The 57671-nt window shown below is 72.8% G+C and carries 13 protein-coding genes (2 of these 13 running past the window's edge); 1 reads left to right on the top strand and 12 read right to left on the bottom strand.

Going from position 1 to position 57671, the window contains the following annotated elements:
• On the bottom strand, positions 1 to 223 hold the beginning of the coding sequence (locus ACJH71_RS03905; protein ID WP_406756734.1) for a hypothetical protein. The gene continues 2339 nt to the left of window position 1, outside the view; 223 of the gene's 2562 nt are visible here — the first part of the coding sequence; the start codon lies at positions 221 to 223; its stop codon lies off the left edge, out of view.
• A 409-nt stretch (positions 224 to 632) separates the two neighbouring features.
• Between ACJH71_RS03905 and ACJH71_RS03900 the strand changes: the two genes are divergently transcribed.
• The gene (locus ACJH71_RS03900; protein ID WP_406756733.1) at positions 633 to 1043 is read left to right on the top strand and encodes a GtrA family protein; all 411 of its coding nucleotides are present in this window, start codon (positions 633 to 635) and stop codon (positions 1041 to 1043) included.
• Here ACJH71_RS03900 and ACJH71_RS03895 read toward each other — a convergent pair.
• The 11 genes from ACJH71_RS03895 to ACJH71_RS03845 all read right to left on the bottom strand — a co-directional run.
• Positions 1040 to 1618: a hypothetical protein gene (locus tag ACJH71_RS03895; RefSeq protein WP_406756732.1), complete on the bottom strand. Its 579-nt coding sequence runs from the start codon at positions 1616 to 1618 to the stop codon at positions 1040 to 1042. The two genes, ACJH71_RS03900 and ACJH71_RS03895, sit on opposite strands and share 4 nt — an antisense overlap.
• Positions 1619 to 1988: 370 nt before the next feature.
• Positions 1989 to 13982 (bottom strand): beta strand repeat-containing protein, encoded by an 11994-nt coding sequence (locus ACJH71_RS03890; protein ID WP_406756731.1) that lies wholly within the window; start codon positions 13980 to 13982, stop codon positions 1989 to 1991.
• A gap of 461 nt (positions 13983 to 14443) precedes the next feature.
• Complete coding sequence (locus ACJH71_RS03885) at positions 14444 to 20056, bottom strand: beta strand repeat-containing protein (protein WP_406756730.1); 5613 nt, start codon at positions 20054 to 20056, stop codon at positions 14444 to 14446.
• A gap of 688 nt (positions 20057 to 20744) precedes the next feature.
• Entirely contained in the window at positions 20745 to 27038 is a 6294-nt protein-coding gene (locus tag ACJH71_RS03880; protein ID WP_406756729.1) for a PE family protein, read from the bottom strand.
• 311 nt (positions 27039 to 27349) lie between these two features.
• Positions 27350 to 33691: a PGRS repeat-containing protein gene (locus tag ACJH71_RS03875; RefSeq protein WP_406756728.1), complete on the bottom strand. Its 6342-nt coding sequence runs from the start codon at positions 33689 to 33691 to the stop codon at positions 27350 to 27352.
• 148 nt (positions 33692 to 33839) lie between these two features.
• Complete coding sequence (locus ACJH71_RS03870) at positions 33840 to 40259, bottom strand: PGRS repeat-containing protein (protein ID WP_406756727.1); 6420 nt, start codon at positions 40257 to 40259, stop codon at positions 33840 to 33842.
• A gap of 125 nt (positions 40260 to 40384) precedes the next feature.
• Positions 40385 to 44719, bottom strand: a complete 4335-nt coding sequence (locus ACJH71_RS03865) for a PE family protein (RefSeq protein WP_406756726.1) — start codon at positions 44717 to 44719, stop codon at positions 40385 to 40387.
• A 104-nt stretch (positions 44720 to 44823) separates the two neighbouring features.
• On the bottom strand, positions 44824 to 51447 hold the full coding sequence (locus ACJH71_RS03860) for a PE family protein (RefSeq protein WP_406756725.1): 6624 nt from the start codon (positions 51445 to 51447) through the stop codon (positions 44824 to 44826).
• Between the two features lie 63 nt (positions 51448 to 51510).
• Complete coding sequence (locus ACJH71_RS03855; protein ID WP_406756724.1) at positions 51511 to 53775, bottom strand: hypothetical protein; 2265 nt, start codon at positions 53773 to 53775, stop codon at positions 51511 to 51513.
• 36 nt (positions 53776 to 53811) lie between these two features.
• Positions 53812 to 56001, bottom strand: a complete 2190-nt coding sequence (locus tag ACJH71_RS03850; protein ID WP_406756723.1) for a hypothetical protein — start codon at positions 55999 to 56001, stop codon at positions 53812 to 53814.
• A 633-nt stretch (positions 56002 to 56634) separates the two neighbouring features.
• Positions 56635 to 57671, bottom strand: the 3' portion of a protein-coding gene (locus ACJH71_RS03845) for a fatty acyl-AMP ligase (RefSeq protein WP_406756722.1). It continues 853 nt past the right edge of the window; 1037 of the gene's 1890 nt are visible here — the last part of the coding sequence; its start codon lies off the right edge, out of view; its stop codon occupies positions 56635 to 56637.

Below are 57671 nucleotides of genomic sequence, written 5' to 3'. Positions count from 1 at the left end.
CGTCGAACGCGCTGAAGCCCAACCAGTCAAAACCGGAAGTGTCCGCGGCCGAAGGCTCAATCCAGCTGAACAGGTCCCCGAAGAAGTCCTCGAAGTCAGCACTGGCCGGCGCCGCCGTGATCGGCGTCAAGCCGAACGCCAGGAAAGCGCCTGCGGCACTGGTGGCGCCCACAGCGCGACTGAGACGACGAGTCCTGCTCTTGGCGGCAGATCGGTTCGACATGTTTTCCCTTCAGGTGAGGATTAGCTATTGGCGGCTGACAGGGTCGTAAATTGCTAAGCCGCCGTTAAGGTAACAGAGGGGCCGCAACACAGGCAACCGAGCTGACATCTAGAACCTGGCAACTTGTTGAAATGCCCGTGAACAGTTAGTTTCCCGAAGTTGTCGCGGGTTTAGTTGGACACGTGTCTAAATATGGAACGGATCACAAGAAGCCTCGATATGTTCACGCTGAGCGAGAAACTGTGAAACGTGTAGGTTTTCTATCACGTTTCCGCAGGTCGGACCGGTGTACCTCGGTTCACTAGAGCGGTCGCACGGCCTGTCGCGCGTCCTGCGAGACGCTATTAGCCACCTTCGCGGGTGCGGCTGCCGACCGCTGGCGGGTGTAGTTGCTGATTAGGATTCCCGAGTGGCCGAGATAACACCCCGCCCCCTTCAGCTGTCGACGCAGGTGTGGCGCTTTCTGGTTACTGGAGCCCTGTCGGCGGTAGTGGATTTCGGGCTATACCTGCTGCTGTACCTGGGGGCGGGTGTCCCGGTCGACATAGCCAAGGCGATCAGCTTCGTCGCCGGCACCACCACCGCCTATCTGATCAACCGGCGATGGACGTTCCAATCCTCGGCCCATGCCGGGCGGTTCATCGCGGTAATGGCACTTTATGCACTGACGTTCGCCGTCCAGGTGGGGATCAACCACCTGTGTCTACAACTATTGGATTACCAGCGGTGGGCATTGCCGGTGGCGTTCGTGGCGGCCCAGGGCACCGCGACCGTCATCAATTTCGTGGTGCAGCGGACGCTGATCTTCCGGGCGCGTTAATCCAGACGCGCAGCCGTTAACACCGTCGTGGCCGTTGCCTCCGGCGCGCGGACCGCTGTCGGCTCCGGCGGTGCCGATGGACCCCTCACCACCGGCACCGCCGTTCCCTCCGACTCCCCCGAGGTCTCTCTGGCAGACGAACCGGCCAGGCCGATCAGTCCGCCGCTGCCGCCCCCCTGGCCCGCACTGCCGACGACTCGGCCACTGCCGATCAGGTCCCGCCCAGGCAGTTGTGCCGAGAAGTCATTGATCGGGTCCAGCAACGCCTGGCAGATCAGCGGCAGGTCGGGGTGGATGGCAGCAAAGCAGTCCGGCCCAGCCACGGCGGACTGCAGCATCCCCCAGGCATCGCTGAAGCGCGCCGCAGTGGAACCGCCCAGGGTGTCGAATGTGCCGCTGCCGATAACGTCGAACTCGTCACGGTCGACAACGGAATCATCGATCACATCTGCTCGTGCGGGCGGCCCGACGGCTGGCGATGCCATTCCGCATTCCGGGAACGCGCCCACGGCACCACCAGCGCCGATGATCCGCCGGGCATCAAGCCCCTTGGAACGGCCCGGCCGAGCGGACATGGCGATCTCCCCCACTGGACGTCGACTAACGATCACTAACTTAGTGCGTACGCTAATGGCATTCTTCTCATAGTCAAGACGGGTTTTAATCATGACCTTCAGTGCGATCAACGGAGCCTGTGCCGGCCGGGCCGCCGACAGAACTTGGGCTAATCCGACTTTGATACGCTAATTACCGGCTTTCAGCTGCTCAGCTCTCGCCTATCGGCAAGCGGCGCCCCTCGCGCAGGCGCTACCGAAGGGGGCCGCACCCACTGTCTGGCAGCTAGTAAATCTCAGCAATAATTAAGGAACTCGGCCGGCTGAAATTCTCCGAACGCCGCCGCGGCCCGGTCGAAAGACCGGGCCGCGGGGACTAGGCGTGTGGGGCTCACGGTTTGTTCGCACCGTTGTTGCCGGTCCACTGCACCCCGTCGCTGCTCTGACCAGCGCCGTTGATCTTCTCGTTCGACTGACCATTACCGCCCGTGTTACCGGCGCCGGTGCCCATGCCGCCGCTGCCGGCCTGGAGCTCACCGTTGGTGTACGAACCGGCACTGGCGGGGTTATTCGGCCCGCCCGGACCGGTCGCACCGACGTGGACGTATCCGGCTTTGCCGCCTTGGCCGCCGTCGATACCGGCGCCGCCGGTTCCGCCGGCCACGGTGTTGTCGGTGGCTTGCGCACCCTCGCCCAGCGCGGTGATCTGCGTCGACGCACTGGCGGCACCGCCGCCCGTGCCCCCGTTGATGCCCTCGCCGCCGGTAGCACCGGTCGCCGAGCCGCTCGCCTCAGCGCCGGCACCATCGGCGATGATGCTGGCCTTGCCGCCGTTGCCGCCGGTGCCACCACCGAGCGCACCGGTGCTGGCGTTACCGCCGTCACCGCCGGTGGCCGTGCCGTGCGCGGTCCCACCGTTGCCACCGGCATGGCCGCTGGCACTGTTAATGACACCGGTTCCGCCGTTGCCCCCGGCGCTGCCGGCGCCGTAAGCCGCACCGCCGATTCCACCGGTGCCCGTGCCGTACGACAGGCCTCCCGCTCCGGTGGCTTCGACTTCACCGAAGGCACCGTTGCCGCCCTTGCCGCCGTCGTATCCGGCGCCACCGTTGCCGCCGATCGCGGTCGCGTCGTTGCCGCCGCCGACGGTGCCGCCGGCGTTGTCGACGACCAGGTAGCCCGCGCCTCCGGTTCCGCCCTGGCTGCCGGTGCCGTCACCAAGGCCGCCGGTCCCACCGTTTGCCGTACCGGTGATGGTGCTGCCAGCGCCATTGGCGTTGGCGACAGCCTCACCGCCGAGGCCACCCCTGCCGCCGTCCGTGCCGTTGCCGCCGGCACCACCGGTGACCTCGGTGCCGGTGACGTGCGCGCCGTCGGTGGCGATGAGGCCGCCGGCACCACCGGCACCACCGATTCCGCCGTTGGAGTCGCCGTCTGCGCCGTTGCCGCCAAGGGCCTCGCTGTTGGCCACGCTGCTGCCCATTCCGGTGACCGTGACGGTGGCCGCACCGCCGGCGGCGCCGCCCGCACCGCCGTCACCGCCGGTGACAGCAGTGTCCGCGACACCGCTCCCCGCTGCGACGGTCACAGCAGCGGCGCCGCCCACACCGTTACCGACACCGTCACCGCCGTCGATCGTGGTGCCAGAGACCGTGCCACCCGTGACGGTGAGGTTGGCCGCACCGCCCTTGCCGGTGCCCGCACCGGCGTCACCACCGGTGAGGTGAGTGTCGGTGACGCTGCCGCCACCGGTGACAGTGAGGCTGCCCGCCCCGCCGAGGGCGGTGTCGGTGCTCTGCCCCGCCGCCACCGAGCTGCCGGCAACGGACCCACCGTCGGTGGTGATCCGCGCCCCCGGCCCCTGCTGAGTACCGGCACTGTCACCTCCGGTGACCTGACTGTTGGTGATGGAGTCGCCCTCGCCCCTGGCGATGATCACCGTGTCAGAGGCCACCCGGCCGTTAGACCCGACGACACCTGCACCGCCGTCGCCACCGGTGGCGGTGACGCCGGTAACAGACGAGTCCTTCCCGAGAGCCTGGACATAGGTGTAACCACCCTGACCGCCCACGGCCCCGACACCGGTGCCGTCACCCCCATCACCAGCGGTCACCGTGCCGTTAGCCGTGGTGCCTTCATTGAGCGCCCCGACCTGGCCAGTAAAGCCCCGGCCGCCGGTGCCGCCATCGATACCGTCACCGCCATTGCCGCCCTGAGCGCTACCACTGGCCTGCGCACCAACGCCGCCTGCGACGATGCTGCCGGTATTGCCAGCGCCGCCCTTGCCGGCACCGACCGCGTCACCACCGACACCACCGGTCGCCACACCCTGCGCGGTCCCGCCCGCACCGCCTAGGCCGCCACTGGCGTAAGCCCCCTCGATGTTGGCGCTGCCACCGTTACCGCCCACGCTGCCCGCGCCCGTTCCCATGCCGCCGGCACCGGCAGTAGACGAACCGAACGCAGTTCCGTCCTGACCAGCCGTCACCTGCGCGTAGCTGCCGTTACCACCGGTCCCGCCGTCAACACCAGCACCGCCGGCGCCGCCCTGGGCCACCGTGGCAACGCCCGCATTGCCGACCGTGCCGCCATTGCCGACAAAGGCGTAACCGGCACCGCCATTACCGCCGTGACCAGCCGTCGTACCCGCACCACCAGCACCGCCGATGGCCTGCACCTGATCCGGATCACCAGCAATACCCACCGTGCCATCGGGAGCCCGAACGATCGCGAGACCACCCGTACCGCCGGTGCTGCCCGTGCCGTCCGCGTTACCTCCGGCACCGCCGGTGGCATTACCGGAGGTGTGTTCGTTATCACCGACGATCAGACCTCCATCGGTGATCCCGGCATCAACGGAGGCCGCGCCGCCGGCGCCACCCTTGCCGCCGGCCTCACCATTACCGCCATCACCGGCGTGGGCCGTGCCCTCAGCGGTGGTCTGGCTGCCGTAAGCCCCGACGCTCGCGGCACCACCGGCACCACCGATACCGCCATTGGCATCACCGGCACCACCATCGCCACCGATCGCATGACCGTTGCTAACCGCGCCGCCCTGGCTGGCAGTGACGCTGGCACTACCGCCAGCGCCGCCCCCGATCCCGCCACCGGCAGCACCGCCCACGAGACTGCTGTCCACGACGCTGCCGCCGCCGGTAGCCGTCACTGTGGCGCTGCCACCGGCACCGCCAAGCCCGGCGTCACCTCCCGCAAGAGTGGTGTCCGCGATGGAGCTTCCGGCGCCATGGACCTCGACCTTCACCAAACCGCCGGCGAAGCCGTCCGTGCCGTTGCCGCCCGTCGCCGTGACGTTGCTGACGGTCGCATTGTCATAGACCAGGAAGTTGCTGGTACCGCCCGACGCCGCCGAGGTCACATAGCCGGCACCACCGTCACCACCGATGGCGTGACTGTCGAGGATCTGTGCGCCCTCACCAATTGCTTGCAGGGAACCCCGGCCGCCACCGGCGCCGACGAGGCCATCGTGACCGTCACCGCCCTTGCCACCGGTGGCGGTTCCGGTGACGTGGCTGTCCACACCCGAGGCCTGCAGCCAACCGGTGCTGCCGCCACCGCCGGTGTTGCCGACGCCGATACCGTCGCCGGCGTCACCGCCCTTGCCTGTGCCCGACGCGTAGGACCCGTCGGCGGTCGCGGCCACCTGACCGGTGCCGGCAGTTCGAGAGTCGCCGCCGATCCCGCCGTCGAGACCGCTGCCGCCGGTGGCTCCGAACGCACTGCCGTGTGCTTCCGCACCGACGCCGTTGCTCAGTACGACTGCCATGCCGCCATTGCCGCCCGTGCCACCACCGGTGGCAGCTCCACCGTCGCCGCCGTAGGCCTCACCAGTTGCCGTGCCACCTACCGGACCGCCGTAGCCGGCCTGAACCCAGCCGCCGCTGCCGTCACCGCCGACACTGTTCTCGCCGGTCGCCGTTCCGCCGTTGCCGCCGTAGCTGTCGCCCGTGGCGCTGCCATACGCGGTGGAATTGGTCGAACCCTCGGCCCCGGCGCCACCCTGGCCGCCGTCGATACCGTCGCCGCCGTCACCGCCGGTGCCGGTACCGCTGGCCGAGCTGTTCGTGCCCGTTGCCTCGACGGCGCCTCGTCCGCCCACGCCACCGGTACCGCCCGTTCCAGCACCGCCCGCGCCGCCGTAGGCGCTGCCGGTTGCGGTGCTGCCCGTGCCATCGGCCAGTACCGCGGCCTGGCCGCCGGCTCCACCGACGCCGCCGTTAGTGCCGATGCCGCCGGCACCGCCGTAGGCGTAGGCGTCGGTGATCACACCGCCGTTGGTGGCGGCGATAGTGGCCGCACCACCTACGCCGTCCGTGCCGTCGACAGCGAAGGTGGTGAAACCGCCGCGGGCAAAGCCGCTGCCGCCGCTGCCGCCGTCACCGCCCGTGACGTGACTGTTGGTGGTGGTGCTGCCATCGTCGGCTGTGATCGACGCGGCTCCGCCGCCCGCCGTGGTAGACGCATTGCCACCAGCCGCCGAGCTCGATTCGATCGTGCTGCCGTTGCTGGCGGTTATGCCGGCGGCTCCGCCAGCGCTCCCGGCAGCACCGTTGCCACCGGTGACGTGGCTGTCGGTGATGTGGTCATTACCAGTGCCCGGGTTGGCGCCTTCGGCCCCGGCGAAGTTCGTCGCGCGGCCGCCGTTGCCGCCGTTGACACCATCAGCACTGTCGCCACCGCCCCCACCGGCCGCCGAGCTGTCGGTGCTGGTGCTGTTGTCCGAAGTGGCCTGCACGTAGGCCTGGCCACCATTGCCGCCGGTCAGCCCATCACTACCCGTACCGCCATCGCCGCCGCTCGACTGGGCATCGGTGACCGTGGAGTTTTCGCCCACCGCCCGGACCCAGCCCAGCCCACCATCGCCGCCCTTGCCGCCTGCACCGATGCCGCTGCCACCGCTGCCTCCGTGGGCTTCGCCGTTAGCCGTGGCTCCGTCGGCCAGTGCCGACACCTGACCGCCGATACCGTTGCCACCAGTACCACCGTCGAGGCCATCACCGCCCGAGCCGCCGACCGCGATGCCAGAGGCTACCGCGCCGGCACCGCCCGCCATGATCGCACCGTTGCGGGCGATGCCACCGGTACCGCCACCGGTCGCATTGCCACCGGCACCGCCCGTCGCATTGCCGGACGCGGTGCCGCCGTTGCCGCCCAAACCACCGGGTTGTCCGTCACTCCAGGCCGCCTGGATACCACCGAGGCCCCCGGCGCCGCCGACACTGCCGACACCCGTAGCACTGCCACCGACCCCACCGGTCGCCGTGCCGGACGCGTCCCCGCCGGTCCCGAAGCCTTCCTGGCCGGCATAAACCGCCCCGGCACCGCCGGCACCGCCAACGCCGCCATCGCTACCGGTACCGCCACTGGCACCAGTGACCGTCGCGTCGTGGACGAGGCCGCCCTGCGCTGCGCTCGCATACCCGACACCACCGGCACCACCCGTGCCGCCGGCGCTGCCGGCACCACCGACACCACCGGTGACGATGGCGTTATCAACGGTGCCACCCGAGTTGGCCTCCACCGTTGCGCCACCGCCGGCACCGCCGGCCCCGCCGTTGGCATCTCCGGCCCCGGCGTTGCCGCCGGTCGCCGAGCTGTCTACAACGGTGCTGCCCGTCCCGTCAGCGGTGATGCTCGCCGCACCACCGGCCGCACTCTCGCTGGCGTTGCCGCCGATGGCCGAGACCGTGTCGATGACAGCGCCGTCGGTCGCAGTCACGCTGGCGCTGCCGCCGGCACCGCCCGAACCGCCGTTACCACCGGTGACCGTGGCGTTGGTGACCTTGCTGTCCGCGCCATCAGCGACAATGGCCGCCGCGCCGCCGTCGAATCCGTCCCCGGCATTGCCGCCGGCCACTGTGCTGCCAACGACACTGCCACCGTTGGTGACCAGTAGCGAGGCGCCGCCACCAAGGGCGTTATCGCTGTCGAGCCCGCTAGACACCGTGGTGTTTTCGATCGAGCCGCCGTCGGCAGCGACCAGCGAGTTGCTGGCACCGTCCTCGCCGACAACACCGCCCTGACCACCATTGCCGCCGTTGCCGCCGTCGACAGTGCCGTCGGTGATGGTGCTGCCCGGGCCATCGGCGTGGATAGTCGCTCCTCCGCCGGTTCCGCCGTGGCCGCCGGCCGCGACCGTGGTGCCTGCGCCCCCGTCGCCGCCCTTACCACCGGTCGCAGTACCGGTGGCAGTGCCGCCGTTGGTGCCACCCACATAGGCACCGCCGCCACCACCACCGCCGGCACCGCCGAAGCCGGCGTCCGCGCCGGCGCTGAGGGCGCCGCTACCGCCGACACCACCGGTTCCGCCGATCGCGCCAGTACCAATGCCGGCACCGGTACCGCCAGCACCGCCGTCGCCGCCCTTCCCGGCTGCGCCGCCATCGACAGCCGCACCACCGGCACCGCCGGTGCCGCCGATACCACCGGCTTGGCCGAGCAGCCCATCGGTGCCGACACCATCGCCGTCGCCGCCCTTGCCGCCGTTGCCCCCGTCGCTGGTCACGCCCGACGTCGTGCCGGCCGCACCGTCGACGCCTGCCGTTCCCACGCCAGTACCGGCGGCACCGCCGGCACCGACCGCGCCACCGGCGGCGCCGTTACCACCGTTACCGCCACCGCCGGCCGCGTCGCCGCCACCGCCGCCGGCACCATCACCGCCGGTGCCGGCCGTTCCTGCATTGCCGCCGTCACCTCCGACGCCACCATTGCCGTTGACGAGGCTGCCGTTACCCCCCGTGCCGCCCTCGCCGCCGGCTCCGCCCGCTCCGGCGTTGCCGCCATTGCCGCCGGAGTTGTCTCCGCCGGTGGCGCTGAAGCCTTCGCCGCCGTTACCGCCAGAACCACCGGCACCGCCTTGGCCTCCGGTGCCACCGACGTTGCCGGTTCCGCCCCCACCGCCGGTTCCACCGGCGCCACCAGCGCCGCCGTGGCCGCCGTCGGGATCCCCGTCGACTCCTGTCAGACCGTTGAAGCCCTGACCGCCGACGCCACCGGCGCCACCGGCGCCGCCATCACCCTCCGCGGCCCGGGTGACGCCATCGGTTTGTAGGCCGCCCTGGCCGCCGTTGCCGCCGGCGCCACCGTTACCGCCGGCCGTGCCGTCGACGTTGACCGCGTCACCCGCGGTGCCCGAAGCACCGTCCTTGCCGGCCCCACCGTTGCCGCCGACACCGGCCGCACCGTCCGCGGCATGCCCGCCACCGACTACCTGGCCGCCCTTACCGGCGTTACCACCGAGACCACCGTCGCCACCGGACGTGCCCGCCGCCGCACCGCCGTCCGTGGCGGCGTCATACCCGGCGCCGCCGGCGCCACCGTCGCCGCCCTTACCGGCCACACCGTCGGCGCCCGACGCGGCCTGGGTGCCGCCACCGGAGACACCACCGGCGCCACCAGCACCGGCGTTACCGCCGTCGCCACCATTTCCGCCAGTACCGCCGGTGGTGTTGACGGCATCCCCGGCAGTGCCGACCGCGCCATGGGCGCCATCGGTTCCCGAACCGCCCTTGCCACCGACACCACCGACACCGTCCAGACCGGCCGTGGAACCGGTACCGGCAACACCACCGTTGCCACCTACCCCGCCACTGCCACCGGACGTGCCCGCCGCAGCACCATCAGCGACCGCGTCATACCCCGCGCCACCGGCACCACCGGCACCACCATTGCCGCCCTTGCCCGACGCCGCATGGCTGCCATCGGTCTGCAGGCCACCCTGGCCGCCGTTACCGCCGTTACCGCCGGAAGTGCCGGCCGTGCCGTCGACATTGACCGCGTCACCCGCGGTGCCCGCAGCACCGTCCTTACCGGACCCACCGTTGCCGCCGACACCGGCCGCGCCATCGGCGGCATGCCCGCCACCGACTACCTGGCCACCCTTACCGGCGTTACCACCGAGACCGCCGTCGCCGCCGGACGTGCCCGCCGCCGCCGCACCGTCAGAAGCGGCGTCGTATCCGGCGCCACCGGCTCCGCCGTCGCCGCCCTTACCGGCCGAGCCGTGGGTGCCCGACGCGGCCTGGGTGCCGCCACCGGAGACACCACCGGCGCCACCGGCACCGGCGTTACCACCGTCGCCACCGTTGCCACCGGTACCGCCGGTGGTGTTGACGGCATCCCCTGCCGTACCGATCGCACCGCTGGCGCCATCGGTTCCCGAACCACCCTTGCCACCAATACCGCCGGCGCCGTGCGTGCCGGCCGTCGAACCCGTACCGGCAACACCACCGTTGCCACCTACGCCGCCGCTGCCGCCGGACGTGCCCGCCGCCGCACCAGCACTGACCGCGTCATACCCCGCGCCACCGGCACCGCCGGCACCACCGTTGCCGCCCTTGCCCGATGCCGCATTGCTGCCATCGGTCTGCAGGCCACCCTGGCCGCCGTTTCCACCGTTACCGCCGGAGGTGCCGGCCGTGCCGTTCACGTTCGAGGCCGTGCCCGCGCTGCCCGCAACGCCGTCCTTACCGGAGCCGCCGTTGCCGCCGACACCGGCCGCACCATCGGCTGCACGGCCACCACCGACCTGCTGGCCACCCTGCCCGGCATTGCCGCCGACGCCGCCATTGCCCGCGGAGGTACCCGCGGCGGCACCGGCGTCGCTGGCCGCGTCATACCCGGCGCCACCGGCGCCACCGTTGCCGCCCTTACCGGCCACACCGTTGGCGCCCGACGCGGCCTGGGTGCCGCCACCGGAGACACCGCCGGCGCCACCAGCACCGGCGTTACCGCCATTGCCGCCATTGCCGCCGACACCACCGTCGGGGTTAAGCGCGCTACCCGCCGTACCGATCGCGCCGTTGGCGCCATCGGTTCCCGAACCGCCCTTGCCACCAATGCCGCCGGCGCCGTGGGTGCCGGCCGTCGAACCCGTCCCGGCCACACCACCGTTGCCACCTACCCCGCCACTGCCGCCGGACGTGCCCGCCGCCGCACCAGCACTGACCGCGTCATACCCGGCGCCACCGGCACCGCCGGCACCGCCATTGCCGCCCTTGCCCGCCGCGGCGTGACTGCCATCGGTCTGCAGGCCGCCCTGGCCGCCGTTGCCACCGTTACCGCCGGAGGTTCCGGCCGTGCCGTCGACGCTGCCTGCGGTGCCCGCGGTCCCGGCGGTGCCCGCTTTACCGGAGCCACCGTTACCGCCGACACCGGCGGTGCCGTCCGCGGCCCGACCGCCACCGACCTGCTGGCCGCCCTGCCCGGCGTTGCCGCCTACGCCGCCATCGCCACCGGAGGTACCAGCCGCCGCAGCACCATCGGACGCCGCGTCATACCCGGCGCCACCGACACCACCGTTGCCGCCCTTGCCGGCCACACCGTTGGCGCCCGACGCGGCCTGGGTGCCGCCACCGGAGACACCACCGGCGCCACCAGCACCGGCATTACCACCGTCGCCGCCGTTGCCACCGACACCACCGTCGGGGTCGCCCGCGCTACCGGCCGTCCCGATAGCGCCATTGGCGCCGGCGGTTCCGCTACCGCCCTTACCGCCGATGCCGCCGGCGCCGTGGGTGCCGGCCGTCGAACCCGTACCGGCAGCACCACCGTTGCCGCCTACCCCGCCATCACCGCCGGACGTGCCTGCCGCCGCACCAGCACTGACCGCGTCATACCCCGCGCCACCGGCACCACCGGCACCACCGTTGCCGCCCTTGCCCGACGCCGCATGGTTAGTCCCATCGGCCTGCAGGCCACCCTGGCCGCCGTTTCCACCGTTACCGCCGGAGGTGCCGGCCGTGCCGTCGACGTTGACCGCGTCACCCGCAGTACCGGCGGCGCCCGCCTTACCCGAGCCGCCGTTACCGCCGACACCGGCGGTGCCATCCGCGGCCCGACCACCACCGACCAGCTGGCCACCCTGCCCGGCGTTGCCGCCGGCACCGCCATTGCCGCCGGAGGTACCCGCGGCAGCAGCACCATCGGAGGCCGCGTCATACCCGGCGCCGCCGATACCGCCGTTGCCGCCCTTACCCGCGGTGCCGTTGGTGCCCGACGCGGCGTGGTTGCCACCACCGGAGTCACCACCGGCGCCACCAGCACCCGCGTTACCACCGTTGCCACCGTTGCCACCGGCACCGCCGTCGGGGTCAAGCGCGCTACCGGCCGTACCGATCGCCCCGTTGGCGCCTGCGGTGCCCGAACCACCGTTGCCGCCGACACCACCGATACCGTGCAGCCCGGTGGCCGAGCCTGCTCCTCCGGCGCCGCCGTTACCACCGGCGCCGCCGGCACCGCCGTCGCTGCCCGGGGCCGCCCCTGCGGCTACCGCGTCCCACCCGGCGCCGCCCTTGCCGCCGGCGCCACCGTCGCCGCCGACACCATCTGCAGCCCGGGTGGTGCCGTCGGCCTCCAGACCGCCCTGCCCGCCGTTGCCACCACGGCCACCGGCTTGACCGGCCGTGCCGTCGATGTGGTTGGCGTTTCCATCGACCCCGTCGGCGCCGTCCTTGCCGTCGCCTCCGTTGCCACCGATCGCGGCGACGCCGGAGGTCGCGCGTGATCCGTCGGCTTCCAGACCGCCGAGGCCCGCGTTACCGCCGGCACCGCCGTTGCCACCGGCCGTGCCCGCGAGCGCGCCGGGGTCCGAGACCGCGTTGTAGCCGTCGCCACCGACACCGCCGCCGCCGCCCTTGCCGGCCGAGCCGTGGGTGCCCGACGCGGCGTGGTTGCCACCGCCGGAATCGCCGCCCGCGCCACCGACACCGGCGTTACCACCATTGCCGCCGTTGCCGCCCGCGCTGCCGTTCATGGTCGATGCCGTGCCCGTGACACCCGCCGCACCGTCACCACCGTCGGTACCGGAACCACCGTCTCCGCCGACGCCGCCGGCGCCATGCGTACCGGTGGTGGCGCCGGTTCCGCCGACACCACCATTGCCGCCCGCACCGCCGTGTCCACCCGAGGTGCCCGCCGCCGCACCGTCGGCGAGCGCGTCATAGCCGCGACCACCTTGGGCGCCGGCACCACCGTTGCCGCCGCCGCCTTCAGCGGCGCGCGTGGCGCCATCGGTCTCGAGGCCGCCCTGGCCACCGTTGCCACCCGCGCCACCGTTACCGCCGGCCTCCCCGTCATGCGATGACGCGCTGCCGTCGGCTCCGGCGTAACCCGCTCCACCGTTGCCGCCCTTGCCGCCGCTACCGGCCGTACCGCCGGAACCGCTGGCGGCCTGCCCACCGGCACCTTGGCCACCGACGCCGCCCTGGCCCGCGTTGCCACCGGCGCCACCGGTTTGGCCGGCGAACCCGTCCACGTGCGAGGCGTTGCCGTCGGCACCGTCGGCACCGTCAGCGCCGTCGCCACCGACACCGCCGTTGCCACCGATCGCCCCGACGCCCTCTTCGCCCCCGATGCCCGCAGCACCTGAGTCGGCGAACCAGCCACCGGCACCACCCGAGCCGGCCTTACCGGCGGCACCACCGTTACCGCCGACCCCACCGTTGCCGCCGCTGATCGCGTCAACGTGGCTGACGGTGCCGTCCTCGCCGTCGGCGCCGTGGCCACCGATCCCGCCGGCGGCACCGGTGCCGCCCGAACCGCCCTTACCGCCGTCACCGAACCAGTTCGAGCCGCGGCCGCCGGCACCACCATTGCCGCCGGCGCCACCGTTTTGACCCGCGCCACCATCGGCGCCGGCCAACACACCAGCCAGTCCCGCCGCGCCGACCGCCCCGTCACCGCCGGTACCGCCGGCACCTGCCGTGCTCCACAACGCCCACAGCGCGGCGTCGCCGCCGACACCACCGGCACCACCGTCGCCACCGGCGGTGACCGCGCTTCCACCGTCACCACCGTCTCCGCCGTGGCTCAGCCACGCGAACAGACCGGCGGCCCCACCGTCGCCACCGGCACCGGTGTCATAGCCGTCACCGCCGTGGCCACCGTTGCCACCGAACAGGCCACCCTGACCGCCCGCACCGCCGTCGTAGACGCCGCCCGTCCCATCGGCGTCCCATCCCGCACCGCCGCTGCCGTAGATCCAACCGCCGGCGCCGCCGTCGGGGTTGGCGGCCGTTCCATCGGCGCCGTTGCCGAACGGCATGAACCAGTTGATCTCGCCCCAGTTGAAGGATGCGTCCGCAGAACCCGGCCAGCTGAAGTCGGCCGCTCCGATATCGCTGAGGTTCAGGTCGGCCAGCACTGCATCCCAGGTGGCGGTATCGCTCCAGGAATCGAAGACCCCGTCCCAGCTGGCGGAGTCCAATACGACGCCCCAGGCGGCCTGATCACCCCAGTTGGCGCTGAGGTCCGCGACGGCCGTACCCAGGTCCTGACCGAACAGGTCCACCCACACGTCTTCGATGTCCGCCTGCGCGGTGGGAGCCGCGGCTAGCGGCCCCAACCCAAACGCGAGAAACGCGCTCACCGCGGTTCCGGAGCCCAACGCCCGGCTGCTGCGACGGCGACCTTTGAAACCACTCTGACGGTAGCGAGACATGGCACGTGCCCCTTAGCTGCAGATATTGACGACGGCGGCAAATCTAATGGGGGGCTAGGTTAGCAGGGGCTAACTCTTAGTCAACCCCTATTTCCTTGAGGAACCTGGGCGGTGCCGACAACGCTTGTTTTCAGCGCTTTGACCAGGGGCAATCGGAAACTGAGAAGAATGTTGTTAACGACACCGCGTAGATTCACAGCTCTTGTACATCACTTATTTTCTTCTCAGATTAGGTAAAAATGCCTACGCTTCGTTTGCCAGGGCGGACGGGCTGGCGTAGGGGATCTGCCACCCGGCGCCCTCGGCCGCGGGCCGCAACGCCATCGCGGCCCGGTCGAAAGACCGGGCCGCGATGCTTGGAGCGGGCGACCAGTAGCGCGCCCCTCCCCTTACGGGTTGTTCGCGCCGTTCTGACCGCTATCGCCGGTCACGCCGTTGGGCTGACCGTCCTGGCCGGCTTGGCCGTTGCCACCGGTGCCGCCGGTGGTGGCGGCGTCTCCACCGTTGCCGCCAGCACCACCGGCGCCGCCGTCGCCGTTGCCCTCAGCCCCGACCGAGCCGCCGTCACCGCCATTGCCGCCTACACCGTCGCCACCGACGCTCGCATTGCCGACGCCGCCGGCACCACCGCTGCCGCCAACAGCGCCGATGCCTCCGTCGCCGCCTGCACCACCGTCGCCGCCCGTACCGTTGGCGTCGATGGACAAGCCGGCGATGAGGATTGATTCGACGTTGCCGCGGCCGCCAGCTCCGCCGTTGCCGCCGAGGCTGCCATCGCTGCCGTTGTAGCCGCCGTCGCCGCCCGCACCACCGGTGGCGGTCCCGCTCACGGAGATTCCGGGCGCGTGGCCCTGTACCGATCCGGTCCCGCCGTTACCGCCGTTACCGCCGTTGCCTGCGCCGCCGTCGCCACCGATACCGGTGCCGGTAGCCGTGCCGCCGGCATTCCAGGACACCACTTGGGCATTGCCGCCGTTGCCGCCGGTGGCGCCGTTTGTGCCGGCGCCGCCGACGCCGCCGACGGCGATGCCGTCGTTAACGGTGGCCTGATCGATGGCGAGGATCTGGGTGTTGCCACCGTTGCCGCCCGTGCCGCCATCGGTTCCGGTGCCGCCGAGACCACCGGTAGCGCTGCCGCCATTGACGGCTTCACCGTTCCCACCTTGGACAAGGGCAGTACCGCCGTGGCCGCCACTGCTGCCGATCCCGTTGCCGAGACCGCCGTCGCCACCAGTGGCGGTGACATCGTGGGCGGTGTTGTCGGGGTACGTGAGTCCGTCATACCCGCCGGTGACCCAGCCCGAGCCGCCATCACCGCCGACGCCGCCATTTGTGCCGACACCGCCGGCACCTCCGCTGGCAACCGCGTTGGCAACGGAGGTGCCTGCTCCGGCCGCATAGACACCCGATTCGCCACCGGTACCGCCGGTGCCGCCATTGCTGCCGTCACCGCCCACGCCGCCGGTGGCTGTGGAGTCGGTTACGGCGGCTCCCTGAACCGCCTCGATGTCGGCCGCACCGCCGCTGCCGCCCACACCCCCGTTGGCGTCACCGCTTCCCGCGTTGCCGCCGGTTGCGGTGCTGCCGGCCACTGTGCTGTTCGCACCGTCGGCAGAGATGGTGGCCGCGCCGCCGACAGCGGTGTCGCTGTTGTGGCCGCCGATTGCGTGACTGTCGGAGATGCTGCCACCGTCGGTGGCGTTGACCGTGGCATAACCACCCAGACCAGCCGACCCACCATCAGCACCGATGGCACTGCTGTCGGAGACAGTGCCGTTGACCGCGAGCACCTGCCCAATGCCGCCGTTGAAGTCACTAGCCGTACCACCGATAGCGGTGCTGCCCGAGATGTCGCCGCCGCTGCCGGCGTCACCGAACGTCCCGGCATTGACATACGCCTGACCCCCGAGGGCACCGGTCCCGCCGCCGGAGGCATCACCACCGGCGCCGGCCGTGGCGATACTGTCGGTGGCCTGGCTACCGGTCGCGTTGGCAACGATCCTGCCCTGACCACCGGCGCCACCGTGACCACCGTTGCCAGCCGCACCACCATCGCCACCGGTGGCAGTTCCGCTGGCCGCGCTGTTGACGCCGAACGCCTGAATATTGCCGATAGTGCCGGCCCCGCCGACACTGCCCGCGCCTGTGGCGTCGCCACCATTGCCGCTCTGGCCAGTACCGCTGGCATGGGCCCCATCAGCGAAGGCACCCACCTGACCGCTACTGCCATTGCCGCCGGTAGCACCGGCAAGACCGTCACCACCATTGCCGCCGATACCGGAGCCATCAGCCACGGCACCGTTGCCACCGGCCACCACACTGCCGATACCGCCGCTACCGCCGTGACCACCACCGGAAGCGGCACCACCGTGCCCTCCAGTTCCGAAACCACTTGCCGCACCGTCATTTCCACCAATACCCGGCCGGACAAAGCCACCCTGGATATTGCCGCTACCTCCGCTGCCTCCGACGCTGCCGGCCCCGTCCGCGCTACCACCATCACCACCGGCGCCTGCGCCGGTGGCGCTGCCCCCGGTGCCGCCCTGCAGCCCAGCACTGACCTCGGAATAGCCACCCGCACCGCCGTGTCCACCATTGGTACCGGCGCCGCCGTCACCACCGGTAGCGGTGGCGTCGCTGACCGTGCCGCCCTGGCTCGCCCCCGCCAGGGCGTCGCCACCCTTGCCGCCGACGCCGCCGTTGGCATCACCAGAACCGGCGTTGCCGCCGGTCGCGGTGCTGCCGTCCACGGCACTGTTTGCGCCGTCGGCCGACACCGTTGCCTTGCCGCCAACAGCGGTGTCGCTGTTGTGGCCGCCGATCGCGTGACTGTCGGAGATGCTGGCCCCGTCGGTAGCGCTCACCGTGGCGTAACCGCCCAGACCACCGGACCCACCGTCAGCACCAGTGGCACTGCTGCCGGAGATGGTGGAGCCGTCGTCGGCGGTCATAGTCACGTATCCACCAGCCCCGCCGTCGCCGGCGATAACCTGCGAATCAGTGATCGTCGAGCCATTCGTGGCGGACAGATCAGCGCTACCGCCTACAGCGGCGCCGTTCGCGTCGCCGCCTTGGACCGTGACGCCATCGATCTGGTCGCCACCGGTGGTGTCGACAGAGCGGCTGCCGGTCACCAGGTTCCCCCGGCCTCCGCCACCGCCGGTGACGCCGGCCGTATTGCTGTCGCCGCCCTTGGCTCCGCTGACCGAACTGTCGGTAATGCTGCTGTTGGCTCCGCTGGTGCCGGGGCTACCCGGGCCTGCGGCGGTTTGCATCACGCCCGTGCCGCCGGCGCCGCCGATGCCGCCGTTACTGCCGGAGCCGCCATCGCCGCCGGTGGCGGAGGCATTGGCGATGGTGCTGTCCTGGCTCAGGACCTGAGCCCAGCCGGTGCCCCCGGCGCCACCCTTGCTGTCTGCGCCGGTGCCGGTGCCGCCGTTACCGCCGTGGCCCGTACCCGTGGCGTGGGACCCGCTGTTCAAAACGGTGATCTGCCCGGTGGCTCCGTTACCGCCCGTGCCACCGTCCAGCCCATCTCCACCATTGCCACCGATGCCGATTCCCTGGGACGTCGATCCGGTTCCGCCCGCGATGACACCGCCGGACCCGGCGTTACCGCCGGTGCCGCCACCGGTGGCGTCGCCTCCGGTTCCACCCGTCGCGGTGCCGCTGGCGGTACCTCCGGGGCCACCCTGGCCCAGGTAGGTCTGCTGATAGCCACTTCGGATCGTTCCGGCACCACCGTTGCCGCCGGTGCTGCCAGCGCCGGTGCCGGTGCCGCCCGCGCCGCCGTTGGCCGTGCCAGAGGAAGTGCCGCCCACAGTCGCAGCGTCACCACCGGTTGTCGTTATCTCGCCCGCGCCACCATCACCGCCGGCACCACCGTTCACACCGTTGCCACCGATTCCGCCGGTAGCGGCGGTGCTTGCACCACCGGTGACACTTCCGCCCAGTTTCGCGTCGATGAGCCCGGCGCCACCGTCACCACCTGTGCCGCCGTTGATCCCACCATTGCCACCGTTACCGCCCGTAGCTGTGCCGCCAGCGCTGCTGCCGGCTCCGAAGGCGGAAATCTTGCCCTGCCCGCCGGTGCCGCCGTGGCCGCCGGCAGCCGTGGCAGTACCCGCACCGCCGGAACCGCCGTCACCGCCCGTGGCAGTTCCGCTCGCGGAGGCCCCGCCGTTGGTGAAGACGCTGCCGCCACCGCCACCGCCGCCACCGCCACCGCCGTAGCCCGGTCCGCTGACACTGCCTTGAGCGCCGTCGCCACCCGCACCGCCGCTGCCGCCACTGCCACCGGTTCCGTTGCTGGCGCCGTCGCCACCTGCGCCGCCGGCACCACCGTTGCCGTCGACGCTGCCGTTGCTACCTGCCCCGCCCATACCGCCGGTGCCGCCGGTGCCGCCGGCCTGGGCGTCGCCGAACAAGTTGTACGTGCCGATGCCCTTGCCGCCTTGGCCACCGGCACCACCCGCGCCGCCGGCAGAAGACCCATTCGTCCCACTGGCGCCTGTACCGATGCCGCTCCCATTGGCGCCGCCGGCACCACCAGTACCGGCCGTGCCGCCGGCACCACCAGTCCCGCCGTCGCCGCCGTTGCCGGCGACCGCATTGCTGCCCCCGCCGGCGCCCTTACCACCGGCACCACCGGTTCCCCCCTTGGCGTCACCACCATTGCCACCCTGGCCGCCGGAGCCGTCAGTCGCCGTAGTGCCGTTCGTCGAGGTACCCGCGGCACCGCCGGCACCACCGACACCACCGTTGCCCGCGGCACCGCCGTCATCGCCCATACCGCCACTACCGCCGTCGGCGCCGCTGCCGACGACAGCGTTGACACCGGCGTCGCCGGTCGCGCCGTTCGCGTTACCACCATTGCCGCCTACGCCGCCATTACCACCGGCACCGGCGTCGGCTCCCGCACCCGCACCGCCCGCACTGGCGAACCAACCGCCTGCGCCGCCCGCACCGGCCTCGCCCGCGTCACCGCCGGCGCCGCCCGCGCCACCGTTTCCACCGATGGCGGCATTGCCGAGCAGGTCGGCATCGTGCCCAGCGGCACCGCCGCCACCCTCGCCGCCCGCGGCACCATTCCCCGCCGCGCCGCCGTTGCCACCGACGCCGAAGAATGTCGAGCCCCTACCGCCGGCACCACCGTTGCCGCCGCTACCGCCGGCTTGCCCGGAGCCGCCGTTGCCGTCTCCGGTGACAAAGCTGCCGAGAGCGCCTGCAGCACCGGCCAATCCGTCGCCACCATTGCCACCGATACCGGGCGTGCTGAACAGACCCCACTGGGAGGCGTCACCACCGGCGCCGCCGGCACCACCATCGCCACCCGCGGTGACCGCCTCACCGCCAGCACCACCCGCCCCGCCGTGACTGAACCAGGCGAAGGGACCGGCGGCACCGCCGTCGCCACCGGCACCACCGTCGTAGCCGGAGCCACCGTCGCCGCCGTTACCACCGAACAGGCCGCCCTGCCCGCCGGAGCCGCCGGCGTCAATACCGCCCGCACCGTCGGAGTCCCAGCCCGTACCGCCACTGCCGAAGATCCAGCCACCGGCCCCACCATCGGGGTGGGCGGCGGTGCCGTCCGCTCCGTCACCGAATGGCATCAGCCAATTAATCTCGCTCCAATTGAACGACGCATCCGAGGCACCCGGAAGGTCAAGGGAGGCGGCCCCGATACCGGCCAGATTCAGATCCGCCAGGATCGCATCCCACATGGCCGGTTCACCGAGGCCATCAAAGAAGGGGGTCCAACTCCCCGGGTCGAATACCACCGCCCAGGCAGCCTGGTCACCCCAGTTGGCACCCAGATCGGCAACAGCGTTACCGAGGTCGGCGCCCAACAGGTCGATCAACACATCGTCAAAGTCGGCATGCGCGGCCGGCGCCCCCGCCCACGGCCCCAACCCAAACGCGAAGAACGCACCGACCACGGTCCCGGCACCGAAGACACGGTTGCGACGACCCTTGGACCCACCCTCACGATGACTAGCCATGACGCCTTCCCCCTTAACTGACGCATAATGCGGGCACAGCAATCTCGTTAGGGAGCTACGTTAACAGCGATTCTCAGTCAGTCAACCCCGGTACACTGCAGCAGACTAAAGATCTAGATTGACGCTTGTTACCCCTGATTACGGTTAGTTATGCTCCGTAAATAGACTTACAACTAGTGTTGTCATTTACGTCTTCACAGGTAACTAACAGTTAAGCGTCGCGGCACAGGCTCTCAGCAAAGCGATCGCGCGCTCAAAGCGTTTGCTGGCAGTTGCAGGCTCGGCGTCACCGGCCACCGATCAGGCCCCCTAGGACCACCAGGTGCAGGTCACCGGCAGCCACGTCGCCTCGGCGGGCCGGCACCCACGATTTGGCGAACGCCTCCGATGCCGCGATGGCGCCGGCGCCTTCGCGGCGGCGCCGGCGCGACCCCGCCCCCGGCGGCGATATAAGGCCGGCGGCCTCGGTTATGCGACCTCGCCGCAGGGTTTCTACGGGTGAGATCGGGACTTCGCAATCAACTACGAATGCCGCTGTCCCGATTACCCTCCAGTAACGCTTCGCGACCTGTGGCGATAAGGACAACAGTTCGCAATAAGAACCGCCATCTTCCCCGTTTACCACGCCCAAAAAAGCGACGCGGCCACCCCATTGCCGGGGCGGCCGCGTCGGTCTGTTCAACCAGGATCAGCCGTTGGGTCCTGATCCGTTCGGACCGTTGCCACCGTGGCCGCCATCGCCGCCGAGGCCCAGGTTGCCGCCGTCGCCACCGGCACCACCGGCGCCGCCGATTCCGGAGGTTCCGGTGTTGTTCCAGCCGTCACCGCCGTTCCCGCCGTTGCCGACCGGGCCGCCGGGCACGCTGCCCGCACTGCCTGCCGTGGCGTTGCCGGAGCCGGTCCCGGCGTTGCCGCCCGCGGCGCTCGGGTAGGCGACGTCGCCACCGTCGCCACCGTCACCGCCGGTTTGGGTGGTGGCATCGCCGTTCGCGCCGGCGCCACCATTACCCGCGGTGCCGCCGGCGCCGCCGTTGCCACCGTTGCCGCCCGCACCGAGGCTGCCGGTGCTGCCGTGGGCCGCGGTTCCACCGAGACCACCGTTGCCACCGTTACCGCCCTGACCGCCGATGGCACCGTCGCCACCGTCTTGGCCGTTGTTGGCCTGCCCGGCGATTCCGGATGCCACCGCGCCGGCAGCACCGCTCATGCCGCTGCCGCCCTGGCCACCGTCGGCACCCGAACCGCCGGCGCCGCCAGCGCCACCGTTACCGGACAGGGCGCCGCCGAGTCCGCCCGCGCCGCCGTTACCGCCCGCGCCACCGTCCTGGCCCTGGAGACCGGAGTCGCCCGCGACGGTAGCGCTGAGGCCGGCCACCCCCGCCGTGCCACTACCGCCGGCACCACCGTCGCCACCGTCGCCGATCGCGCCGCCGTTACCGCCCGTGCCGCCGGCACCACCGGAGGCACCTGTTCCCGCGTTCGGGTCTTGGGACGGGTCGTATCCGGCGCCGCCGTTACCGCCGTTGCCCGACGGGCCGATGGCCTGTGTTCCGTTCGCGCCGTCGGTCCCGTCGGTGCCCCCGGCACCGGCCGTGGTTCCGGCCGCGCCGCCGTTGCCGCCGGTGCCGGCGATGCTGCCCGGGTCACCGCCGTTGCCGCCGTTGCCGCCGTTGGGGGTGCTGGCGTCGCCGGCGGCACCGTTGCCACCCTGGCCACCTTCGCCCGCGGTGCCGGCGCTGCCGCCGTTGCCGCCATCGCCGTTGGTGCCGGCAGTGCCGTGGCTGGTGGTACCGGCATTGCCGCCGGCCCCACCGGTGCCGCCGGATCCGGCTTCCCCGCCGTTGCCGCCATTGCCGCCGCTCGCGCCGGCCACCGATCCGGTGCTGGCGTCATATCCCGCGCCGCCGGTGCCGCCGGCGCCGCCCGCTCCACCGCTACCACCGTTTCCGCCGTTGCCTGCGACGTTGGCCGCCAGCGAACCGCCGTTGCCGCCCGCGCCGCCCTTGCCGCCGTCGCCGCCGGCCAGGCCTTGGCCACCGGCACCACCGTTCGGGGCTGCGAGGGTGCCCGCGGTGCCGGCCGCACCGGTCCCGCCGACGCCGGTCTTACCGTCACCGCCGACGCCACCATTGCCACCGTTGCCGATGTTGCCGCCGTCACCGCCGGCTCCACCGTTGCCGCCGCTGGTGCCGCCGTCCGCGCCGGCGTCGTTGGCAGCGTTGTAGCCGTTGCCGCCCGTGCCACCGTTGCCTGCCGGACCAGTGACCCCGGTGCCGTCTGCCCCGTCGCCGCCGTTGGTGCCGCCGGTTCCGCCGGTGCCGTGCGCCCCACCGGCGCCGCCGTTGCCCGCGGTGCCGGCGTTACCGCCCGCACCGCCGTTGCCGCCGTTGATGGTGACCGCGTCACCGTTGCCGCCGTTGCCGCCGTCACCGGGTGTGCCGGCGTTACCGCCCGCACCGCCCGCGCCGCCGTTGCCGTTGGCACCCGCGGTCCCGTGGGCCGAGGCGCCACCATTGCCGCCGGCACCGCCATAGCCACCGGCCTGGCCGTTGCCGCCGGACCCGCCATCGGTACCGGCACCGCCGGCCAGAGTGGCGCTGGTGCCGGCCAGGCCGTCACCGCCTGACCCGCCCTTACCTCCGGCACCGCCGACGCCACCGGCGCCACCGTTGCCGGCCGTCGAGCCGCCGACACCACCGTCGCCGCCCTTACCGCCGTGGAAGCCCGCGGTGCCGTCGGTGCCGCTGATGGCAGCCAGCGTGCCCTGGTCGCCGTCGATGCCGTTGCCGCCGTTGCCGCCGGAGCCGCCCGCTCCACCGTTGCCGATGTTGCCGCCGTCGCCGCCCGTACCGCCGTCGCCACCGACGCCGGCCGCGTTGGTGAAGCCCGAACCGCCCGCACCGCCGTTGCCGGCTGGGCCGGTTGGGCTGCTGCCGGCGGTTCCGCCGGTCGCCGCGCCTGCGCCGGTGCCGACCGCGCCGCCGTTACCACCGGTGCTCGAGTTGCCCCCGGCTCCGCCGTTGCCGCCGTTGAGGTTGGTCGCGTCGCCGGCCGCACCGTCACCGCCGTTACCACCGGCTGCGCCGTCGCCGCCGGCCCCGCCGGACCCGGCCGCGCCCACCGCGCCGTCGGCTCCGGTGCCGCCCGCGGCCACACCGCCGGCCGCACCGCCGTTGCCGCCCCGGCCGCCGTTGCCGGCGACCCCGGCGTCGCCGCCCTTCTCGCCAGAACCGTCACCGCTGTTGAGGTAGCTGCCGTTCACCCCGGCCGCCCCGGCGCCCGCGTTTCCGCCCTGGGCGCCCGCACCGCCGCTACCGCCGTTGCCGCCATGACCGGAGAGGGAGCCGCCGAGGCCACCCGCACCACCGTTGCCGCCGGACCCGCCGTCGGTACCGCTGGTGCCGTTGTCGCCCGCGGCCGTGGCGGCGACGCCGTCGATGCCCGCGACACCGCTGCCGCCGGCACCACCGTCGCCCCCGTCGCCGAGGTTGCCGCCGTCACCACCGGCACCACCGTTGCCGCCGGACGCGCCGGCCGTGCTGGCGGTGAAGCCGTCACCACCGCGGCCGCCGTTGCCGACCGGGCCACTGACCCCGGCGCCCTGCGATCCGGTGGCGCCGGTAGACGCGCCGGTACCGGCCGTGCCCGCGGCGCCGCCCTGGCTGGAGTCGCCACCGCGGCCACCGTTGCCGCCGTTGAGGTTGTTTGCATCGCCGTTGGCACCGGCGCCACCATTTCCGCCCGCGGCGCCGTCACCACCGCTGCCCGCGTTGCCGCCGGTTCCGGCCGCAGCGGAGCTGCCGTTGCCGTTGGTGCCGCCCGCACCGCCGTTGCCGCCGCTACCGCCGGCGCCGGCCGTCCCGGCGTTACCGCCGGCCCCACCGTTGCCGTCACCGGTGGCGAACGACCCGGCCGCACCGGTCACGCCGGCCGCGGCGTCACCACCGTCGGCACCCGAACCACCATTGCCACCGGCGCCGCCGGTCAACGAGGTCAAGCCGGTACCGGCGTTGCCTCCCTTACCGCCCGAGCCACCCGAGCCACCGGCAGTCCCGGAGTTGCCATTGCCGTTGCCGTCGGTGCCGACGGCGTTGGTGCCGGCCACACCGTCGCCACCGGCGCCGCCGTTGCCGCCGTTGCCCAGGTTGCCGCCATCGCCACCGGCACCACCGTTGCCGCCCGATTCGCCGGCCACCCCGGAGGTGTAGCCGTCACCGCCCTGGCCGCCGTTGCCGGCCGGGCCGGCGACACCCGCGCCCTGGGATCCGGCGCTGCCCGTCGTGGAGCCGGTGCCGGCCGTGCCCGCGGCACCGCCCTGGCTGGAGTCCCCACCGCGGCCACCGTTGCCGCCGTTGAGGTGCGCTGCGTCGCCGTGGGCACCTGCGCCACCGTCACCGCCCTGGGCACCCGCGCCGCCGCTGCCGGCGTTGCCGCCCGTGCCGGTCGCGGCCGAGCTGCCGTCGCCGTTGCTGCCACCCGCCCCGCCATTGCCGCCGCTGCCGCCGGCACCGGCCGTCCCGGCGTTGCCGCCGGCCCCGCCATTGCCGTCACCGGAGGTGAACGAACCGGCAGAGCCGATCGCACCGGCCACGGCATCGCCACCGTCGGCGCCCGAACCACCGGCACCACCGGTGCCGCCGGTCAGGGTGCTCAGGCCGGTGCCGGCGTTGCCACCCTTGCCACCGAAGCCACCGGAACCACCGCTGGTGCCGGAGTTGCCGTTGCCGCCGGCGTCGGTCCCGACACCGTTGGTGCCGGCCACACCGTTGCCACCGGCGCCGCCGTTACCGCCGTTACCGAGGTTGCCGCCGTCGCCACCCGCGCCGCCGTTACCACCGGAGGCGCCGGCCACCGTCGAGGTGAAGCCGTCGCCGCCGTTACCGCCGTTTCCGCCACTGGTCACCTGATTGCCGCCGGCTCCGTGCAGGCCGGCTGTGCCGCCGTTACCGCCAGTTCCGGCGCTACCGCCGGCACCACCGGCACCTTCGATGCCGGCATTGCCGCCGTTGCCACCCCGGCCACCGTCGAGGTAGGTGGCGTCGCCGTCGGCGCCCCTGCCGCCGTCGCCCCCGGCGCCCGCGTCGCCGCCCTTACCGCCGGCACCGCCGTTGCCGTTTCCACCGTTGCCGGTGGCGCCGTTGCCCGCGTTACCGCCGGCACCACCCTCGCCACCGGTACCACCGGCACCACCATTGCCGCCGTTCTCACCCGCACCGTCGTTGACACCTTGAACGCCGGCCGCGCCGGTGTATCCGGCGCCGCCGGCACCACCGAGACCGCCCCGGCCGCCGACACCACCGTCACCACCGGTTCCGGAGTTGGGGTTCAGGGCGTCGCCGCCGACGCCGCCGGCACCACCCTTGCCACCGGTACCACCGGCACCGCCTTGGCCGGCCTCCCAACCGCCGGCACCGCCCGCGCCACCGTTGCCACCGTTGCCGCCGGCACCGCCCTTGCCGCCGTGCCCGTTCTCCAGCAGCACACCACTGTTGCCGCCCTTACCGCCGTCCCCGCCGTTGCCGCCGTTGCCGCCGGTACCGCCGTCACCGACCGCGCCGGCGTTGCCACCAAGACCGCCGTTGCCGCCGGCCAGGGTGAGCGCCTTGAAGCCCAGTTCGCCTGCGTGGGCGGCGTTGTAGGCCGCCACGTCGAACCCGTCGCCGCCATTACCGCCGTTACCGCCGTGCCCGGCCGCCTGACCGTCGGCGCCACTGGCCGCACGCTCGGTGGTCGACCCACCATTCAGGCCGCCCTGACCGCCGTGGCCGATCGCGCCCGGGTTTCCGCCGTCGGCGCCGCGGCCACCGCCGGTGTTGCCCGCTGTCCCTTCGGCCCCGTCACCGCCATTACCGGCGATCCCGGCGTTGCCGCCGGCACCACCCTGGCCGCCCAGGCCGTTGACACCCGCCGAACCCAGGCTGGTGCCCGCACCAGCCAGACCACCCTGGCCACCCTGGCCACCATTGGCGCCGTCACCACCACCGGCACCATCACCACCAATTCCATTGCTGGCAGCCACATCCCACTGTCCAACAGCACCGTCACCACCACGGCCACCGTTACCGCCCGCACCACCGACACCGCCGACACCACCATTGCCGCCGTTGCCGAAAAAGCCCGAAGCCTTGCCGCCGACACCACCATTGCCACCATTGCCGCCAACAACACCGTTGCCACCGACCACGCCGTTGCCGCTACCCCCGTTGGCCCACACGCCGCTAGCTCCGTCGATGCCCGCCACGCCGGCCGCGCCGACACCGCCGGCACCGCCAGCACCACCGGAGCCGAACAGCCAACCCGCGCCGTCGCCGCCATTACCGCCGGCGCCACCACCATCACCGCCGATACCGCCGACCCCGCCGACGCCCATCCATGAACCACCGGCGCCACCGTCGCCACCGGCCAAGCCCGCCAGACCCGCGCCGCCGGCGCCGCCATTGCCGAACAAACCGGCCGCGCCACCATCACCACCGGCGACACCAGCACCACCATCACCGAACAACCAACCGCCCGCACCACCATTGCCACCATCAACACCGGCAACACCAACAGCGCCATTACCAATGATGATCGAGCCGAACCCGAACGTGTCATTGACAAACGAGCCGACCTGAACACCCAACGGGCTCTCAAGCCAATCGACCATGCCGGCATGCAACGGCGCATAGATGTACGCCTCAACCAACGCCGTCAGATCAAACGCATCACCACCGGCCAACCCCGCCGACGAGTCAAACAACGACCCCCAATCGAACGCACCCCCAGCGTCCACCTCGGCAGCCGACCACGCCCCCGAACCGAAAACATCCAGCAGCCAATCAAACTCACCATCAGCCTGCGCCACCGGCACCGACACCAACGGCGACACACCGAACGCCAAAAATGCCGCTGCCGCCGAACCCGCACCCAGCACTCGACGACGCGAGTCCCCTGTGCGCCGCCCGGCTCCGGTCTGCCGTGCGCTCTCACGCTTTCCAGTCATGTACTGCCCCAAGTTCTCAAACGGTGGCCCACTGCGTGGGCCGATGGATGGTTGTGATGTTTTTGCTCGGCTATCGCCGCGCCTACCGCGCGGCAACAGTCAGATCGGAGATCGATCCGCCACGGAGAATCCGCGGGGCGTCGAGCTATCCACCCATGTCTTCGCGGTACTTACCTGAGCCATCCGGAACCGGATGGACGCAGCTCGGGGTACGGAGCGCTTCCTGTGCTGACAGGTGCTCGGCCCCGCTGCCCTGGCGTGCCAGGGCAGCGTTCTCATCGCGGGCATCCGTTCACTCGACGACCTGACGCTTACCCGCCGGCGGCGGCACTGCCGTCGCCGCCGCGCCCGCCGTCGCCACCATTGCCCATGTTTCCGCCGTCGCCGCCGGCACCGCCCTGGCCGCCGTCACCGGCTCCAGGCTGGTTGTAGCCGTCGCCGCCGTTGCCGCCGTTGCCGGTCGGCCCGGCAGCCGGGGTGCCGCTGGCTCCGGATCCGCCGGCCGTTCCGCCGCCGCCGACCGTGGTACCGGCCGCGCCGCCCTGACCGCCGGTGCCCGCGACATTGCCGGCGTCACCACCGTTTCCGCCGTCGCCACCGTTGCGGGTGGTGGCATCGCCGTCGGCACCCCTGCCGCCGTCGCCGCCCTGGCCGGCGCTGCCGGCGTTGCCGCCCTTGCCGCCGTTGCCGTTGGCGCCGACCACGCTGCCGTTCTGCGCGGTTCCGGCATTGCCGCCGGCACCACCGGTGCCACCCGAACCGGCCTCGCCGCCGTTACCGCCGTCACCGCCGTTGGCTCCGGCAGCGGTCGGGCTGTAGCCGGCTCCGCCGGTGCCGCCGGCACCACCGTCACCGCCCACGCCGCCGTTGCCGCCGTTGCCCGCGGTGTTGACGCTCAGCAGGCCACCATTGCCGCCATTGCCGCCGGTGCCGCCGTCGCCACCGGAATCACCCTGAAGTCCGTTGCCGCCGTTGAGGTTGAGGGCATCTCCGGCCGTGCCGGCCGCACCGGCGCCGCCCACACCGGTAGCCGCGCTGCCACCGGTTCCACCGTTGCCACCGTTGCCGGCCATGCCACCGTTGCCGCCGTTGCCGCCGGCGCCGCCATTGGTGCCCGGAACGGCGGCGGGGTCCGTAGCGGCGTTGTAGCCGTTGCCTCCGTTGCCGCCATTGCCGGACGCCGTAGTGACCGGGGTGCCGCTGGCACCGTTCGTACCGTCGACGCCACCGCTTCCGCCGGTGCCGTGCGCGCCGCCGGCGCCGCCAGTGCCGGCAACGTTGCCCGGGTCGCCCCCGTTTCCGCCGTTGCCGCCGTTCGGGGTGGTGGCGTTGCCGTCAGCACCGTTGCCGCCGTTGCCGCCCTGGCCCGCGACGCCGGCGTTGCCGCCGTTGCCGCCGTTGCCGTTGGCACCCGCGCCGGCCGCGCCGTTGACCGCACCGGCGTTACCGCCGGCGCCGCCCGCACCCCCGGATCCAGCCTCACCGCCATTGCCGCCGTTACCTGCGTTGGTGCCGGCCGCCGCGTTGGGGTCGGTGGCGGCGTCGTAGCCGGCGCCACCGGTCCCACCGTTGCCACCCGCGCCACCGACTCCACCGGCGCCACCGTTACCGGCGTGGTTGGCTGCGAGGTTGCCACTGGCACCGCCGTCGCCGCCCTTGCCACCGTTGCCGCCGGATAGGCCGGAGCCGCCCGCGCCGCCATCGGGTTGAGCTGCCGTTCCCGCGGTGCCGGCTGCACCGGTACCGCCGACGCCGGTGGCACCCGCACCACCGATGCCGCCGTCGCCGCCGTTGCCGTGTGAGCCGCCGGCGCCGCCTGCACCGCCGTTGCCGCCGTCACCGCCGTTCTCAGCCGAGCTGGTGGAGCTGAAGCCGTTGCCACCCTGTCCGCCGTTGCCGGCCGGGCCGGTGATCGCGGTGCCACCAGCCCCGGTGGCTCCGTTCGTGCCGCTGGCACCACCGCTGCCGTGCGAGCCGGCCGATCCGCCGTTGCCGGCGGTGCCGACCTCGCCACCGTTGCCGCCCTTGCCGCCGTCGGGGTTGGTGACGTCACCGTCGGCACCCCTGCCGCCGTTGCCGGCCGTGCCCGCGTCGCCGCCCCGCCCGCCACTGCCACCGTTGCCGTTGGCGGCTGCGTTGCCGGAGGTCGAGGTACCGGCGTTGCCCCCCTGACCGCCGGCACCACCCTGACCGCCGTTGCCGCCCGTGCCGCCGTTCTGGCCGTCCGCACCGGCGGACGCGGCGTTGGCGCCGTCGATTCCGTTGCCGCCGTTGCCGCCGACGCCGCCGTTGCCCGCGTTGCCGCCGGCGCCGCCGGTGGCGCCGGTGCCTCCGGAGCCACCGTTGCCGCCCTGGCCGCCGTTGGTTCCGGATTCACCGTTACTGCCGGCGTTGACGCCGCTGGAGCCGGTAAATCCGTTGCCGCCCTTACCACCAGCACCACCATTGCCGCCGGTACCGGACGCCGCGTGCTGGGTGGTGCTGCCCGCGAGCAAACCGCCCTGACCACCGTTGCCGCCCAAACCACCAGCGCCGCCGGCAGTTCCGTCCACACCCGCTGTGGTGCTGTTGGTCCCGTCGATGCCCTTGCCGCCGGACCCGCCGTTGCCGCCGAGGCCCGCGATGCCATTCCAGCCGCTGGCCGCCGCACCGCTCGGGCCCTGACCACCCTCACCACCGAGGCCGGCGTTACCGCCGTTACCACCATTACCGCCGGCCGTGCCGTCGTGATTGCTCGACGTGCCATCGACGCCCACGCTGCCGGCCGCACCCTTACCACCGCTGCCGCCATCGCCACCGGCACCCCCGGCACCGTGCTGGCCGGCCGTCGAGCCGGAACCACCGGCGCCACCGTTACCACCCTGGCCGCCGTTGGTGCCACTGACACCATCAGCACCCGGCGCAGCGCCATCGGCACCGGTAAATCCATTGCCGCCCTTACCACCAGCGCCACCATTGCCACCGACACCGGACGCCGCGTGCTGGGTGGTGCTGCCCGCGAGCAAACCGCCCTGACCACCGTTGCCGCCCAAACCACCAGCGCCGCCCGCAGTTCCGTCCACACCCGCTGTGGTGCTGTCGGTTCCGTCGAGGCCCTTACCGCCGGACCCGCCGTTGCCGCCGAGGCCCGCGGTGCCGTTCGAGGCACTGGCCGCCGCACCGCTCGGGCCCTGACCACCGGTGCCTCCCGCGCCAGCGTTGCCACCATTGCCACCGTTGCCGCCGGCCGTGCCGTCGTGATTGCTCGACGTGCCATCAACGCCCACGCTGCCGGCCGCACCCTTACCACCGCTGCCGCCATCGCCACCGACACCACCGGCACCGTGCTGACCGGCCGTCGAGCCGGAACCACCCGCGCCACCATTACCGCCGGCACCACCGTTGGTGCCACTGACACCATCAGCACCCGGGGTAGCGCCATCGGCACCGGTAAATCCATTGCCGCCCTTACCACCAGCCCCACCATTGCCGCCGGTGCCGGAGGTGGCCCGGTCGGTGGTGCTGCCCGCCTGCAGGCCGCCGAGACCACCGTTGCCGCCGACACCACCACTACCGCCGGCGGCACCGTCCACACCGGCCTGTGTGCTGTCGGTTCCGGTCAGGCCGCTGCCGCCCTGGCCGCCGTTGCCGCCGAGTCCTGCGGTGCCGTTGGTGCCGTTGGCTGCGTGGATGCCGCCTGCGCCCTCGCCGCCTGCGCCACCGAGTGCCGCGTTGCCGCCCCTGCCGCCGTTGCCGCCGGCCGTGCCGTCGTGGTTGGCCGACGTGCCGTCGACACCCACGCTGCCGGCCGCACCATTGCCGCCGCTACCGCCATTGCCACCGGCACCCCCGGCACCGTGCTGGCCGGCCGTCGAGCCGGTCCCGCCGGCGCCACCGTTGCCGCCGGCACCACCATTGGTGCCACTACCACCGTCGGCACCCGGGGTGAGGCCGTTGGTACCGGTATATCCGTTGCCGCCCTTGGCTCCGGCGCCTCCGTCGCCACCGGCACCCGAGGCGGCGCGGTCGGTGCTGCTGCCCGCCAGCAGGCCACCTTGCCCACCGTTGCCGCCGGCACCACCATTGCCCCCGGCGGTGCCGTTCACTGCCGGCCCGGCGCCGTCCAGACCCGCAAGGCCGTTGCCGCCCTTGCCGCCATTGCCACCGAGGCCCGCGGTGCCGTCGTTGCCACTGGCCGCGGTGCCATCGGCGCCCTGACCGCCCGCACCACCGGTGCCCGCGTTGCCGCCGTTGCCACCGTTACCGCCGGCCGTGCCGTCGTGACTGTTCACGACGCCGTCGGTACCCGCGGTACCTGCCGCACCATTGCCGCCGCTACCGCCATTGCCACCGACGCCGCCGACGCCCTGCTGGCCCGCCGTCGCACCGGAACCGCCGGCGCCGCCGTTGCCCCCGGCGCCACCATTGGTGCCGCTCACACCATCAGCGCCCGGGATAGTGCCGTCTGCGCCGGTGAATCCGTTGCCGCCCTTGGCACCGGAACCGCCATTTCCACCGTTACCGGAGGCGGCGCGGTCGGTGCTGCTGCCCGCCAGCAGGCCACCCTGTCCGCCGTTACCGCCGACACCACCGCTGCCGCCGGCGGTGCCGTCGATACCCGCCTGGGTACTGTCCACTCCGGCGAGGCCGTTACCGCCGTTGCCGCCATTGCCGCCGAGGCCCGCGGTGCCGTCGTTGCCACTGGCCGCGATGCCGCCGGCGCCCTGGCCGCCCGCACCACCGGTGCCGGCGTTGCCGCCATTGCCACCGTCGCCGCCGGCCGTGCCGTCGTGGTCGGCCGACGTGCCGTCGATGCCCGCATCCCCGGCCACGCCGTCGCCGCCGTTACCGCCGTTACCCCCGGCACCACCGGCACCCTGCTGGCCCGCGACCGAGCCGGTACCCCCGGCACCGCCGTTGCCACCGGCACCACCGTTGCTGCCGCTCTCGCCGTCCGCGCCGGCAATCGCGCCACTCAAGCCGGTGTAGCCGTGGCCACCTTGACCGCCGGCACCACCATCGCCGCCTAATCCTGTTGTGGCGTAGGTGATTCCGTCGGCGTTCAGGCCACCCAAGCCGCCGTTGCCACCGGCGCCACCGTCGGTGCCGGCGGTGCCGTCCACGCCCTCGGCCGTGCTGGTGGTTCCGGCCGCTCCGGCGGCACCGTTTCCGCCGTTACCGCCGATGCCCGCGCTGCCGTTGTCACCGGCGTTGCCGCCCTTGCCGCCGTTGCCGCCGGCGGTTCCCGCTGCCGCGTTCGGGTCTGCGGCGGCGTCATAACCGTCGCCGCCTCGGCCGCCGGATGCGGCACCGGTCGAGGCCTCGCCGCCGTTACCCGACTGGCCCTCCGCACCACCGGCGCCGGCCTGGCCGCCCGCACCGCCGGTGCCGGCCGTGCCGGTCGAGCCACCGTTGCCGCCGTCACCGCCGTCCGGGTTGGCCGCCGTCCCGGCCGCACCCGCACCACCGTTGCCGCCCACCCCGGAGTCACCGCCGTCACCGCCGGCGCCACCGGCGCCACCGTGGCCGGCCGCACCGGTATTGCCGTCCGAGCCGAAGAGCGCATGGGTGGCACCCGCTGCCCCGGCCGCCCCGGCCGCGCCGCCGTTACCACCGGCACCGCCGTTGCCACCGTTGGAGCCCGCGGTGCCATCGCCACCGTTGCCGGAGCCACCGTCGGCGAATGTGCCGGCCGCGCCATCGGTGCCGTCCTCGCCACCCAGACCCTGGCCGCCGGCACCACCGGCGCCACCGTTTCCGGCCGCGCCGCCCTGGCCGCCGGAGCCGTACAGCAGCGCCTTGGACGCCCCACCGGCGCCGCCGTTACCGCCCGCGCCGCCATTGCCGCCCGCGCCACCGTTGCCGCCGTCAACACCGGCGACGCCGATCGCACCGGCGAACCCGGCCAGACCGTCCCCGCCGGCCCCGCCGTTGCCACCGATGCCGTAGATCCAGCCCAGCCCGGCGCCCCCGTCACCGCCATTGCCGCCGGACCCGCCGGCGCCACCGGCCCCACCGACGCCGATCCAGCTGCCGCCGTTGCCGCCTTCACCACCGTCGAGGCCGAGGCCACCGGCCCCGCCGGCACCACCGTTGCCGAACATCCCGGCAGTGCCGCCGTCACCACCGGCAACCCCGGTCAGCGAACCGTCGTAGCCCGCACCGCCGTCTCCGAACAGCCAACCCCCGTTGCCACCATCGGGATTGAGCTCGGTGCCCGCCGCACCGTTGCCGATGACGATCGAACCGAACCCGAACCAGGTGTTGATGAAGTCATCCACCGGCTTGCCGATGAACGGGTCGTTGATCCACGCCACCATTCCGGCGTGCATCGGCTCAAACAAGTACTGGCCCAGCAACCCGGTGATGCCGAACGGGTCGCCCAGCATCGCCGCCGCCGAACCCGGATCGGCGTAGGCCGCACTCAGCGCGGTGCCCAGCTCGTCGCCGGCGAACAGCTGATCCCAGTTGAAGCCCAAATCGCCTGTGCCGCCGTCGAACAACGACCCCCAGGCGTTCGGGTCAAACAGGTCCTCCAGACCGAAGTCGGCCTGCGCCTGCGGCGCCATCCCCAGTGCCAGAAAGGCGCTCACCGCACCGGCGGCACCGACCGCCCGACGCCCTGCGCTGACGCGGGTTCCGTGCAGTGCTGCGCTGCGACGCTTACGAGCCATGGGGATGACCTCTATCTGGTGTCTGTGGGTGGAGAGTTAGTTGGGCAACTGGGTTGGGGATGCAGCCGCCGAGGACGCGGCGTGCGGGCCCGGTTTTCCGGCCCCGGCACTGTGTGCCGGGCCGGATAGCCGCTTGCCTGCAAGGGATTTAGCCGTGTGCGCCATCGGTGCCCCTCGTTCCGGATCCGCCGCCAGTGCCGGTCTGGCCAGCCGCGCCCGGGTCCGCGCTGACCGCGCCGCCCGCGGATGCCGATCCGGCCGCCCCGGCGGTACCGCCAGCGCCACCGGAACCGGCCGCACCGCCGGTGCCACCGGCGCCACCGACACCGACGTTTCCGTTGGCGCCGATGCCCTGCGCAGTCCCCGCGGCGCCACCGACGCCGCCGCTACCGCCCGCGCCACCGTTACCGCCCTTGCCGCCGGTGCCACCGTCGCCGCCGTCGCCGCCCTTGGCGTAACCGGTGCCCTGGTGGTTCTCACCGGTACCGCCGCCGCCGCCTGCGCCACCGTTACCGCCGTTCTCGCCGGCACCGCCGTTACCACCAAGGCCGCCGAGACCACCGTCACCACCGTTGCCGGCGATCGAACCGCCCTTGCCGCCCGCGCCACCGGCGCCGCCGCTGGCCCCGGCCGTGCCGTTGGTGCCGTCTCCGCCGTTGCCGCCGTTGCCACCGTCGCCGCCGTACGCGTAGCCGCGGGTTCCGCCGGTCTGTGCATTGGCGCCCCCGCCCGCGCCGCCGGCGCCGCCGGCCGCTGCCTGGCCGCCGTTGCCGCCGTTACCGCCATCGCCGGCGTTGATGTCGCCGCAGCCGAAGAAGAGCGCGCACGACGCGGACGATCCCGTGCCACCGGCACCACCGATCTGGCCGGCCTGGGTGGTGTTAGCGCCGTTGGCTCCAGTACCGCCACCGGCTGCCTGGCCAGTCGGGGGGGTGTAACCGGCCGTTCCGACCGCACCATTGCCGCCCGCACCACCGGTCCCGCCGTTGCCAACGGTTCCGGCGTCGCCGCCCTTGCCGCCGATACCACCGATCTGCGCAGCACCGTTGACGGTGCCCTGGCCGTTACCGCCGACGCCGCCGTTGCCGCCGTTACCGCCGCTGGCTCCGGTAGCGCCCCCGGCTCCGCTCGAGGCGAGCTGGCCGTTACCGCTGTCACCGCCGAGACCGCCGGCCCCACCGGTGCCGCGGTTTCCGCCGTTGCCGCCCTGGCCACCGTTGCCGGCGGCCGCGTTGGTGCCGCCACCGGCACCGGTGCCACCGGTACCGCCGTTGCCGGCGCTGCCGCCCTGGCCACCGGCACCGCCTTGGCCGCCGACACCGTGGCTGCCGGTGCTGCCGTCGGTGGCGGTGCCTCCGACACCGCCGTTGCCGCCGACCCCACCGGCGCCACCGATGGCCCCGCTGCCGCCGTTGCCACCCTTGCCACCGGTGAGTCCGCCGCCGTCGGGGGCAGTGATGCCCGTCGAGCCGTTCGCGCCGCTACCGCCTGCACCACCGACGCCGCCCTTACCGCCGACACCGCCGTTGCCAGCCGCGCCGGACACCGCACCGCCGTTGCCGCCCGCACCACCGTTGCCGCCGGCACCACCGGTGAGTCCGGCCGTGCCGGATCCTCCAGCGTTGGCGGCGTTCCCGCCGGCCTGACCCGCCGCACCGGTACCACCGGCACCGCCGTCGCCGCCGTTGCCGATCGAGCCGCCGGTGCCGCCCTTACCGCCGTCGCCGCCGCGGGCGCCAGCCGCGGCGTTGGGGTCGGCGGCCGCGTTGTAGCCATTACCGCCGGTGCCGCCATTACCGGATGGGCCGACCGCGGAAGTACCGCTCGCGCCGGTCACTCCGTTGACACCACCGGTGCCGCCGGTCCCGCGGGCACCGCCGCCGCCGCCGGTGCCGGCGACATTGCCCGCATCGCCGCCACGACCGCCGTTGCCGCCGTTGGGGTTTGCGGCATCCCCGTTGCCGCCGTTGCCGCCGTTGCCGCCCTGCCCGGCCGTCCCGGCGTTACCGCCGGCGCCACCGCTGCCGTTGACACCCGCGGTGGCCGCGCCGTTGATCGCACCCGCGTTGCCCCCGGCGCCACCGGTGCCACCGGAACCGGCCTGACCACCGTTGCCGCCGTCACCGCCATTGGCACCGGGCGTCGTCGCGTTGAAACCGGCACCACCGGTGCCACCGGCACCACCGTCGCCACCCTTGCCGCCGGCGCCGCCATTGCCGGCGTGGTTGACGCCCAGCAGGCCACTCGCGCCGCCGACGCCGCCCTTACCGCCATTGCCGCCGGCCGCACCGGATCCCCCGGCACCGCCGTTGGGGTTGGCGGCCGTGCCCGCGGTGCCGACCGCGCCGGTGCCTCCGACGCCGGTCGCGCCCGCACCGCCGGCACCACCGTTGCCGCCGTTACCGGCCGACCCCGCCGCACCGCCGTTACCGCCCGCGCCACCATTGCCGCCGTTGTCGGCCACGCTGGTCGGGCTGAAGCCGGCGCCGCCGTTCCCGCCGTTACCGGAGGCCACGCTCACCGCCGTGCCGTTGGCGCCGGTCACTCCGTCGACACCACCGGTGCCGCCGGTCCCGCGCGCACCGCCGCCACCGCCGGTGCCGGCGACATTGCCCGCATCGCCACCACGACCGCCGTTGCCGCCGTTGGGGTTTGCGGCATCCCCGTTACCGCCGTTGCCGCCGTTGCCGCCCTGCCCGGCCGTCCCGGCGTTACCACCGGCACCACCGCTGCCATTGACACCCGCGGTGGCCGCCCCGTTCACCGCACCCGCGTTGCCGCCGGCACCACCGGTGCCACCGGAACCGGCCTGACCGCCCTTGCCGCCGTCACCACCGTTGACGCCGGGCGTCGTCGCGTTGAATCCGGCACCACCGGTGCCACCGGCACCACCGTCGCCACCCTTGCCGCCGACGCCGCCATTGCCGGCGTGGTTGGACACCAGGGCGCCGCTGGCGCCGCCACTACCGCCCGCACCGCCATTACCGCCGGCCGCGCCAGAACCACCGGCACCACCGTTCGGGTTGCCGGCTGTTCCCGCCGTACCGACCGCGCCATTTCCTCCGACGCCGGTCGCGCCCGCACCGCCGGCACCACCGTTGCCGCCGTTACCGGCCGAACCCGCCGCACCACCGTTACCGCCGGCGCCGCCATTGCCACCGTTTTCGGCGATGCTGGTCGGGCTGAAACCTGCCCCACCGTTGCCGCCGTTACCCGACACCGTGGTCGCCGAGACGCCGTCGGCGCCCTGGCCGCCGTGGATTCCGCCGCCGCCGGAGGTGGCGCCGGCCGTGCCGCCGGCGCCACCGGTCCCAGCGACGTTGCCAGGGTCGCCGCCCTGGCCCCCGTTGCCGCCATTGGGGTTGGCCGCATTTCCGGCGGCGCCATCGCCACCGTTGCCGCCCGCTCCGGCATCGCCGGCGTTACCGCCGGCCCCGCCGTTGCCGTTGTTGCCCACGGTTCCGTTGGCGGCGGTGCCCGCATTACCGCCCGCACCGCCGACGCCGCCAGAACCGGCCTGACCACCCTTGCCGCCGTTGCCGCCATCGGCACCGGGCGCCGTGGCGGTGAAGCCCTTCCCACCGACACCACCGTTGCCACCGGCGCCGCCCGCACCGCCGATGCCGCCGTTACCGGCGGTGTTGGTGCTCAGCGAGCCGCCAGTGCCGCCGGCACCGCCGTTGCCGCCGTTGCCTCCCGAACCGCCCTGTCCGCCGTTGGTGCCGTTGACGCTGCCCTGGGTGCCGTTGTTTCCGACTGGCCCGCTGGTTCCGGCAGAGCCTGCCGCGCCGGCACCGCCGTTGCCGCCGTTGCCGTGGGCACCGCCGTTACCGCCCGCGCCGCCGTCGCCGCCGGATTGCCCTGCCGCGGTGGGAGTGAATCCCGCGCCGCCCTGGCCGCCGTTGCCGGAGGCCCCGATGATCTCGGCGCCGTGTGCGCCGGTGGCGCCGACTGTCGCCCCAGTACCACCGGCGGCTCCGCCATTGCCGCCCGCGGCGGCGGTGCCGACATCGCCGCCGTCACCGCCGTTGCCACCGTCGATGTGCGTCGCGTTGCCGTTGCCGCCGGCGCCGCCATTGCCGGCCGCCCCAGCGTCACCACCACGACCGCCGGCACCTCCGGAAGCGTCGGCCCCGGAGGTACCGTGCGCGGAGGAACCGCCGGCACCGCCCGCGCCGCCATTGCCGCCGAGGGCGCCGTCGCCGCCGTCGCCGCCGTTCGCGCCGTTGCCGCCGGCCGTGCTGGCGTTGGCCCCGGTCACGCCGTTGCCACCGTTGCCGCCCGCGCCCCCGGCACCACCCACACCGCCGGCGCCGCCATTGCCGGCCTCGGAACCACCCTTACCGCCCGCGCCGCCAATGCCGCCGCTGCCGCCGACCGTGCCGTTGCCGCCGTCGGGGTTGACCGCGTTGCCGACGGCGCCGTTGGTGCCGTCCGCGCCGGATCCACCGGCGCCACCGTTTCCGCCGTTGCCGCGATCGCCGCCGTCACCGCCGACGCCGCCGTTGCCGCCGGAGTCGCCCGCGGTGGTCGCGTTGAATCCGGCGCCGCCCGCGCCGCCGTCGCCTTGACCGATTGCGGCGGCGTGCCCGGCCGAACCCGCTGCGCCGGTGTGAGACCCGGTGCCCGCGTTGCCGGCGCTGCCGCCGGTGCCGGTGTTCCCGCCGTCGCCGCCGTCGCCGCCGTCGCGATGCGCTGCTGTGCCGGCTGCGCCGGCGCCGCCGTCGCCGGCCCTACCGGCGTCACCGCCGCTACCGGCGTTGCCCCCAGCCCCGGTGGAGCCCGCGATGCCATGGGCCGCCGTACCGCCCGCACCACCGTTGCCGCCGCTGCCGCCGTTGCCGCCGCTGCCCGCGTCGCCACCGTTGCCACCGGTGCCGGTGCCGCCGTTGTCGAACGAACCGGTCGCGCCGACGACACCGTCGCCGCCTGCGCCGCCGTCCGCGCCGTGGCCGCCCCGACCGCCGGTTCCGCCGTTGCCGGCCATCGAACCGCCCTTGCCGCCGATGCCACCGGCGCCACCGTTTCCGCCGGTGTGACCGTCGGTGCCGTCAGGGTTGGTGACGCTGCCGTCGCTGCCAGCGATGCCGGTCGACCCGTTGCCGCCGTTACCGCCCGCACCACCGTTGCCGTAGGCGCCGCCGTCACCGCCGGCGCCACCGTTGCCGCCCGATTCGCCTGCGGCCGTGGGGCTATAGCCGTCGCCGCCCGCGCCACCGTTGCCACCGACGCCGGTCACGTCGGCACCGTTGATGCCCTGCTGACCGGCTACTGCTCCGGCACCGCCGGCTTGTCCGCCCGCACCGCCGGCGCCCGCCGTGCCGGTGTCGCCGCCGTCACCGCCCGCGCCACCGTTGAGGTTCGTCGCCGTGCCGGCCGCGCCCGCACCACCGTTGCCGCCGAGTCCGGCAACCCCGCCGGCCCCGCCGTTGCCGCCGTCACCGGCCTGACCGCCGGCACCCAAGGTGCCGTTGCTGCCGAACCAAGAGCTGGCCTTCCCGCCGGTACCGGCCGCGCCGGCCGCACCGCCGTTGCCGCCCGTGCCGCCGTTACCGCCATTGGTGCCGTCAGTGCCGTCGCCACCGTTGCCGCTACCGCCGCCGGCGAAGGTGCCCGTCTCGCCGTCGTTTCCGTCGGTGCCGGCCATACCCGCACCACCGACACCGCCGGTGCCACCGTCACCGGCCGCGCCGCCCTTACCGCCGGCGCCGAAAATGATTGCCTTCGAAGCGCCGCCAGCTCCACCGTTGCCGCCTACACCGCCGTTGCCGCCGACGCCACCATTGCCGCCATCGACACCGGCGACTCCGACCGCCCCCGCGGCGCCGACCAGTCCGTCGCCGCCGACCCCGCCGGCACCACCGATAGCGAAGAGCCAGCCAGCCCCGGCACCGCCGTTGCCGCCGTCGCCACCGGCACCACCGATACCGCCGACGCCGCCGATACCGCTCCAGCTGCCGCCGGCCCCACCGGTGCCGCCGTCGAAGCCCGCGCCGCCGTCGCCGCCGGCACCGCCGTTGCCGAACATCCCGGCCGCGCCACCATTGCCGCCGGCCACCCCGGTCAGCGAGCCGTCGTAGCCCGCGCCACCGTCGCCGTATAGCCAGCCGCCGTTGCCGCCGTTGGGGTTGAGTTCGGTACCGGCAGCACCGTTGCCGATGATGATCGAGCCGAAGCCGAAGGTGTTGTTGATGAAGTCGTTGACCTGGGTTCCGAACGGACTCTCGATCCAGTCGACCATCGCGCTATGCATCGGGGTGTAGAACCACTGGTCGACTATGGCGGTGAGGTTGCCGGTGTCGGCCGCCGAGCCCGCGGTCAGTGCATTGGCCAGCTCGTCACCGGCGAACAGCTGATCCCAGTTCAAGCCCGAATCCCAAGTGCTGGAATCGAATAGCGGAGCCCAGGCACTCGGGTCGAACAGGTCGTCCAGATCGAAGTCGGCCTGCGCTTGCGGGGCCATGCCGAACGCCAGGAACGCACTGACGGCTCCGGCGGCACCGATTGCTCGGCGAGATGCATTGCCGCGGTTGACGTATTGACCTGTGTTACGACGCTTACGAGCCATGGGAACGACGCCTATCTGCTGAGTTCGGGATGAGGTTGGTTGAGTTTTCGACGTCGGCGAACCGGCTCGAAAGGGCGTTCCCACGCAAAAGGAAACGCCGCGAAAATGCGTGCGAGAGAGCGTGGCTAGCCATGGGCGCCGTCGTTACCCTTCGTGCCTCCCGCGCCACCGGTTCCGACTTGCCCCGGGGAACCGTTGGAGGAGCCGACGGTTCCGGGCGAGGTCGTTCCGCCTTCTCCACGCGCTCCGCCGGCGCCACCAGCACCGGCCGCGCCCCCAGTGCCTGCACCGCCACTGGCACCGGCTGCGCCGGAGCTGCCAGAGCCTAGGGCGACGCCCGCCGCGCCAGCGGCACCACCGTTGCCACCGTCGCCACCATTGCCGCCCCCGCCGCCCGTGCCGCCATCACCGCCGTTGCCGCCCCAGACGTAGCCAGAACCCTGACGGTTCTGCGAATATCCGCCCTTGCCGCCATCTCCGCCGTCGCCGCCCTTCTCACCGGCGCCGCCGTTGGCGCCTGCACCGCCGGCACCACCGTTGCCGCCGTCACCGGAGATCGAGCCGCCCTTGCCGCCGGCACCGCCGGCGCCGCCGCTACCGCCGTTCGCGCCGTTCGCGCCGATACCACCGTCACCGCCGTCGCCGCCGTCGCCGGCGTGGGCCTTGCCGTTGGTGCCGCCGGCATTGGCATACGCATCCCCGCCGGCACCACCGTTGCCGCCGTCCGCGGCCTGCGCCCCGTTGCCGCCGTTTCCTCCGCCGCCGGCGTAGAAGTCGCCGCAGCCGAAGAACTTGGCGCAGCTGTTGTCATTGCCCCGGCCGCCGTTTCCGCCGGCCTGCCCGGGTTGGGTGCCATTGGCACCCGTACCGCCGGCACCGCCGCCGGCCGCCTGGCCGTTCGGGGCCGTGTAACCGTCGGCGCCCACCTTGCCGTTGCCGCCGGCACCGCCGTTGCCGCCGTTGCCGATCGCACCGCCGTCACCGCCGGCACCGCCCTTGCCGCCGTTGGCTCCTGCCGCCGCGCCGGCGTCACCGGCCGCGTTGTAGCCGTTTCCGCCCGCGCCGCCATTGCCGGACGCGCCCGCTGTCGCACTTCCGCTTGCGCCGCCGGACCCGTCGGTTCCACCGCCGCCCGCGACGCTGCCGGCTGCGCCGCCGGTTCCCCCGCTGCCCGCGATGTTGGCCGGATCGCCGCCGTTACCGCCGCGGCCGCCGTTCGGGGTGCTGGCATTGCCGTCGCCGCCCCGGCCGCCGTTGCCGCCCTGGCCGGCGCTGCCGGCGTTACCGCCCTGGCCGCCATTGCCGTTGGCACCGACCACCGCGCCCGACTGCGCGGTTCCGGCGTTGCCGCCGGAACCGCCATGACCGCCGGAGCCGGCCTCGCCACCGGCCCCACCATTGCCACCCGCGGCGCCGGCCGCCGTAGCGCTGAATCCGTTACCGCCGTTACCGCCGTTGCCGCCGGCTCCACCGTCACCACCGACGCCGCCGTTCCCCGCGGTGTTGATCGCCAGCGCACCGCCGGTTCCGCCCGCACCGCCGTTACCACCATTGCCACCGTCGGTGCCGGTACCGCCCGCGCCACCGTTGGGGTTGCCGGCCGTGCCCGCTGTGCCGGCGGTACCAACGCCGGACTTGCCGCTGCCCCCGACACCGCCATTGCCGCCATTGCCCACGCTGCCGCCATCACCGCCGGCGCCGCCGTTGCCACCGCTGGTCCCGCCGGCAGCACCGGCGTCGCCGGCCGCGTCGTAGCCCGCGCCGCCGTTGCCGCCGTTGCCGGCTGGACCGGCGATCGCTGTGCCGGCATCGCCGTCGGCCCCGGCGTTGCCGCCGGTTCCCCCGGTTCCGACCGCGCCGCCCTGGCCCGCCGTTCCGGCAGAACCGACCTCGCCGCCGTTGCCGCCCTTGCCGCCGTTGATGTTTGAGGCGTTGCCTGCTGCACCGTCCGAGCCGTTACCCGCCGTGCCGGCGTTGCCACCGGAACCACCGGACCCGCCACTGCCGTTGGTGCCCGTGTTGCCTGAACCGCCGGCCGTGCCTCCGGCGTTACCGCCGGCGCCGCCGGAGCCGGCGTTGCCACCGTTGCCACCGGAGCCGCCGTTGTTGCCGTTCGCCCCGGCCACCGTGGCCTGTGCACCGGCCAGGCCGTCCCCACCGTTGCCGCCGGAACCACCGGCACCACCCAGACCGCCGTCGCCGCCGTCGCCGCTGATCGCGCCGCCCAGACCGCCGGCGCCACCCGCGCCACCGTCGGTGCCGTTGCCGCCACTGGTACCGGAGTCGCCCGCGGTGGTGGCACTCACGCCGGCCGCACCGGTGAAGCCGTTGCCGCCGTCGCCCCCGTTCCCGCCGTTGCCGTGGTCGCCGCCGTTGCCACCCGCGCCGCCCGCGCCGCCGTTGACGCCCTCGGCCGAGGAGGCCAAGCCGTTACCACCGTCGCCGCCGTTGCCCCCGATGGTCGGCGCGTCGCCTTCCGCGCCCTGCGTACCGGCGTTGCCGCCCACACCACCGGATCCGGCCGCGCCGCCGTTGCCACCGGCGCCCGCGATTCCAACGTTGCCGCCGTTACCGCCGTTGCCGCCGTTGATGTTTGAAGCGTCGCCGTCCGAACCCCGGCCGCCGTCGCCGGCCGCGCCGCCGGTGCCGCCCTGGCCGCCGTCGCCACCGTTGCCGTTGTCGCCCAGGGTGCCGGTGCCGGTGGCGGTGCCTGCGTCGCCGCCCTTGCCACCGTCGCCGCCGGTTCCGCCGGCGCCACCGTTGGTGCCGTTGCCACCGTTGCCGTCACCGGTCAGGTAGCTGCCAATCTCACCCGTCTGTCCGGCCCCGCCTTGGCCACCGATGCCGCCCTTGCCGCCGTCGCCGCCGCTGCCGGCATTGCTGTTGGCGCCGGTGCCGTTTCCACCGTGCCCGCCGTCGCCGCCCAGGCCGCCGTTGCCGCCCAGTCCGCCGTTACCACTCAGTGCGCCGGCAGCGCCGCCGTTGCCGCCATTGCCACCGTCGCCGCCGGTACCGCCCTTGCCGCCCGACCAGCCACCATTGCCACCGGGACCGCCAGCGCCGCCGTTGCCGCCGTTGCCGCCGGTGCCGCCGTCTCCGACTAGTCCGGCGTCGCCGGCGTTGCCACCGTTGCCGCCGGCGATGCTAAGTGCCTTGAAGCCCAGTTCGCCTGCGTGGGCGGCGTTGTAGGCCGCCACGTCGAACCCGTCGCCGCCATTACCGCCGTTACCGCCGTGCCCGGCCGCCTGACCGTCGGCGCCACTGGCCGCACGCTCGGTGGTCGACCCACCATTCAGGCCGCCCTGACCGCCGTGACCGATCGCGCCGGGGTCCCCACCGTTGCCACCATCGCCGCCGTCGGGATGCTCGCTGTCCGCGTCCAAACCAGCGCCGCCATCGCCGGCAATCCCGGCGTTGCCGCCGGCACCACCCTGGCCGCCCAGGCCGTTGACACCCGCCGAACCCAGGCTGGTGCCCGCACCAGCCAGACCACCCTGGCCACCCTGGCCACCATTGGCGCCGTCACCACCACCGGCACCATCACCACCATTTCCATTGCTGGCAGCCACATCCCACTGTCCAACAGCACCGTCACCACCACGGCCACCGTTACCGCCCGCACCACCGACACCGCCGACACCACCATTGCCGCCCTTACCGAAAAAGCCCGAAGCCTTGCCTCCGACACCACCATTGCCACCATTGCCGCCAACAACACCGTTGCCACCGACCACGCCGTTGCCGCTACCGCCGTTGGCCCACACGCCGCTAGCTCCGTCGATGCCCGCCACGCCGGCCGCGCCAACACCGCCGGCACCGCCAGCACCACCGGAACCGAACAGCCAACCCGCGCCCGCGCCACCATCGCCGCCGTTGCCGCCATCGACACCACCGGCGCCGCCGACCCCGCCGACGCCCATCCACGAACCACCGGCACCGCCGGTACCGCCATCACCACCGGCTAGCCCGGCGCCGCCGGCACCACCATTGCCGAACAAACCGGCCGCGCCACCATCACCACCGGCGACACCAGCACCACCATCACCGAACAACCAACCGCCCGCACCACCATTGCCACCATCAACACCGACAACACCAACAGCGCCATTACCAATGATGATCGAGCCGAACCCGAACGTGTCATTGACAAACGAGCCGACCTGAACACCCAACGGGCTCTCAAGCCAATCGACCATGCCGGCATGCAACGGCGCATAGATGTACGCCTCAACCAACGCCGTCAGATCAAACGCATCACCACCGGCCAACCCCGCCGACGAGTCAAACAACGACCCCCAATCGAACGCACCCCCAGCGTCCACCTCGGCAGCCGACCACGCCCCCGAACCGAAAACATCCAGCAGCCAATCAAACTCACCATCAGCCTGCGCCACCGGCACCGACACCAACGGCGACACACCGAACGCCAAAAATGCCGCCGCCGCCGAACCCGCACCCAATAACCGACGAGTAGCCCGAGTTGCCTTGTGGCGCTTACCAATCACAGGGGGACCTCATTACTTAAGCAGGAATGGTTGATTCGTGGACCAATGCCGCGGACGTCTTAGCCGGTACTGCCGGTCGATCCGCCGCTGCCGGCGGCGCCGTTGTCGCCGTCGGTCCCGCCGGTGCCCCCCGCACCACTGGATGCGCTCGAGCCGTCGGCGTTCTGGCCACCCGCGCCGCCCCCGCCGGCCGCGCCGCCGCTTCCGCCGACCTCGGCGGTCCCACCGGTCCCGCCCTGGCCGGCAGTCTGGCTGCCGAATGAGGTGCCGCGACTGGTGTTGCCGCCGTCGCCGCCGTCGCCGCCGCTACCGCCTTGACCACCGGAACCACCGTTGCCGCCGGCACCGCCCACGCCGGCCTGACCGGCACCGTCCGCACCGGCGGCCCCCGCGTCACCGCCCTGGCCGCCGATGCCGCCGGATCCGCCGTTACCGCCGTAGCCGCCGTTACCGCCGTTGCCGCCCTGGCCGCCGACCGCGGAGGTGCCGCCGACCGGCGCCGACATGTAGGCCTGTCCGCCGTTTCCGCCGTCGCCGCCATCACCGCCCACGGTGCCGTCGCCGCCGTTGCCGGCCGCGCCACCGACGCCACCGTTGCCGCCCACACCCGACATCGACCCGCCGGCACCGCCGGCACCGCCGGCACCGCCGTTGCCGCCGGTCACACCGCTGACACCGTTGCCACCGTCGCCACCGTTTCCGCCGGTACCACCGTGAGCGCTGCTGGAGCTGCCACCGACGTAGCCGTAGCCGCCGGTACCGCCGTCGCCGCCGTCGCCGGAAACCCCGCCGCTACCGCCGTTGCCGCCCTTGCCGCCAGTGGCCGTCTGGCCCAACCACGCACCGGTGTTGCCCCGGCCGCCGGTGCCACCGTTGCCGCCGTTCTGGATGTGCCCGCCGTTGTTGGCGCTGTTACCCGCGGTGCCATTGCCGCCGACTCCGGCGGTGCAGGAGCTGGTGCCCCCGGTGCTGCCGCAGTCCGATCCGCCGGCGCCGTTGCCGGCCAACGGGTTCGACCCGCCTTCGGTCGGTGCGGCCGGGTTGGTGCCCACCGCGCCCTTACCGCCGGCGCCGCCGTCTCCGCCGTTGCCGTTGCTACCGGCCGCACCACCGAGGCCGCCGTTGCCGCCGGATTGACCGGCGTTGTTGATCACGCCGATTCCGTTACCGCCCGCGCCACCGTTGCCGCCGTTACCGCCGCCGCCGACCGCGCCGACACCGCCGTGCGCACCGTCGCCCGCGCTACCGGCCCCGCCGCCGCCGCCCTGCCCGGCCGTGCCGCGTTCGCCACCGGTGCCGCCGTTGCCGCCGTTGCTGGCGTTCGCCGCGGCGCCACCTCCGACACCCTGGCCACCCTGGCCACCGGTGCCGGCGTCACCGGCGGCGCCGCCGCGCCCGCCGGCACCACCGGTTCCGTTGGCGGCGGTGCCGCCCTGGCCGCCCACGCCGCCCTGACCGCCGTTGCCGGCGTCACCGGCGTTGCCGCCGTTCTGGCCGGCAACAGACGCATTGAGCCCGGCACCACCGAGACCGCCCGTGCCGCCCGCGCCGCCCTGACCGCCGACGCCGCCATCACCGGCCACGGTGCCGCCGGCACCACCGGTCCCGCCGTTGCCACCGAGTCCGCCGTTGCCACCGTGCGTGCCGGTGCCGGAGGCATCGGTGACCCCGGCCGCCCCGGTAGCACCGGCACCGCCGTTGCCGCCCGCACCGCCGGTGCCGACCGTCCCGGCGTTGCCGCCGTTACCGCCCTGACCACCGACCTGCAGAGTGCCGTCGTACAGGATCTGGCCGGCGCCACCGTTGCCGCCCGCGCCGCCGTTGGAGTGGCCTGCGGCGCCGTCCGCACCATCCGCGGCGTGGCTGCCGTCGGCGCCGGTGCCACCGGCGGCACCCAGGCCGGCCTGCCCGACCGCCCCGCCGTCGCCGCCGTTGCCACCGGTGCCGGCCTCGAAGTCAAGGCCGCCGCCGGCCCCGTCGCCGCCTCGGCCGCCGGTCCCGCCGTTACCGGCCGCGCCACCGGTGCCACCGACCCCACCGGCACCGGCCGCGCCCGCGTTGCCGTTCACCGCGGTGCCGCCGGCACCACCGTTGCCGCCGTGTGCCGCGTTTCCGCCGTCGCCGCCGTCGCGACCGTCGCCGCCGTCGGTGCCCTGGCCCGCGGCATCGGTGGTCCCTGCGGTACCGACGAGTCCGTTGCCGCCGGCACCACCGCTGCCGCCCGCACCACCGGTGCCGCCCGCACCACCGTTGCCGGAGATAGTGCCACCTGCGCCGCCGACCCCGCCGTTTCCACCGGCCGCGCCGTCCCCGCCATTGCTTCCGTCGCCACCGGCGTCCGTGACGCCCGCGTTCCCGGTCGCGCCCGCGCCACCGTCACCACCGACGCCACCGGTTCCGACCGCGCCCGCGTTGCCGCCGGCACCACCGTTACCGCCGGCCTGGGAAGCACCGTTCGACAGCACCTCACCGGCACCACCGTCGCCACCGGCACCACCGTTGCCGCCGCCGACCGCCGCCGCGCCCGCCACACCACCGGCACGCTGGCTGACACCGTCGCCGCTGAGGCCGCCCTGCGCTGCGGCCCCAGCCTGGCCGGCGCTGCCCGCACTTCCGCCGGCGCCACCGTTGCCGGCGACCAGGTTCAAGCCGCCGCCCGCGCCGCGGCCACCGGCACCACCGTCGCCGCCGTGGCCGGCGTTGCCGCCGTTGCCCCCGATCCCGCCGATCCCCGCCTTGCCTGCGGCTCCGTTGACCGCGCTGCCGCCCAGACCGCCCTGACCGCCGACGCCGCCGTTCCCGCCATTGCCACCGTCGAGGCCGATGCCGCCGTTGCCGCCGTTGCCGCCGCTGCCGACCGCGGCATCGGTGCCCGCGGCGCCGGTCAGGCCGATGGCACCGTTACCGCCGTTGCCGCCGTGGCCGCCGACACCACCGGCGCCGCCGTTGCCGGCGATCGAGCCACCGCTGCCGCCGGCGCCGCCGACGCCACCGATGGCACCGTTGGCGCCGTTCACGCTGTTGACCGAGCCGGTTCCACCGCTGGCGCCCGCGCCGCCATCACCACCGCGGCCACCGTTGCCGATCGAGCCGGCGCTGCCACCCTGGCCGCCTGCGCCGCCGACCTGCATGGTGCCGTCGGACAGTTCGCGACCGTCGCCGCCGCGGCCGCCTTCGCCACCGTTACCGCCGCCGCCGATACCGCCGACCGCGCCGGCTGCGCCGTCGTGGCCGGATCCGGCGCCGGTGCCGCCATCGCCACCGGCACCCGCGGTGCCGCGCTCGCCGCCGCTGCCGCCATTGCCGCCGCTGCCGGCGGTCGCACCGGTACCACCACCGGTGCCCACACCGCCGTTGCCGCCGTTGCCGGCAGCACCCGCGGTGCCGCCCTGGCCGCCGGCCCCACCGTTGCCGTCGGTCGCGTCACCACCGAGGCCCCCGGCTCCGCCGGTGCCGCCGGTACCACCGTTGCCACCGGTTGCGCCGGACGCGCCGCTGCCGGGGGTCACGAAGCCGCCGCTACCGCCATTGCCGCCCGCGCCACCGGCACCGCCGCGGCCGCCGGCACCGCCGTCGCCGGAGAGGGTGCCGCCGGCACCGCCCTTACCGCCGACGCCGCCCGACGCGCCGTTACCGCCGGTCAGTCCATTGCCGCTCGCGTCGCGGCCACCGGTCGCACCTGCCGCGCCGCTACCGCCGTTGCCGCCCGCGCCACCGGTTCCGATCGCACCCGCGTTGCCGCCGTTGCCGCCGGCACCGCCGGCCTGGACCGTGCCATCGGCCAACACCTGGCCGTTGCCGCCGTTGCCGCCTACGCCGCCGATCGCGCTGCCCGCCGCACCCGCGGCTCCGCTGGCGGCCTGGCCGCCGGCACCGATACCGCCGGCGCCACCGTTTCCGGCTCCACCCGCCGTGCCGCCGCTACCGCCATTGCCGCCGTGGCCGGCCACCGCGTTGGCGCCGCCACCGGCGCCGTCGCCGCCGGCACCACCGGTGCCACCGTTACCGGCCGCGCCCCCGGCACCACCGGTGCCACCGACGCCCTGGCCGCCCGCGGAGCCGTGCGCCGCGGTGCCGCCCGCACCGCCGGCGCCGCCGATACCACCGCTGCCGCCGTTACCGCCGACGCTGCTGGTGCTGCCGCCGTCGCCGCCGTTCCCGCCACTTCCCGCGACCGCATCCACGCCGTCGATTCCGTTGGAGCCGGCACCACCGGCGCCGCCGGTTCCACCCACGCCACCGGCACCACCGACGCCGCCGTTACCCGAGATCGCGCCGCCGGCACCGCCCACGCCACCGGCACCGCCGACGCCGCCGGTCGCACCGTTGGTGCCGTTGCCCGAACCGCTGGTGATCCCGGCCGCACCCGTCGCCCCGGCACCACCGGTACCGCCCGCACCGCCGTTGCCGACCGCGCCCGCGTTACCGCCGTGACCGCCCACGCCACCGGCCTGGACCGTGCCATTGGCCAGCAGCTGCCCGGCACCACCGGTACCGCCCACGCCGCCGTCGCCGCCGGTACCCGTCGCGCCCGCTTTGCCGCCTACCGCATGCGCGCCGCCGGCACCCAGGCCGCCGGCGCCACCGGCACCGCCGGCACCCACCGAACCACCATTACCGCCGAGGCCACCCGCGCCGGCCGCGGCGGCCTTGCCACCACCAGCACCCGTGCCGCCCTGGCCGCCGTCGCCCGCGTTACCGCCGGCACCACCGGCACCACCGACACCGCCCGCACCGAATGCACCCGAGGTGCCGTGCGCCGCCGTACCACCGGCGCCACCGTTGCCGCCGAGGCCACCGATGCCGCCCTTGCCGCCATTGCCACCGTTCTCGCCGGTCCCGCCGGCACCACCGGTTCCGGCGGCCGCGTTCTGACCCGCATCGCCGGTCTCCCCGGCCCCGCCGGCGCCGCCGGTGCCACCGGCACCGCCCGCGCCTCCGGCACCGCCGTTACCCGAGACCGATCCACCGGCACCACCGGCACCACCGTTGCCGGCGACACCACCGGCGCCGCCCTGCAAGCCGTTGCCGTTGACGTCGTTGCCGCCCAGGGCACCCGCCGCGCCGTTACCGCCGACGCCACCGTTGCCGCCGTTGCCGGTCGACCCGCCGTCACCGCCCCGACCACCGTTACCGGCGGCCTGGCCCGGGTTGACCGCGCTGAAGCCGGCACCACCGTTGCCGCCGTTGCCGCTGACGGTGGCCGCTTCGCCGGCGCTGCCCGCCGCGCCCGCAACGCCGCCGGAGCCGCTGCCCGCCGCGCCGCCCCGACCCGCGGCACCGGCAATACCGGCTTCGCCGCCGCGACCGCCGTTGCCGCCGTTGAGGTGTGCGGCGGTCCCGGCCGCACCGTTACCGCCGTTGCCGCCCGCACCGCTGTCGCCACCGGCACCGCCTGCACCGCCCGATCCGCTGTGGCCCGCGGAGCCGAACAGGCCACCGGCCCCGGCGTCGCCACCGACGCCGCCGTTGCCACCCAGGCCACCGACGCCGCCGTTGGTCCCGGCACCGCCGTTTCCGGTGCCGGCACCGGTGAAGGTGCCCTGCGCGCCATCGGTACCCGCCGTGCCGCTGCCGCCGTCGCCGCCAACGCCGCCCACACCGCCGGACCCGCCGCTGCCGAAGAAGGTGCCGCCACCGCCACCGGCGCCACCAGCACCGCCGACACCACCGTTGCCACCGTCCCGGCCACCGGTGAAGCCGTCACCACCGGCACCACCGACACCACCGACGCCGCCGTTGCTGAAGTACAGCCCGCCCCGGCCCCCGGCGCCGCCGGCCCCGCCGGCCCCGCCGTTGAGGTGCACAGCGGTGCCGTCGCCGCCGACACCACCGTTGCCGCCGTTGCCGCCGCTGCCGAAGAAGAATCCACCGGCGCCACCCGCGCCGCCGGCGCCGCCCGCGCCACCGAACTGCCCGGCCGTACCGTCGGTTCCGTTGCCGCCATTGCCGAAGAGGCCGCCACCGTTGCCGCCCACTCCGGGCGCGCCGTTGATCGGAGCCGGGTCGCTGGTCAGGGCAGCGAAGGTGGCCATGCCGGGCCCGCCGGCCCCGGAGTCGCCGGCCCCGGTGTCACCGGCGCTGCCGGCGTTGCCGCCGTTGCCGAACAACCAACCGGCATTGCCGCCGTTGCCGCTGTAGCCGAAGCCGTTGCCGCCGTCTCCCAACAGCAGGCCGGCGTCACCGCCGTCCGGGTTGTCCGCGGTGCCGTCGGCGCCATTACCGATCAGGTACACCCCGAACATGCCGTTGATCGCACCGTTGACCTGCAGGCCGAGCGGGCTGTTGATCCAGTTCTCGATGCCGGTGTGCACCGGCTCGTAGAACAGCGTGTTGAACAGGTCCGCGAACGGGTCACTGGCGGCTGCGGACACCGGGACCAGCGCGGCGTCCCAGCCGCTGTCGAGCTGAGTGAACAGCGGCGACCAGGAGTCGGCATCGAAGATCGTCTGCCACGACGAGGCGTCGCCCAGGGTGGCGAAGGCATCGCCCAGGCTCTGACCGAAAAGGTCTGAGACCCAGTCCAGCTCGTCGGCATGGGCCGACGGCGCGACGGACAGCGGGGTCATCCCGAATGCCAGGAACGCGCCTACCGCGGTTCCGGCACCGGCGATGCGTTTGCGCCGACGCGCCCCGGCTGCGTTCGCCGTCCGCCGTTCCACACCGTCGCGCTTGCCACCCATTGCTGTTATCCGCCCTTGCTTTTCGTGAAGTGTTGGTTTTTGCCGAGGCCGTCTTCGACCGGCTTAGAAGCCGAACAACCCGCCGAGTTGTCCGATGCTGACGGAGATCAGATCGGTGCCGGAGATGCCCATGTTGGCCAGCAGGCCGTCGAGGTCCAGGCCGCCCAGGCCCAGGTCGTCGATCACGTCGTTGACCGTCAGGCCGTCGAGGCCCAGGCTGGCGACCAACGAGTCGATGGTGACGGCGCCCAGGCCCAGCGAGCTGGCGATGTCGTTCAGGGTGACGCCGCCGAGCAGACGCTGAAGAATCTCGTCCAGGTGGACGCTGTTCAGGTTCAGGTCATCGAGGAGATTGCCGACCTTGGCGCCGCCGAGCAGGCTCTCCAGGAACCCGTCCAGGTGAATGTTGTTCAGGCCCAAGTCGTTTGCGATCGAGCCGAGTGTCATACCGCCCAGCACGTGGTCGAGGAGGCCGCCGATGTCGACGTTGTTCAGGCCGAGGCTGCCCAGCAGCCCGTTGATCGTGACGTCCAGGCCCAACCGGTCGATCACGGTGTCGATGTTCAGGTTGTTCAGGCCCCAGGAGCTGAGCATCGACATCAGCGAGATGTTCATCAGACTCGAGAAGCCGTTGTTCAGAAGGTCGCTGAGCGTGACGTTGTCCAGCCCGAGGTTGTGCATGACGGTGTCGAAGGGGGTGCTCAGATTCAGGCCGGTGAGCAGCTCGCTGAGCTTCTCGCCGCCCACACCTGTCGCCCCCAGCAGCTGACCGATGGTGATGTCGGACAGTGGAGTACCGGGCGCCACGCCCAGGTTCGGGGCACCGGCGCTGTACAGCCGCTGCAGAGTCTCCAGCAGGCTGTTGGGCCCCATCAAACTGTTGAGGGTCTGGTAGCAGGACACGTTGTACAACCCCGGCAGCAGGGGGCAGGTGACGTCCGGGATGGGGATCGCGCCGTCGGCGAGTTCGAGCAACGTCTTGTCACCCATCCCGGCCTGGGTCAGCAGGTCGGTGAATTTCTGGTCGCCGATCTCGGTGCCTTCGAGCAAGTCACCCAGCGTCATGTCGGCCATCTCCGCGTTCTGCAGCAACTCCGACAGCGACATGTCGTAGCCGGCGCCCTGCAGGATCTCGATCACCAAGTCGCCGACGGTCATACTGCCGGCGCCGCCGCCACCGAACATGCCGCCCAGCAGGCTGTCGATCAGCTCGGCGAGGCTCTGGTCACCGAAACCCGAGGCGTCCAGCAGCGGGTTGATCACGCTGCCGAGCGTCATATCCGCACCACCGAACTGACTGAGCAGATCGGTGATGGTCGCGTCGCCGCCCACCGTGGTGTGAACGAGGTCTTTGAGCGCGTCGCCCAGGGTGAGGTCGCCGACGCCGAGCTGGCCGAGCAAGCCGGTGATGCTGGTGTCCGTCATCCCGGCGGAGTGCAGCAGTCCGGTCGCCAACTCGCCCACCGTCTGGTCGCCGAGGCCGAACTGGTCGAGCAGCCCGGCCAGGGACGGGTTGCCGATGCCGGCCTGACCGAGCAGGCCGGTCAGCACCTCGGCGATCGACTTGTCTCCCAGGCCCACCTGGTCAGCCAGGCCGGAGATCGTCGGGTTCCCGATACCCATCACGTCGAGCAGGTTGGCCGCCAGATCCGCGATCGGCTGGTCGCCGATCCCGAATTCGGACAGCAGCGCGGTGACGCTCAGGTGCCCGAAGCCCAGGCTGTCGAGCAGGCCGGTCAGCAGGCCCTCCACCGACTCGTCGCCGATGCCGAACTGGCCGAGGACGTCGCCGAGCGTCGTGTTTCCGACGCCGGCCAGGTCCACCAACTGGCCCAGTTGCAGGTCAACGGTCGCCGTGTGTGGTGCGACGAACAGCCCGTTGAACAGCGGGATGTTCATCCCCGCCACGTCGATGCCGGCCGTACCGAACAGGAAGGCGTTGATCAGCGTGCCCGGCGCGTTGAGCAGGATCATGAACGCGTTGCCGGGGTCGGCGGCGAGCTGATCCATGATGTCGTTCCACGCGTTGTTCAGCGTGATGAACGGGCCGATCATCGCCAGCAGGTTGTGCAGCGTGGAACCCAGCTCGATGTTGATCTGCGCCGGCAGTGGTACCGCGTTGACGGTGATCGTCGGCAGCAGTCCCCAGCTGGTCAGTAGGCCGGTGACGTCGTTCGCCGGGTCGGCGGTCAGCGTCACCGAGTGCTGCTGCGCAGCAAAGGACGTCGGGGCGGCGGGCATCGGCGCCACCGACGGCACGACGGCGATCAGTCCGGCGCCGACGACGGCGATCCCGGGCGTGAGGTAGGGGCGAAGGGTCTGCAGCATCAGGTTTCTCCGAGTCGATTCGGTGGATGGGGGCGGTTACACGCCGCCGAATAGCGAGGCGAAGAATCCGCCGAAATCGCCGAGATGGGTGTTGATGAGCACCATGTCGGACAGGCCGAACTGGTCCAGCAGGTCGTTGAGGGTGTCACTGCCCAGGCCCATGTTGGTGAGCATCGAGTTCAACGTTCCGTCGCCGAACAGGTCACCAAGCAGCTCGTCCAGCTCGGTGGTGGCGAGTTCGAAGCTGCTCAGCAGATCGGCGATGGTCTGTCCGCCCAGGAAGCCGCCGACCAGCGTGTCCAAGTCGGTGGTGGCGAAGCCCAGACCGCCCAGCACTGAGCCCAGTGACATGTCGCCCAGCAGGCTGTGCAGCAGCGCGTCGAGGTGGGTGTTGCCCAGGTCGGTGGTACCGAGCAACGAGCCCAAGGTCTGGCCGCTGAAGATGCCGTCGAGCAGGTCACTCAGATGCTGGTTACCGATACCCGCGTCATTGAGCAGCTGGCCCAAGGTGCCGGTGCCCAGCAGGTTGCCCAGCATCTCGTTGAGGGTGGTGTCGTTCAGCCCCATGTCGGTGAGCAGCTGGCCCAGGCTGGAGTTGTCCAGACCGAAGCTGGCGACCAGCTCGTCGAGCGTCTGGGTGTTCATGCCCATGCCGGTGAGCACCGAGCTCAGGGTCATCGAGAGGTTGGCTTCGATCAGATCGCTGAGCTTCTGGTCGGCCATCGGCCCGAGCAGCTGGGCGATGGTCTGATCGGCCATGCCCTGGTCCGCCAGGATGCTGTTGATCGTGTTGGCGTTGAGGCCGTCGATCATGCCCTGGCCGCCGATCTTGTCGGCGACGGTGTCACCGCCGGTGGCCCAGATCAGGTTGTTCAGGGTCAGGCCGCCGAAGCCGAGGTTGCTGAAGATGGTGCCCAGCGAGACGTTGCCCAGGTGGGCGGCGTCGACGATGTTCTGCATGGTCAGGCCGCCCAGCCCGGCGGCGTTGACCAGATCGCCGACGGTGGCGTCGCCCAGGCCGGCGCCGCCGAGGAAGTCGACGGCCAGCGAGCCCACGCTGACGTCGCCCAGGCCCATCGCGTCGATGAGGTCCAGCGGGGTCCGTTGACCCAGGTCCAGCGCGTCGAGCACCTTGGGCAGGATGTCGCCGATCGACAGGTCAGCCAGGCCCAGCGAGTTGAGTAGATCGACCGGGGTCCGCTGACCCAGGCCGAGACCGTCGAGGAGGCTGGCGGCCAGGTCGGAGACCGGCTGGTCGGCAAAGCCGAGCTGGTCGAGCAGGCCGGTGACGGTCGGGTCGCCGATGCCGGCCGCGTCGAGCACCGCCAGCAGTGCACCCGAGACCGACTGGTCGGCCAGGCCGACGTTGCCCAGCAGATCGCCGAGCGTCGGGTTGCCGATGCCGATCGCATCGAGCACCTTCGTGCCCAGATCCGCCACCGACTCGTCGCTGAGTCCGACGTTGCCCAGGATGTCGATCAGGTTCTTGTGCCCCAGGCCCATGGCGTCGAGCAGTCCGGTGGCGAGCTGCGCGGCGGACTGCGACCCGATACCGATCGCGTTGATCAGGTCCAGCGGGGTCTGGTCGCCCAGCCCCACCCCGTCGAGCAGGCTGGTGAGCATCGACCCGATCGGCAGGTCGCCGATCCCGATTCCGGACAGGATCGTGGTCAGGCTCTTCTCGCCGAGGTTCACCGTGTCCAGCACCTGGCTGAGGGTGATCTCGAGGTCGAAGGACTGCGGACCCGCCAGCAGGCCGTTGAACGCCGGGACGGTGATCCCGAAGAATTCGATGGTGTTGGTGCCGTTGAGCCACGCGTTGAGCAGGGTGGCCGGCGCGTTGAACAGGATGCTCAGCGTGTTGGCAGGGTCGATGGCGATCGCGGCCCAGATCTCGTTCCATGCGTTGGCGACCGTGACGAACGGTGCGACCGACGACAACAGCAGCCCGAGTTCCGACGGCAGCATCCCGGAGTCCACGTGCTGGCCCAGGTTGGCCAGGTTGGTGGCCGTGTTGCTGAACAGTTGATCCCAGGTGACCAGCACGTCGGACGTGTTGGCCATCAACCGCAGGTTCGACGGTTGCTGGACCGGCGCGAGATCCGGCCGTGGCGCCGGCGAGGTATGCAAGCTCACCTGCGGGATCGGCACAGCAGTGACGCTGACGAGACCGGCACCTACCAGGGCGACGCCCGTCGTGGCGTAGGGACGAAGTAACTGCTGCATCGGGAGTTTCTTCCATCTCGGGGGATCAAACTTTCGCGACAGTACATGAGAAGCGTCACATTTCAAATAGGGAACTCTCAGGCTCACAGACGCAATTCTTCGATTGGCGAAAGACAACGTCTGTAGTCAAAATAACGACAACAGACGTAGTCAGAGAATTGACAACATTTTGCGATTGCATTTCACAACAAGTCTGTTGATAGATGCATTGCACCTGTTCACAGCGACAACATGCGTAGTCAGAATTAGACAACGGACGTAGTCAATACCGCCCGTCCGATAGTCGGGGCAGCGTCAAGACTTCCAGCCCGGCACCGGCAATCAGGGCATATGGACCGCGCCGCCGACGCTTGCCATTCCCCAGCGATACTGATAATTCGCTGAGGGATCGTACATCACCGCAGCATATTCGGCGGACAACTGTCCGCCGACGAGCTACTGACCATTCCGCCGCGGCGGGTGCAGCGTCACCTTTGCGATGACACCCAGGGTCGCGGTTCCGGCACCGTTCGACGGCCGCATTGCCGTCACCGACGGCGTGCGAAGAGTTCGCCGATCCGACGCAGCAAGACAGTTTGCTGGACGGTACCCGCGGTACCGCCAACTTGACGCCCGCCGGGGATGCGCCGGTGTCTAGTCCGATTCGCGGCGCTGGCGTGCCAGCCTGCCCACGAACCGGGCCAGGCCGAGTGCCATCTGCTGCTTGGCGGCCGTTCCCGGTTCGGGCGCCGGGGGCAGCGGAGCGTTCCACTGGGCGAGAGCCGCCAGCTCACCCGCGCTGAACTTCTCCCGGCACGCGGCCCGCTGGATCTTGCCGCTGGACGTGGTGGGAATGCTCATCGGCCTGACCAGGAGCACGTCGTGCACCTCGGTCCGGTGGTGGCGCAGGACCGCGTCGCGGATCGCGGTCAGCACACCGTCGGTATCGGTGTCGCTCATCCGGTGTCTCTGCACCTCTTGGACCACCACGAGCCGTTCACCGGCGAACGGATCCCCGCGCTCGCCGGTGATCGCGAACACGGCACCGCGGCCGGGCAGCAACACCGAGTCGCAGCCCTGCACGGTGCGCTCGATGTCGTTGGGGTAGTGAACGACGTCGCCCAGCACGACCAGGTCTTTACAGCGACCGGTGACGAACAGTTCACCGTGATGCAGGAATCCGCGGTCCCCGGTGCGCAAGAACGGGCCGTCAAACTCTTGGCCGCTGTCAGCCAGGTACGCGGCGAAGGTCTGCTCGGTCTCCGTGCTGCGCCGCCAATATCCTTGCCCGACGCTGGGTCCGGCGACCCAGATCTCCCCGACTCCGTCGGCGTCGCACTCGATTCGGGTTTCCGGGTCGACGATGATGACCCGCTGGCCGCCCCGCGGCCGCCCGCAGCCGACCACCGCGGCTGCGCGCGGATCATCCGGAGCGGCTTCGACAACCCGGTCTTCACCGAGTGCCCCGCGATCGACGTGCACGACCACCGGCAGCGGCGAATCCGATCCACCGGACACTCCCAGCGTCGCCTCCGCCAGTCCGTACACCGGCAGAAACGTCTCGGGGGCGAACCCGGCCGGCGCGAACGCCTCCGAGAATGCCTGCAGCGATTCGGGATTCACCGGTTCGCCGCCATTCAGGGCGACCTGCCAGTTGGACAGATCGAGCGCCGCGCGCTCGGCCGGCGTGC

It is taken from the genome of Mycobacterium sp. SMC-15, assembly GCF_045310925.1.
Lineage (GTDB): Bacteria > Actinomycetota > Actinomycetes > Mycobacteriales > Mycobacteriaceae > Mycobacterium.
Note: the sequence above shows the minus strand (reverse complement) of the source record. Positions and strands in the feature narration are given on the sequence as shown.

Coding starts and splice junctions, on each gene's coding strand:
- ACJH71_RS03895 (WP_406756732.1), bottom strand. CDS start 1,618: ATGTCCGCTCGGCCGGGCCGTTCCAAGGGGCTTGATGCCCGGCGGATC.
- ACJH71_RS03885 (WP_406756730.1), bottom strand. CDS start 20,056: ATGGCTAGTCATCGTGAGGGTGGGTCCAAGGGTCGTCGCAACCGTGTC.
- ACJH71_RS03880 (WP_406756729.1), bottom strand. CDS start 27,038: ATGACTGGAAAGCGTGAGAGCGCACGGCAGACCGGAGCCGGGCGGCGC.
- ACJH71_RS03875 (WP_406756728.1), bottom strand. CDS start 33,691: ATGGCTCGTAAGCGTCGCAGCGCAGCACTGCACGGAACCCGCGTCAGC.
- ACJH71_RS03870 (WP_406756727.1), bottom strand. CDS start 40,259: ATGGCTCGTAAGCGTCGTAACACAGGTCAATACGTCAACCGCGGCAAT.
- ACJH71_RS03860 (WP_406756725.1), bottom strand. CDS start 51,447: ATGGGTGGCAAGCGCGACGGTGTGGAACGGCGGACGGCGAACGCAGCC.
- ACJH71_RS03855 (WP_406756724.1), bottom strand. CDS start 53,775: ATGCTGCAGACCCTTCGCCCCTACCTCACGCCCGGGATCGCCGTCGTC.
- ACJH71_RS03850 (WP_406756723.1), bottom strand. CDS start 56,001: ATGCAGCAGTTACTTCGTCCCTACGCCACGACGGGCGTCGCCCTGGTA.